The sequence below is a fragment of the Sphingorhabdus sp. genome (genome assembly GCF_023910635.1).
Lineage (GTDB): Bacteria > Pseudomonadota > Alphaproteobacteria > Sphingomonadales > Sphingomonadaceae > Sphingorhabdus_B.
The window spans coordinates 115,343-173,013 of the sequence record NZ_JAAVVZ010000005.1 but is presented as its reverse complement, the minus strand read 5'-3'; the positions used below and the strand labels follow the sequence as shown (position 1 = coordinate 173,013).

The following is a 57,671-nucleotide window of genomic DNA, read 5'->3' as shown; positions in this document are numbered from 1 at the left end:
CAGTTCGGGCCTGTGGGAATCGCGTCTCGCACGGGATTATTATAAGGGCGAAATAGCGACTTATTGCGCTGGTTATAAAGAGGCTGACATGGCCGAAATCGTCGCCATTTCCGACCATGTCATTTTTAACAGCCCATCGCAGCACACACGTTTTGCGCCGTTCCTGAATGACAGCGTCGATGTCGGCCTTCGCATCAACCCGGAACATGCCGAGGGCGAAGTCGCGAAATATGATCCCTGCTCGCCGGGATCGCGGCTTGGCTTTCCGATTAGCCAGTTGAAGGCAGAACATCTCAAAGGCGTATCAGGTCTCCATTTCCACACCTTATGTGAACAGGATTTCGAACCGCTCAAGCGCACTTGGGAAACGCTGAAACCGCACATAGCGCCCTATTTTGGGCAGTTAAGCTGGCTGAACTTCGGTGGTGGTCACCATATCACGCGCGCCGATTATCAACGGGATGAACTGGTCGCGTTCATTCAAGACGTCCGCGCCGAAACGGGCCTCGACGTCTACCTCGAACCTGGCGAAGCCATCGCGCTCGATGCCGGGATATTGGTCGGCGAATTGCTCGACGTTTTTGAAAACGGTATGCAGGTTGGCATCACCGATATTAGCGCCACCTGCCATATGCCTGACGTCATTGAGGCACCCTATCGCCCTGCGATGCTAGGAGAGCGCTCAGAAGGCTCTCCTGTGCGTCTGGGAGGGCCATCTTGCCTCGCCGGAGACATTATCGGCGATTATGTGTTACCTGTTCCAGCAGAGCCCGGAGCGCGTTTTGCCTTCCTTGATCAGGCGCATTATTCCATGGTGAAAACGAACACGTTTAACGGCGTGCCTTTGCCATCGCTCTGGTTGTGGAATAGCGATAGCGATGCACTGGAATGCGTGCGTTCTTTCGATTGGACCGCGTTTCGCGACCGCCTGAGCTAGGCCGTGAACGAATCACTTTACAACTATCCCAGCATTTCCTAAGGCGCTCGTCCGCTGCCCCAGGGGGACTTCCAATAACCGCAAGGCAGCCTTGTTGTTTCAATTTATCTTTTGGGGGTCCCTTGAATTGTACGAGAACACTGACGCACTTGCTGTAGTCCGCGCCCTCCGCCCGGACGAACCAATCACGCTCCTTCGCCCACATGCTGCTGCGCGCGCTGCTCGTTTCTTCGTTGAGAAGTTTCAGGGTAAGTCGCTTTACGCCGTTAAAGCCAACCCGTCACCCGCGTTGCTCGAAACCCTTTGGGAAGCTGGCATCACACATTATGATGTTGCATCCTTGGGTGAAGTCCGGTTGGTCCACAAATTTCTGCCCGATGCGAAGCTGTGCTTCATGCATCCGGTCAAGAGCGAGCGCGCCATCGCGCAGGCCTATCACAACCATAATGTCCGTACATTCAGCCTCGACAGCCATGAAGAGCTGGAGAAGATCGTGCGTGCAACACATGGCGCGACTGACCTTGAACTGTGCGTGCGCATTCGTGTGTCCTCTGAGCATGCAAAGCTAAGCCTTGCATCAAAATTTGGCGCTGATCCGTCTGAAGTTGCCGACCTGCTGGTTGCAACGCGTCAGGTCGCCGACAGCCTTGGCATCTGCTTCCATGTTGGTAGTCAGGCCATGACGCCAACAGCCTATGCCGAAGCCATGGAGCATGTGCGTGCCGCGATTGTCGAGGCGTCCGTCACGGTTGATATAGTAGACGTCGGTGGTGGCTTTCCATCGGTTTATCCCGGCATGGAGCCTCCCGCGCTTGAGGGCTATTTCGACGTCATTCATAACTGCTTTGAAGATCTGCCGATTAGCTACTCTGCGGAACTTTGGTGCGAACCTGGCCGTGCATTGTGTGCCGAATATGCATCGCTGCTTGTGAAGGTCGAGAAGCGTCGCGGTAGCGAGTTATTCATCAACGACGGGGCTTATGGGTCGTTGTTTGATGCGGCACATATCGGCTGGCGCTTCCCTGTGGCGTTACAGCGCTCGGACACGTCAATTGGTACTCAGATGGCTGAATTCAGTTTCTATGGGCCTACCTGCGACGATATGGACCACATGGCCGGACCTTTCATATTGCCAGACGATATGCAGGCTGGCGACTATATCGAAATCGGCATGCTCGGCGCGTATGGCTGTGCCATGCGGACAGAGTTTAACGGCTTTGGTGAGACTGAAACGCTGATTGTCGGGGATCAGCCGATGGCTACGCTTTATGACAGGGCACCAGCCAATGATGCAGGCGTTCGGGCAACGCGATCGCAAAGCTCAAAAGTCTAAGTTACATTTGACAATTTATCTGAGGTGCACCACCCTCCCCATCTACATAGACGGGGAGGACTTTCTGCATGAATACGCCTATTTTGGCGCCAGCGGCTGCGTTGGTAGTCTGGTCGCTTATAATGCTGTTCTGGATGGCGGGGACGCGGCTTCCGGCGATGTCAAAGATTGGCATGGACCTCGGCAAGGCTGCCCCGGGCGGTCGCGGGCAAGATATTGACCCCAATGTACCTCCCTCAGTTGCGTGGAAATCCCACAATTACGCGCATCTTATGGAGCAACCGACGATTTTCTATGCCACGATCATGATCTTGGCAATCTCCGGCGGCGCAACCGACCTGTCCGTCATACTCGCTTGGGGCTACACCGTTTTGCGCGTGATTCACAGCTTATGGCAAGCGACGGTCAATACCGTCAGCATCCGCTTTATGTTCTTTTTACTATCGACCGTCTGCCTGACTATATTGGCGGTACAGGCGTTACTTGCGACTATTTAAGGGGGAAAGTTTTATGGAAAGCGCAATTTTAGGTCCAGTTGTCGCGCTTGCGGCGTGGACCATGATTATCTGGATATGGATGTACGCCACCCGCCTGCCAGCGATGGGCCGTGCAGGCATTGACGGAACCAAGGTTGTCGGGTCCACTGGTGGGGCGCTGCGCGATGCTCTTATCGCCAAGGGCGAAGAAAAAGCATCATGGGTTGCAGACAATTACAATCACTTACACGAGGCACCTACAGTATTTTATGCGGTGTGCTTAGTGCTGGCGATGGTAGGACAAGGTGACAATTTGAACGCGACTATTGCTTGGGCATATGTCGGCCTGCGCGTCGCCCATAGCTTAGTTCAGATTTTGTCCAACCGCGTGATTATACGCTTTGCGTTGTTTGCGTTGTCATCGATCGCACTCTTGATGCTCGTGGTGCATTCCGTGATGTCAGTGCTGCTCAACTAACGGCTAAAATGGCCTACTAGCTCGATATGGGTTGACCAGCGGAACTGTCCCACCGGCCAGATCCGCTGCAACCTGTATCCAGCAGTAATCAGCGTTTTCGCGTCACGCGCAAAGCTTGCCGGATTGCAGCTGACATAGGCAATATTTGCCACATTAGACGCTGCAAGCTGCGCCACTTGCTCCTTTGCGCCGGCACGTGGCGGATCAAGCACCACCGTCTGAAACTTATTCAACTCCTCAGGCGTCAGTGGCCGCCTGAACAGATCTCGATGTTCTGCAAACATCGTCCGACCGGCGCGCCCCGCCGCCGCCTTTAAGGCAAGGCTGGCCTGAAGATCGGCCTCGCCAGCATAAATTTTTCGTCCCGCACCCATCGATAGCGCAAAAGTGCCTGACCCTGCGAACAGGTCGGCGATGATAGTATCATTACCAACGATTGCGTTCACCGCATGAACCAACGCAGCCTCGCCATCGACTGTGGCCTGAAGAAAGCCATAAGGTTGATAACCGACAGCTACTCCGCCCAATGTCACCGTCACGGGTTCAGGTTCGTAAAACGGAACTGGGCCATAGCCTTCATCAAGCGACAGCCGCGCGAGATTATGGGTTTTGGCGAATTCGGACAGCAACTCGTGCGTGTCGAGATCATTTGCGATCCAGTTCTCAATGAGAACGTCAACGCCTTGGTCAACCATCGCCAATTTAATCTGCACCTGACGCGCACGGTTTAGCCGGGGCTCAAGCAATGTCCGCATCGGCGCAAGCAAGGCAAACAACTCTGGCGCCATGACATCACACTGACGTAAGTCGATAATTCGATGGCTTTTCTCCGTGCTGAAACCAAGCTGAAACTGCTTGCCTGCCCAGGCCGAACGCACCGCGATACGGCGGCGCGTCTTTGGCGGCGACAGATGCACGGACATCACTTCGCCGATGTCGACTTGTTGCGTGGCAAGGGCATGCGTCACGCGCTCTGCAATAAACAGGCGCAGGCTGTCTTCGTCCAGATGCTGCAATTGGCAACCACCGCACAACGGAAAGTGCTGACATGGCGGCGTAACGTGGTGCGAGCCGTGTATCAAACCGCCCGACGGTTCCACAATGTCGCCTGGTGCTGCCAAAGCCACATAACGGCCATTTGCAGTGACGCCATCACCGCGTGCCGCGACCCTGATAATCTCTTCCGTCATTTCCATACAGCCCCATGCCCGTGAAGGGGCAAGCAATCAACTGGCGTGTTTGGCAATTCCTCTGCTATTTACGGGCGGCGTGTTTTTAAATTGCGCGGGCAGCCGGTATTTGTCGTCGCCAGAGGACAGTTCAATCATGCCGTCTTCGAGCAGACTGATGCGCATTTCGTCAAAGCCATCCGCCACAGATAGCCCTCTACCGTTATTGAGAAGGTTAAACCTTCGAAATCCGCCATTGGGGTGGCGGAGAACCAGCATAATAGTGCCATTTGCGGTAATCTGTTCGGTGGAGCAGACGCGCGCGAAAATAGCAGAACCTGCCAACGCACATTCTATTTTGCCATCCGCTTTGGGTTTCTGTCCGGTGTCGACCTTATTTTGCGGAGACACGCTATCTTCGCCTCCGCAGCCCGCCAAGGCACCAAATAGCAAAGTGCCACAAAGCCAATTAGATATCGGCGAAGACATGCGTCTCAGCTGCGCCACCGGGATGCGTCACTGCACCTTTATAGGCTGGACCTACATTTTGGGCATAACGCCAGATTGCACCAGACTGATAATCCGTCCGGCGCGGTCTCCAGTTCTTGCGACGTTCTTCAAGGACTTCAGGTGCAACATTCAGATCGATTACGCCCGTTTCGGCATCAATCATTATCTCGTCACCATCCTCGATCAAGGCAATCGGCCCACCCAAAGCGGCCTCCGGTCCAACATGGCCAATGCAGAAGCCGCGCGTTGCGCCAGAAAAGCGACCGTCTGTAATGAGCGCAACTTTTTCGCCCATCCCCTGCCCGTACAGCGCGGCAGTAGTCGACAGCATTTCGCGCATGCCGGGGCCGCCTTGTGGTCCTTCATAGCGGATGACAATGACCGAACCTTCGCGAATTTCCCTTGCTTCAACCGCCGCAAAGCAATCCTCTTCACAATCGAAAACCTGAGCCGGACCGGTAAAAGTCAACCGGTCCATGCCAGCAACTTTCACAATTGCGCCTTCCGGAGCCAGTGTACCGCGAAGTCCGACAACGCCGCCAGTGGGGGTTATAGGTGCGGTTGCGGGATAGATGACCTTTTGATCCGGGTTCCACGTGATCTGGTCGATATTCTCGCCAAGTGTCTTGCCCGTAACAGTCATGCAGTCGCCGAACAACAGCCCCTCAGCCAGCAAGGACTTCATTAGCATGTAGACGCCGCCGGCATCATACATGTCGCGCGCGACAAACTGGCCACCGGGTTGGAGATCGGCCATATATGGTGTGGTCTTAAATGCATCAGCCACATCGAACAGATCGAAATCAATGCCGGCCTCATGCGCCATGGCGGGCAAATGCAAAGCGCCGTTGGTTGATCCCCCTGTTGCAGCAACAATTCGTGCTGCGTTAACAAAGGCTTCGCGTGTACATATGTCACGTGGTCTGATGTTGCGTGCGAGCAATTCCATGACTTGGACGCCCGCCGCATGCGCAATTTGGTCGCGGGTGGAATAGGGCGCTGGTGCCATGTTGCTGTTGGGCATTGAAAGACCAATCGCTTCTGCAACGCAGGCCATGGTGTTTGCGGTATATTGCCCGCCACATGCCCCATGGCCGGGGCACGCTACGCGCTCAAGTTCTTCCAATTCCGATAAAGGGCAAGCGCCCGCCGCGTATTTGCCGACGATTTCAAACACGTCCTTAACCGTCACGTCTTTGTTGTTGTAACGGCCGGGCAGAATGGAGCCGCCATACACAAAGATCGATGGCACGTTTAAACGCAACATCGCCATCATGATGCCGGGCAGCGACTTGTCGCATCCTGCAAAGCCCACAAGCGCGTCATAGCAGTGACCACGTACCGAAAGCTCCACCGAATCCGCAATGACTTCGCGACTGACGAGTGAGGATTTCATCCCCTGATGCCCCATGGCGATGCCGTCCGTCACAGTGATGGTATTGAAACGACGCGGCATTCCGCCGCCCTGCTCCACGCCCACCCGGGCGATATCGGCCTGCGCATCCAATGTCGTGTTGCACGGTGCGCTGTCATTTCCAGCGGACACCACGCCAACAAAAGGCCGCGCGATTTCTTCTGCAGTCAGACCCATTGCGTAATAATAGCTGCGATGCGGGGCGCGTTCGGGCCCTACAGACACATGGCGGCTTGGCAATTTGGACTTGTCGAACTGGTTTGGCATACTGACCTCCGTTAAGCCGAGTGCTTTAAGCCTTTTTATATGGATAAGCCAAGCTGTTCCGACACAAAATGGCACATTTCTGCCAATGTGCGTGCATATCTTGCTTGGCCATCGGGGTCGCTTGATACATCCTGCCGCATCTCGATGCCGATATAGGGGATGTTATTGGCTTCGGCATGTCGGTTCATCGTCGCGTTCAGCAGTTTGCCGGAATAAGGAAGCTGGTCGCCAACAATATATCCTGCGTTTTCAAGAAAAGGGATCGCCAATTTGGATGCCCTTTCCTGTTCATTGTACAAAACCCCAACTTCCCAAGGCCGTGCCTCTTGTGGTGTGCTCTCAAGGGCTGGCGTGAAGCTGTGGAGCGATAAAATCAGTGCCGGACGGTGTTGCGACAGCAACTGCGCCAAATATGTGTGATATGGCCAAAAAAAGCGTTCCAGCCGCTCCTCTTCCTCCTTATGCCCAAGGTCGTTGCCGGGAATGACCACAGCGTCGCTTTGCTTGGGGATCGCCGCTGCATCATGCGCGTCGCGATTTAAGTCGACAACAAGGCGCGAATACCCACCCAGATAGGCCGCAAAGCGCGCGTCTTGTGTGATCAAGCGCGCAACCTCGGCGACGCCAATGTCCCACGCAATATGGGCGCTAAGGAGCGCCGGGTCGATGCCGAGAGCAATATCTTCGGGGACGCGGTTCGACGCGTGGTCCCCGACGATAAGAAACCCGCCTTTCTGCGGCGTTCCCAATATTTCCAACGGAGCATCGTTCATCGCAGCATAGTGGCCATCGACCACCAATGCGGATCAAGCGTTGCTCTTGCGGTCTCAAGGGCTGCTGCATCTTCAAACAAGGCAAAGCAAGTCGCCCCAGAACCAGACATGCGGACGAACGCAGGGTCTGCCCGCGACAGTCGGTCAAGAATGTCCGAAATAGCAGGGCAAATCGCCGCAGCAATTGGTTCAAAGTCGTTCTGGCCTGTAATCGCGGCGTCCCAAATATCCCCGCGATCAACTGCGCCGCCGTCAACGCCGTTCCATGCGTTGAATATCGCCGCTGTAGAAACGGATTGAAGCGGGTTTACCAATAACACATGCCGCGCGGCGATGTTGCTATCGTCCAAAAATGCCAGCGCGGTTCCGGTGCCGCTGCCAAAGCTCGGACGACTGAAAATACATGCGGGAATGTCGGCCCCCAATGGCGCGAGGATATCGGCCAGCTCCTGTTCGGTCGCATCCAAGCCCCAAAGCTGGTTAAGTAGCCTTGCGGTGGCTGCTGCGTCCGCTGATCCCCCACCAATGCCAGAGGCAATCGGCAATCTTTTGTCGAGCCGGATCGCTACACCTTGCGTAACGCCAAAGTGCGCCTTTAAGGACAAGGCCGTTTTCAGCACCAAATTGCTTTCATCGGCCTTTAAACCGGCGCCAAAGGGACCATCAATCTCCAGACTCAGCGCATCCGCAAGGCTTGCAGTAAGAATGTCGCCATCCTGCACAAAGGCGAACAGCGTTTCGATGTCATGATAGCCATCGGCCCGCCGTTTCCTGACGTGCAAGGCAAGGTTTATCTTTGCAAAGGCTGTTTCAGAATATTCCACGATTAGACCTTAACCCCCGGGTGGTAACCAATGCGCCACCCTGATTACATATTGGGGTAGTTCGGCCCTCCGCCACCCTCTGGCGTCACCCAATTGATATTCTGGTTCGGATCCTTGATGTCGCAGGTCTTACAATGAACGCAGTTTTGCGAATTTATTTGATAGCGGGCGTCCTTACCCTCTTCTTCAATCCACTCATACACACCCGCAGGGCAATAGCGCGCTGATGGCCCCGCAAACTCCATAAACTCGCTGTTTTTCTGAAGGTCCATGTCTTTGACCTGCAAATGAACTGGCTGGTCTTCGGCATGGTTGGTGTTCGACAAGAAAACCGACGACAGGCGGTCAAAGCTGAACACGCCATCGGGCTTTGGATAATCGATACGTTCGCCTGCATTTTTCTTTTTCAGCGCCTTGTGGTCCGGATGGTGCTTCATGGTGAATGGCATGCGTATGCCAAAATTCTCCAGCCACATGTTCACACCAGCGAGCGCGCTACCCAAAAGGTTACCGTATTTTTCGACCAGCGGAAGGACGTTGCGTACCATTCGCAATTCTTTGTAAATCCAGCTATTTTCATAGGCGGTCTGGTACGAAGTCAGCGCGTCATGTTCGCGGCCCGCAGCCAACGCTTCCACCGCAGCTTCAGCCGCCAGCATGCCGGATTTCATCGCCGTATGCGTGCCCTTGATCCGCGGCACGTTTAAGAATCCGGCCGAACACCCGATCAACGCGCCGCCAGGGAATGCAAGTTCAGGTACCGACTGCCAACCGCCGTCGCTAATCGCACGTGCGCCATAGGAAACACGGCGACCACCGGCGAGTATCTTCTTAATCTCAGGATGCGTTTTCCAACGCTGAAACTCTTCGAAGGGTGACAAATAAGGATTTGAATAATTGAGCCAAACAACAAAACCCAAGGCAACTTGATTGTTCGCATGATGGTATAAAAACGCACCGCCATTGGCATCCGTCAACGGCCAGCCCTGGCTGTGGATTACGCGTCCGGCAGAATGCTGCTCGGGCGGAATGTCCCACAATTCTTTAATGCCAATGCCGTAAACCTGCGGCTCACAATCCTTATCCAGCGCAAATTGCGGCTTGAGCAATTTGGTGAGATGACCACGCACGCCTTCGGCAAAGAATGTATATTTTGCATGCAATTCCATGCCGCGCATATAATCGACTTTATGGCTGCCATCGCGCGCAATGCCCATATCGCCCGTCGCGACACCCCTGACCGAACCATCGGCGTTGTAGAGAATTTCTGCGGCCGAAAAACCGGGGAAAATTTCTACGCCCAGATTTTCAGCCTGCCCCGCCAACCAGCGGCACACATTCCCAAGCGAGCCGGTATATGTGCCCTTATTATGCATGAAACCGGGGGTCAGGAAATGCGGCATGTTGAACTTGCCGGTCTTGGTCATTACCCAGTGCTGATTGTCATTCACCGGCGTATCGGCCAGCGAACAGCCCAACGTGCGCCAGTCAGGCAGCAGCTCGTCGAGCGCCTTGGGATCAATGACCGCACCGGACAATATATGCGCGCCCACCTCGGAACCTTTTTCAAGGATGCAGACGCTGGTATCGGGGGATAATTGTTTTATGCGGATTGCGGCCGAAAGTCCCGCTGGCCCCGCGCCAACAATAACAACATCATAGGGCATCGACTCACGTTCGCTCATTGCCTTTATCCTTTACCCGGCAGATAATTCAGGCCATCCCGATATACGAACAGCTCGTGGGAATTGCCATGCCAAGCAATTGACCCTGCCGTCAACTGGTGACTGAAGGGATTTATGGAGGATCGGGGAAAAATTACCGCATTTGCTGTGGTTGAATCATTATCTGGTTGGTGGGAACTGGCTGGTGTTGATTCGGCTGTGCGCGAAAGCACGGTCGATTTGCTAGCGCAGGACGCTGTCGATACGTCCCCGAATGCACCCGTCGTTGCCGCTGCCGAGAAAAAACAGGCAGAGCCGCCTGCGACGCCCAACATCATCTGGCCCAACGATATTGCTGCCCTTCGCGAGATGGTGGTCGGTGGTGCCCCCCTGCCCGGCAATGCTTATGGTCCCGTCCGCTTTCCGCCTGTCGGCCCGGTTAGTTGCGAGGTGATGGTTATTTCGGATCTGCCAGACATATTGCCAGCGCCAGAAACCACGACGTCTTTGAATGCGGCTCTTCTAAACCGGATGCTTGCTGCAATCGGGATCGATACAGCACTATGTTATTGCGCATCGTTGGCGACGAGCATGCCGTCAACAGCGGAGGTTCCTGAACACGACTTGCCCGCCCTCGCCGCGCTTATGCTGCATCAGATACAACTGATTAGACCAAAATCGCTGGTGATACTCGGTTCCGCCGCATGCAAGGCTCTGTTAGGCGAAGAATTGATGAACGCACGGGCGGAGTTACGAAATGTTAATCATGATGGCCTCAACATAACAACGCTGGCGACATTTCATCCGCGAACCCTTATTGCGCGACCTGCCATGAAAAAGCAGGCATGGAGGGATTTGCAGATGTTTGCGAAAAGGGTGCTCCAATGAGCAAAGGAATATCTAATTTGAAATGGCTCGCTTTTGCGCTGGCTTGCGCCCCCATTGCGACAGCGCACGCAAACACAAGCGATGGATTTCGCGCAATTGTTCCCGTTCAGCCGGCACCCAATGTTCTTAGCGCACAAGAAAAAGCCGTTTTCACAGCGATCTATGACGCTATCCGTGCGGAAAAATGGGACGAGGCTTCACGCATGATTGATGCAGCGCCCCAAGGCCCCATGTCCGCAATGGCGCGCGCGGAATTATATGTCGCACCCAATAGCCCAAAGGTGGAGGCAGCGCAGTTGCAAGCCCTGCTTGAGGATGCACCTTATTTGCCGCAGGCTGAACAATTGGCGACCATGGCACGTAAACGCGGTCTGGAGATGCTTCCCAATCGGCCTGGTATCCGCCGCTTTTCATGGCTAGGTGGCGCACCAAAAAGGGATTTGCCCGCAAGTAAGGCAAGCGATAGCGTGCGTGCCGAATTGCAGGTTTTCATTAAAAATGACCAATCTTTTGCCGCCGAACAGTTTTTGGAAAGCAAAGCATTGGAACTGTCGCCCGAAGCGCTGACGGAATTACGCTATCGTGTGGCATGGTCTTATTATATCGAAAATGACGATGCATCCGCAAAGCGCGTTTCTGCTGTCGCGCATGTGGCCGGTGGAGAATGGGGCACGCAGGCCGCCTGGGTACTTGGCCTCTCTTCTTGGCGGCTGGGTGATTATGCCGCTGCCTATAACGCCTTTGACGATGTTGCCCGCTTGGCCAGTAACGATGATTTAAGGGCCGCAGGGCTCTTCTGGGGCGCACGCGCGGCCATGGCCGCAAAACAGCCGCAATATATTCAGCCCAAGATGCAAAAGGCGGCGCAACTGTCAGAAACCTTTTACGGCTTACTCGCCAGCGAAGCGCTTGGCATGGAACCGATCGTGCGCAAGGCAGCGAAAGTCGTCAAGCTAGATTGGGCGAGCTTGAAAGAGCAGCAAAACGCGATTTTGGCGGTATCCCTGACAGAAATTGGCCAGAATAAATTGGCAGATCAGGCACTGCGCCATCAGGCGAGAATTGGCGATGCGCGGCAGCATGCAAACCTCGCGCAATTGGCCGGCGCATTGAACTTGGCTTCTACCCAGTTCTGGTTTGGCCATTATGGTCCATCGCGTGACCAGAGCAACCTTATGGCACGTTACCCCCTGCCCAATTGGGAACCAACCGGTGGCTGGCGCGTCACGCCATCATTGGTCTATGCCCACACGTTACAAGAATCCAATTTCCGTACCGACGTGATCAGCCCTGCTGGCGCACGCGGCCTCATGCAGGTCCGCCCTGGAACCGCTCAGGACCTTGCACGGGCGCGCGGTGCGTTCTTCACGGCATCCGAATTGGACCGTCCGACGATCAATTTGGAATATGGCCAGTCCTATTTGGAAAAGCTGCGCGATTTGCCCGCGACGGGCGGACTTTTGCCCAAGGTAATCGCGGCCTATAATGCAGGGCCAACTCCGGTAACACGGTGGAATAGCGAAGTGCGCGATAATGGCGACCCGTTGCTGTTCATTGAATCTATCCCCTATTGGGAAACGCGCGGGTATGTGGCGATCATCCTGCGAAATTACTGGATTTACGAGATGCGTGCAAACAAGGCCTCTGGCAGTTTGACAGGCCTAGCCCAATATATGTGGCCAAAATTTCCGGATGCTAATGGCACAGTCACCGCGCGCAGGATGACGGGAGGCGTCATTGCAGCTCGATGAAAACAGGGCGTTCAAGCCGGTAAACATCGCGATCCTCACGGTGTCCGACACTCGTGGCATCGAAAATGATACCAGCGGCGATATTTTGGCAGAACGGATAGTCGCCGCCGGACACAAAATCGCTGATCGCGCTATTTTGCGCGACGACACCGCGTTAATCACTGCACGGCTGCATAATTGGATCGACGACGATCACGTCGATGTTGTCATCTCAACCGGTGGCACCGGGTTAACCGGACGCGACGTGACACCCGAAGCTTTGGACCGTGTTAAGACCAAGGATATCCCTGGCTTCGGCGAACTGTTCCGCTGGTTAAGCTTCGCAAGCATAGGCACATCCACCATACAGTCGCGCGCCTGCGCCGTGCTGGCGGGCGGGACGTATATTTTTGCCCTTCCCGGATCAAACGGCGCAGTTAAAGACGGCTGGGACCAGATTTTGGTCCATCAACTCGATAGCCGCCATCGTCCCTGCAATCTTGTGGAATTGATGCCGCGCTTGCGCGAAATGTAATTTAAATGGCCCGCCAAGCCTATTTTAGCCCAAGGTCGCCGCGACCGGGCCTCAATCTTCCAGCACAAAATCCTTAAACTGGGCACGAAGCGCCACTTTTTGAATTTTGCCAGTGCCGGTGTGCGGAAGTTCGTCAACAAACAGCACACGGTCAGGCATCCACCATTTGACGATGCGTTCCGCCAGATAGGCCTTCACCGTCGCTTCATCGACGTCAGCCCCCGGTTTTTTGACAGCGATTAGAACGGGCCGTTCATCCCATTTGGGGTGCGGGATACCAATTGCGCCTGCTTCGGCAATGCCGGGGCAACCAACCGCAATATTCTCAAGCTCAACTGAACTAATCCACTCGCCGCCCGATTTGATGACATCCTTCACGCGGTCCGTGATCTGCATCGTGCCGTCCGGGTGCAGCACCGAGACATCTCCGGTATCAAACCACTGATCCGCGTCAACCGCGTCCGCCTCGGCCTTGAAATAGCGTTTAATGACCCATGGCCCGCGAATCTGAAGCGCGCCAGACGTCACACCATCGCGCGGGGCGACATTGCCGTCCTTGTCGATCACGCGCAGCTCAACACCAAACGGCGTGCGACCTTGTTTGCAAACCACGTCGATCTGCTGTTCGAGCGTCAGTTCATCCCAATTGGGCGTTGGTGCCCCCATGGTGCCAATGGGCGATGTCTCAGTCATGCCCCATGCGTGCGATACATGCACGCCCGACGTCATCAGACGCTCAATCATGCCACGCGGCGCAGCCGAACCGCCAATCGTGACCAAACGCAGTTTGCCAAGTGTCGCATCGCGCCCGGCGGCGGCCTCTGCATCCAAATGCGCGAACATGGAAAGCCACACTGTGGGCACACCTGCGCTATGGGTAATGCCTTCTTGCAGAATTAAGCCATGCAAGGTTGCCGCGTCATTGGTGGTCGAAAACACGAACTTCACCCCCGCAGCGGCACCTGCAAAGGGGAGGCCCCAGCTTGCCGCATGGAACATCGGCACGATCGGTAGCAATGCCGACTGCGGGCTAAGATCAAAAATGGATGGCGCGATTTCAGCCATCGCGTGCAACATGGTCGAGCGGTGTTGATACAAAACACCCTTTGGATTGCCCGTTGTGCCGCTGGTGTAACACAACATACACGCGTCGCGTTCGTCGCCCGTTGCCCATTCATAATTGCCATCTTGCGCGGCGATGAACGCACCGTAGCTGTCGTCGCGGTCAAACACGACATAATGCTCAACGGTCTTCAGATGCGGCTTCAGCCTGTCTATGATGGGTTGGAACATTGCGTCATACATCAACACCTTATCTTCGGCATGGTTCATGATGTAGATCAGGTCTTCGTCGAACAGCCGCACATTGACGGTGTGGATCACTCCACCAAAGCCAATCGCGCCATACCAAGCGGCCAAATGCCGGTGATGGTTCATGGCAAAGGTGGCAATCCGGTCGCCCTTTTGCAGGCCCAAACCCGCAAAGGCTTGCGACAATTTGCGCGCTTCGGTTGCGACGCCAGACCAGTTTGTGCGTTCAATATTGCCGTCGGTCCAACGCGTCACGATTTCGCGCGTGCCATGTTCGCGGGCTGCGTAGTCGATCAAATGCGGAACGCGAAGGTCCCAATCTTGCATGGTGCCGTACATCAAAATCTCTCCCTCATACCACGCCGCAGGATACTGCAGACGCAATTTCTGTCTACGATTTTCGCAGTTCAGCGCACCAATGCCAAAACAGGACCCAGCGGCGCAAGCTCTACATTTTCGATACCGTCAATTATACGCACTTGAGCAAGCAAAGATGCATCAATCTGGAAGCGGCGACCAAGCACGATATGCACCCATCGTCCGTCGGCAGCCCGGGTTTTGATGACCAACTCGCTTCGGCCACCGCCCAATGGCGCAACGATTTGCGCGAGTTGCGCCATGGCTGCTTCATGTGTCACATCCAACTGCATTTTCAGCCGCGACACGCTCGTCAAGCCGCTGAGGGCTTTGGCGCTTTTTACCGTAAAGCTTGGCGTTTCGTCGCCGGGCCGCATGTCCATTTCGCAATCGAGCAAAAGGCACTCCGCGTCTTTTGCCCACTCGGCAAGTTGTGTGCCGACCGCCTCGTCAAAACATCGCACCGAAAACTGGCCGCTATTGTCCGAAAAATCCGCAATCATGAAACGCTTCCCCTTGCGTGACTCGCGCCAGCGGATGCCTTCGATCAATGCCGACATGGTGGCGGGGCGGCGGATACCTTCGGGTATTGGTCCGCTGTCGAGCCAGACCGCATAAGGTTTTGCGCCGTGGCTAATGGCCAGCGCCTCATATTGCGAACAAGGATGTGCCGAGAAATAAAACCCAAACGCGTCCTTTTCCTGGTTCATTTGTTCGCCGGGTGCCCATTGCAGGCTGCTGTCGATCCGTAGCGCCGCCATGTCGGACCCGCCCTCACCAAACAAGCCGCCCTGCCCGCTTTCGCGTGAATCGCGCGCGGATTGCGCTGCCGCCAAAAGTGTTTCCGCTGCGGCATGGACCGCGCCACGGTTTGGTTCCAAATTATCAAAAGCACCCGCAGCAGCGAGATTTTCAAGGCTTCGGCGGTTGATCTGACTTGGATCGACCCGGTTGGCAAAGTCATCAAGGCTTTTGAACAATCCCGCCGTCGCGCGTTCTGTGACCAATATCTCCATCGCCCGTTCGCCGACATTTTTGATGCCGCCCAACGCATAACGCACAGCATGCTCCCCATGCGCATTGGTCTCAACGGTAAATTCGGCCTCGCTCCGGTTGATGTCCGGCTGCAAACAAGTGACGTCCAGCCTGCGCATATCGTCTATGAAGGTCGCAAGCTTGTCGGTTTGATGCATGTCGAAACACATGGATGCAGCATAAAATTCTTCGGGATGATGGGTTTTTAGCCAAGCAGTTTGATACGCCAACACAGCATAAGCGGCGGCATGGCTCTTGTTAAAGCCGTAGCCCGCAAATTTGTCGATCAAGTCGAAAAGCTCGTTCGCCCGGTTAGGAGGGATCGCATGCGTTGCGCAGCCGGTGACGAAGCGTTCGCGTTGGGCATCCATTTCGGCCTGAATCTTCTTACCCATTGCACGGCGCAGCAAATCTGCTTCCCCAAGGCTGTAGCCGGCCAAAATCTGCGCGGCTTGCATAACTTGTTCTTGGTAAACAAAAATTCCGTAGGTTTCGTTCAACACGGGCTCTAGCAATGGGTGCGGATATTCAATGCTCTCCTCCCCATTTTTGCGGCGGCCAAACATGGGAATATTGTCCATTGGACCCGGACGATAGAGCGACACGAGCGCGATGATGTCACCAAAATTGGTTGGCTTCACCGCCGCGAGCGTGCGGCGCATGCCTTCGGATTCCAACTGGAACACGCCCACAGTGTCACCGCGTTGCAGCAATTCATAGACCGCAGGGTCATCATGCGGCAATAGGTCGAGATTGATCTCCACCCCCCGCTTGGCGAGCATCTGGCTGCCCTTTTGCAGGACAGACAGCGTTTTTAATCCCAAAAAGTCGAACTTAACGAGGCCTGCGCTCTCGACATATTTCATGTCGAATTGCGTGACAGGCATGTCCGAACGCGGATCGCGGTATAGGGGCGCCAATTCTGATAATTCGCGGTCACCAATTACCACACCGGCAGCATGTGTTGAACTGTGGCGTGGAAGGCCCTCCAGTTTCATCGCAAGGTCGAACAAGCGTTTCACCTGCGCATCACGCCGATATTCTTCCCGCAGCTCCGCCACGCCGGACAAAGCGCGTTTCAAATCCCATGGGTCAGCGGGCAGATTTGGTACTTGCTTGCACAGCCGATCAACTTGGCCATAGCTCATCTGCAGCACGCGCCCGGTGTCGCGCAGAACCGCCCGCGCCTTCAGCTTTCCAAAAGTGATGATTTGCGCAACCTGACGTGCGCCGTATTTTTTCTGCACATAACGAATGACTTCCCCACGGCGCGTTTCGCAAAAGTCGATATCGAAGTCAGGCATTGACACACGGTCGGGGTTTAGGAAACGTTCGAACAGCAGGCCGAGCTTGATGGGGTCAAGATCGGTAATTGTCAGCGCCCAAGCGACCAGCGAACCTGCCCCCGATCCACGGCCCGGGCCAACGGCAATATCTTGTTCCTTTGCCCATTTGATGAAATCGGCAACGATCAGGAAGTAGCCCGGAAAACCCATAGCGCAGATAACATCGGCTTCAAACTTCAACCGGTCAAAATAAACTTGCCGCTCCGCAGCGTCAGTTATGCCCGCAATCTCAAGCCGCTTTTCAAGCCCAAGCCGCCCGTCTTCGCGCAATTGCGCGTCTTCGGCGGTCCGGTCACCGGCAAGGCTTGGCAGTATCGGGCTTCGATAGGGCGCAAGGGCGGCGCATCGCTGCGCAATCACGAGCGTATTGGCCAGCGCCTCGGGCACATCAGCAAACAATTCGCGCATTTGCTTACCCGTTTTAATCCACGTGTCGCGGCTGCTTCTACGGCGGTCCTCGCTTTCGATATAGGCGCCGTCCGAGATGCACAGCATGGCGTCGTGCGCGTCGAAGAAATCGGGTTCCGCAAAAAAGGCGGGATTGGTGGCAACCAAAGGAATATCGCGCGAATAAGCAAGGTCAATTAGCGCGTCTTCCGCCGCTTCTTCAACGGCGTCGTGGCGCCTGCTGAGTTCGATATACAAACGGTCGGAAAACAGCGCCTGTAGACGCGTCAGGTAGCTGGATGCCGCGTCATGCTGCCCTTCACTTAACAATCGGGCCAATGCGCCCTCCGCACCCCCTGTAAGGGCGATCAGGCCGTCCTTATGACCGGCAAGCTGTTCCAGCGTGACATGTGCGTCAAGGTCTTCGGGGCGATCAAGATGCGCCATGGAAACCAACCGGCAAAGATTGATATAACCGCTTTCATCTTGGGCAAATAATGGCAACCAGTCGCGGATGAACTTTCCGTCGGACGTCGGCCGCCTGATTGCAAGCAGCGCGCCAATGATCGGTTGCACGCCGTAAGATTTCGCGCCGTCCTGAAATGGCATAACGCCATAAAGGCCATTGCGATCACAAATCGCAATCGCTGGAAAACCAAGCTTCTTCGCAGTTTCGCCAATCGCCTTGGGCTCAATCGCGCCTTCCAATATGGTGTATGCCGAATACACACGGAGGGGGACGAAGGGTACATAAGCCATGCCCCATCGTTAGAACACCCGCCTGATTCGACAAAGTCTGTTTTAGGCTAAGCTGTGGACAATCAGGCTGCCTCGGCGAGCAATTTTTCAATGTCCTTTGCCAACGCCTCTGGTTTGACTTGTGGACCATGGCGGGCGACGACATTGCCTTTGCGGTCGACAAGGAATTTGGTGAAGTTCCATTTGATACCGCGTGAACCCATCAGGCCCGCTTGCTGCTGCTTCAGATAATGCCACAGCGGATCTTCATCGGTTCCGTTGACATCAATTTTCGCCGCCAATGGAAAGGACACATCATATGTGAGCGAACAGAAATTCTGAATTTCTTGTGCGTCGCCAGGCTCCTGCGCGCCGAACTGGTTACATGGGAAAGCTAATATTTCGAGGCCTTGGTCCTTATATTGGCGATAGAGCGCCTCCAGGCCCTTATACTGCGGTGTGAAGCCGCATTTGGACGCTGTGTTCACCACCAGCAACACCTTGCCCTTATGCGCTGCCATGACCTCGGTGCCGCCACCGGGCATTTTTACTGTAAAATCATAGACTGACATATCGCGTCCCCTAATTTAGCCTAATTTACCGTCATGCAAGCGCACGATGCGGTCCATCTTGGCCGCCAATCGCTCATTATGTGTCGCAACGATCGCTGACGACCCCTCTTCACGCACCAGCGCCATAAATTCGCCAAGCACGACATTGGCCGTGTGCTCATCCAAATTGCCAGTGGGTTCATCGGCCAGCACCAGCTTTGGCCGGTTCGCCAATGCCCGCGCGACTGCGACCCGCTGTTGCTCGCCACCTGACAGTTTTGCCGGGCGATGGTGCAGGCGTTCGGCCAGCCCCAACTGAGTCAACAAATAGGTCGCGCGGTCATGCGCAACATCGGGCGCCGCATCCGCAATCAACTGCGGCAAAATCACATTTTCCAACGCGTCGAAGTCCGGGAGCAAATGGTGAAACTGATAGACAAAGCCCAATTTCTGGCGGCGTATCTCCGTTTGGCGGTCCACGCTGGCTGCGCTGACTTCCTCACCATCCAATTTGATCGATCCTGAAAAGCCACCTTCCAATAAGCCCACAGCCTGAAGCATGGTCGATTTGCCTGATCCCGATGGGCCAAGCAATGCCACAAGCTCGCCTTTCCCAACGACAAGGTCTACACCACGTAAGACTTCGATAGTGACATCGCCTTGCACAAATTTGCGGCGCACATCGATAAGTTCCAAGATATTATTCATAACGCAGCACCTGAACTGGGTCCGTACTTGCCGCCTTTAGCGCCGGATACAAAGTTGCAAGGAAGCTGAACAGCAAAGCAAGCCCGCAGATCGCCAGTACTTCAAACGGGTCTGTGCGCGACGGCAGCTCGGTCAAGAACCGGATCGATGGGTCCCACAAATTCTGACCGGTGACAAACTGAATGAAGTTCACGACCGATTGCCGGAAATACAGGAATATCGCGCCCAATATCATCCCCAACACAATTCCGGATGCACCAATCAGCAGGCCGACCGTCATAAATATCTTCAGCAGCGATTTTCGCGACGCCCCCATGGTGCGCAATATGGCAATGTCGCGGGTTTTGGCGCGCACGAGCATGATGAGTGACGACAATATGTTGAACACCGCAACGAGCACGATAATCGACAGCACGACAAACATCGCGACACGCTCGACCGCTAAGGCCTCAAAAAGCGATGCGTTCATGCTTTTCCAGTCGACAATCTGGCCCTTATTCTCAAGCTTGGGCAATAAGGGCATGAGAATCTCGTTCACCTTGTCCGGGTTTTCGGTCTTGACCTCGATCATGCCGATTTCATCGCCCATGAGCATCAGCACTTGGGCGCGTTCGATGGGCATGATGACAAACGCCTTGTCATAGTCAAACACACCCACCTCAAAGATTGCCGCGACCTCATAGGATATCTCACGCGGCACGGTGCCAAATGGCGTGGTGCGACCGGCTGGGTTGATAATCGTGACGTTCTGCCCGACCTGCACCCCCAAATTTTGGGCAAGCCGCGATCCAATCGCAACCTTGTCTTCATTGGGGCTTAACCTGCGCAAATCGCCGGCGACGGTTTTGCCCTTCAACGTGTCGTTTTCTAGGATATCATTGACCGACATGCCGCGCGCCAATATGGCCTCCACCCGTCCATTGAAGGTCGTGAGCAATGGCTGTTCGATCAACGCCGTTGCATCAGTGACGCCATCCGTTTGCTTCACATCGGTGAGGATTTGCCGCCAATCTTGCAGACGGCCGCCATAGCCCTGAATCACGGCATGCCCATTGAGGCCAACGATTTTATCAAATAATTCGGCGCGAAAGCCGTTCATCACGCTCATCACAATGATCAACGCCGCGACACCCAACGCAACCGCGACAAGGCTGATGCTGGCGACTAAGAAGATAAAGCCCTCGCCCTTACCCGGGAGCAAATACCGGCGTGCGACCATGCGTTCATATCGCGACAATATCATGTGCGGACACTCATCCATAATTTCGGCATAGGCTGTTCTTAGGTTCCGCCATCACGACTGGCAAGTATTGTTGCAACGGCGCAACAGCATTGGAAAAAGCGTTAGGCAGAGTCTGGTTCCATTTGCAAAGCCCATCGCAAAGGCAGATGCAGTCATCGAATTCGTCGCGAGCCGTAAATGGCCGATGGTTCAGGGGGAAAAATCAGACCCGCCGGTGGGGACCGGTAGAGGACTGAAACACAGCGCTGTAAAAGCTGCAGAGCGAGGCCGTTCGGATTATCCGGGCGGCCTTGTTTTTTGTTGTAGTCGATGTTGCAGACGATTTTTTGTCATGATTTTTTAGCCTTGCAATTTTTTAGACACATCCCATCTTGCCAGTCGGAGGCCGAAAGGCTCCAAAAACGAACATGCTGGCCGCTGCATTTGTGGGGTTGGCGACGAACCAAATTGCTTGAAGGAGAATTTGTAATGACGCGTTTTGATTTTACACCTTATCGCCGGAATACTGTTGGCTTTGACCGCCTTTTTGAGCTGCTCGAAACCACGGGCCGTGCCGCGCAAAATGAAAATTACCCACCGTTCAATATCGAACGCACGGGTGAGAATGACTATAAGATCACGGTCGCCGTTGCCGGGTTCAAGATGGATGAGATCGATATCGTTGCGCAGCAAAATTTATTGATTGTGACCGGCAGCAAGCAGTCCGAAAGCAACGATAATCGCGATTTCCTGCATATGGGAATCGCCAACCGGAACTTTGAACGCCGGTTTCAACTGGCCGATCACATTCATGTGATCGATGCCGACATGGCCGATGGTCTTTTGATTATCACCCTTGTCCGTGAAGTGCCCGAAGCGTTGAAGCCGCGCAAAATTGCGATTGGCGCGAAAACAACGCCAACGGTCATTGAACATGATGACGCGCCCAAGAAAAAAGGGCCGCGCGCCGCTTAAGCGTTAGACATTGAGGCGGGACGTAGAAACGGCCCGCCTCATATTCCCCTTTTACCTCTTATACCAATCGACTCTGTTTCACCGCCGCCTTCACAAAGCTTGCGAACAAGGGATGCGGCGCAAATGGGCGTGATTTCAATTCTGGATGGAATTGCACGCCGATAAACCATGGATGGTCCGGACGTTCGACAATCTCGGGCAGCTCACCATCGGGGGACATGCCGCTGAACACCAGCCCGCCCTGCTCCAGCGCGGCCTTATAATGGACATTTACCTCATAACGGTGACGATGCCGCTCGGATATCTGCAGCGTGCCGTAAATCGACGCAACGTGGCTATTGCCATCCAGCACGGCATCATAAGCGCCCAAACGCATCGTGCCGCCCATATCGCCGCCCGTTTCGCGCTTTTGAATACCCTCTTGGCTCATCCATTCGGTGATGATGCCAACGATTGGTTCTTTTGTGGGGCCAAATTCGGTACTTGATGCGCCCGACAGTCCTGCGGTGTTCCGTGCGCCTTCGATACATGCCATTTGCATGCCAAGGCAGATGCCGAAAAAGGGCACCTGACGTTCACGCGCGAATTTGACCGCCGCAATCTTTCCTTCGGAGCCGCGTTCACCAAATCCACCCGGGACCAAAATGGCGTTCATAGGCTCAAGCGCGGTGGCGATGTCATCTTCGGATTGCTCGAACAATTCGGCATCAATCCATTTGATGTTGACCTTCACGCGGTTGGACAAGCCGCCATGCGTTAAAGCTTCGTTCAATGATTTATACGCGTCGGCAAGGCCGACATATTTGCCGACAACGCCTATGGTCACTTCGCCTTCGGGGTTGGTTTGTCGGTCGATGATATCGTCCCAACGGCTAAGGTCAGGCTCGCCTTCTGATTCAAGGCCAAATGCCCGAAGCACTTCATTATCGAGTCCTTCGGCATGATATTGCAGGGGCACAGCATAAATGCTCTTTGCGTCCAAAGCAGGGATCACCGCCTCTTTGCGCACGTTGCAAAATGCTGCAATCTTGGCGCGCTCTGTTTCCGGCAGCGGATGTTCGCAACGGCACAGCAACACATCGGGTTGAATACCCAAGGATGTCAGCTCGCGCACGCTGTGCTGTGTCGGCTTTGTTTTCAGCTCGCCTGCTGCGGCAATATACGGCACTAACGTCACATGCACGGACAAGGTTCGTTCGCGGCCCAGCTCGTTGCGCAACTGGCGAATGGCCTCAATAAACGGTAGCGACTCGATATCGCCAACGGTGCCGCCGATTTCGCACAGAACGAAATCTAAATCCTGTGTTTCGGCCTTGGCGAATTCTTTAATAAAGTCGGTAACGTGCGGGATGACCTGCACAGTTGCGCCCAGATAATCACCACGGCGTTCTTTTTGAATGATATTCTGATAAATCCGGCCAGACGTAATATTGTCCGACTGACGCGCCGAAACGCCGGTGAAGCGTTCATAATGGCCAAGGTCGAGATCGGTCTCCGCCCCGTCATCGGTCACATAGACTTCGCCATGTTGATATGGCGACATCGTGCCTGGATCGACATTCAAATAAGGGTCGAACTTCCGGATGCGGACGCGGTAGCCGCGCGCTTGCAAAAGGGCGGCAAGCGATGCCGCCATAAGACCTTTGCCAAGCGAGGAGACCACGCCACCGGTGATAAAAATGAACCGTGTCATGGGAGAAAAGGGTTAAGCTACCTTTTCACCAAAACACAAGCGCGCGAATCCGCCAGATGAAAATTAACCTGTGTAAAACGGGTTTTTCGACCGGAACGATTATTTGTCGAGCGGAACTTCGGTAGCGGGCGCGGGCGCGGCAGGCGTCGCAGAGGCAGGCGCATTCGTAACTGGCGCAGTTGGCGCTGCAGGCACTTCGGTCCGTTGCAAGCTATTGTCGATTTCGCCGCTATTGCCCTTTTTCGCAGCGACAAAAGCCAGCGATATCGACAGCAGGATGAACAAGGTCGCCAATATCGTGGTTGTGCGCGTCAAAAAATCTGCGGCACCCCGGGCTGACATAAGGCCAGATGGGCTTCCCCCCATGCCCAAGCCGCCGCCTTCGGAACGCTGCATCAAGATGATGCCAACGAGCGATGCCGCGATAATGCCCTGAACAACGATGAGAAAATGAAAAAGACCCATGAGAGAAATTCCGAATATGAAAGGCGATGTGCCAATGATTATGCCGCCCACATAGCGAGCGCATCAATATTCTTCAATGCTATTCGCCGCTGGCTTGGGCTGCGGCCAATATCGGTTGGAATTTGGCTGCGGTCAGGCTCGCCCCGCCAATCAACCCACCGTCGACATTTGGCACCGCCAAAAGTACCGCGGCATTGTCGCCGTTCATGGAACCACCGTATAAAATACGGATATTTTGGCCTTCCGCGCCAAAACGCTCCACCAAAGCAGCGCGAATGGCGGCATGCATGTCCGCAACATCGGCGGGTTCGGCAACGCGGCCCGTTCCAATGGCCCATACAGGTTCGTACGCAACGCTAAGCCAAGCGCTTGCGGCATTGTCTGGTAACGAATGCGCCACTTGACCAAGGACAATTTCCAACGCCTTGCCAGCTTCGCGTTCATTAAGCGTTTCGCCGACGCATAATATGGCTTTCAAGCCCGCAGCCTTGGCAGCCTCGGCTTTGGCGCGGATATCACTGTCCTGTTCATGCTGCGCGGCGCGCCGTTCGCTATGGCCAATGATGGTCAGCACGGCGCCTGCATCCGATAACATCTCGGCAGAAACGCAGCCTGTATGCGCCCCTGCATTTTGCATGTGGCAATCTTGGCCGCCAATTGGAAACGCCCCAACGGCGGTGACGGCACGTTCGATAAGCGTGGCCGGAATACACAAAGCCGAATCCACAGAATTATGAAGCCGCGCCACGGCATAAATTGCTGCTATTTCGCCTAGATCAGCGGAAGTGCCGTTCATTTTCCAATTCCCGACGATAAACTTACGCATCTGACACCTCAAACTTTTATGGGCTACGAATCTTTCTGGGCTATCCATGCTTTCCGCCATTTGGGCAAGTCTATCCCTTGATTGCCAGCGGCTTGCCGCCTAAAGCGTCACGCAAAGGGCACTTAGCGCCGCATATGCAGGAAATCGCAGTTCATGATTAGCTCCATCCGTTCGCTCATTAATTCAAAATTCGGCGCGATTTTCGCGCTCGCTTTCATTGGATTAATCGCCATTGCCTTTGCCCTTGGCGATGTCAGCGGCTCAGGCAATTTCGGTGGATTAAGCGGCGGTAATGTCGCCCGCGTAGGCAACAAGAACATCACCTTAAGTGAGCTCAATGACTCATTGGAAAACCAATTGAGGGCGGAGCGGCAGAACAACCCCACGCTTGATATGACTCAATTTGTCGATGGCGGCGGGCTCGATTCCACGCTGGCACAATTGATCAATCGCTATGCAATCACGGTTTTTGGTGAAAAATATGGTGTGGCGGTTAGCAAACGGCTTGTAGATTCCGAAATACGCAAGATACCTGGTGCCATGGGATTGGATGGAAAGTTCAGCGCCGACGCGTTTCGCGCCTTTGCACAACAAATTGGCGTCAGTGAAAAAGCAATCCGCGACGATTTGACCCAAAATTTATTCGCGCAGCAGATTTTGCCCGCAGCCGCCAGTGGGCCAGCCGCACCGGACGGCATGGCTTTGCCTTATGCGTCGTTGATGCTGGAACAACGTGCCGGACAGATTGCGTCGATCCCGGCCACGGCATTTTTGCCAACACGCCCGCCAAGCGAAGCTGTGCTGGCGAAGTTCTACAGCGACAATGCTGCAAAGTTTACCATCCCCGAAAAGCGGGCCGTTAGCTATGCTATCTTTGGCCGCGACATCATCGCGCAACGCGCCAAGCCGAGCGAAGCGGACATTGCCGCTTATTACAAGGCCAATGCGGCGCAGTTTGCGGCATCACAAACACGCAACATCAGCCAAGTCATCGTCCCAACCGAAGCGGCTGCAAAATCCGTAGTGGCGCAGGTTGCTGCTGGTAAATCGCTGTCGGCGGTTGCCAATGAACTGGGGCTGTCGGTAACGACAGCGGCAAGTGTTACCAAAGACAGGCTGACAAACTCCACAACGGCAGCAGTGGCCAGCGCGGTATTCGCCGCCGCACAGGGCAGCATTGCGACGCCTGCGCGTGGTAAGCTGGGTTGGACTGTGATCCGTGTCGATGCCATCAACAATGTCGCGGCAAAGTCTCTGGCGGCCGCGCGCGCCGACATTGAGAAGGAATTGCTCAAAACGCGCAGCGAAGAAATGCTGACCGAAATGACAGCAGAGATCGAAGACGCGTTTGCAGACGGCGCAACGATTTCCGATGTAGCAAAGCAAAATGGTTTAACCGTCAACACCTCGCCGAAGTTGCTTGCGACCGGACAGGACATTAGCAATCCTGCCTATAAGCCAATCCCCGAAATGGCGGCGATGTTGCCTGCGGCATTCCAGATGGAAACCAACGGCGAGGCGCAATTAATTGAGTTGGTCCCTGGCGAGAAATTCGCCATGATTGCGGTTTCTGATTTTGAAGAGGCTGCGCCGCCACCATTGAATGGCGTCCGCAGCATAGTTCAGCAGCAATGGGCTTTGTCGGAAGGCGCAAAGGGCGCACGTGCTGCTGCGGATGCTTTGCGCAAGGCCGCAGACGCTGGTCAGTCGCTTCAAACGGCGCTTGCCGCCGCAGGTATCAAGGGTGCACAAGTTGAACGGCTCAGCGGCACCCGCGCTGACATCTCACGCGAAGGTCAACCTGTTCCCCCGCCATTGTCGATGATGTTCGCCATGAAAAAGGGCACGGCAAAAATTCTTGCGGCAGGTGGGGATCGCGGTTGGTATGTTGTCCACCTTAATGACATTATAAAGGGCGATGCGCGCGGTAATGTGCCCATGCTTATGGCACGCAAGCAAGAACTAACGGGCATATTGCAACAAGAATATGCAGCGCAGATGATCGTATCTGCCGCTAAAAATGCCGACGTTGAAAAAAATGAAGGCGGAATAGAAGAGCTCCGCACCCGCCTGACAAACCGTGATGGAAACTAAGCCGCAGCTCATCTGGCGAAAGCGCATTGCTGACACCGAAACACCGGTGTCGGCTGCGCTGAAATTATTTGAGGCAGAGCGCGGCGATTTCATTTTGGAATCGGTCGAGGGCGGCGAAACGCGGGGTCGTTATAGCCTTATTGGCATAGCGCCGGACCTTGTGTTCCGCGCCGCCGGAAATAAGGCCGAGATCAACAGCCAATGGATGACCGATCGCGAAGCGTTTGTGCCTTCCTTGCTCCCGTCGCTCGATGCCTTGCGCGCCTTGGCAGCCGCATGTCGCATGGATGTCCCTGAAGAATTGCCACCTGCGCTTGCCTGTCTCGTGGGCTATTTCGGCTATGAGACCATCGGTCTTGTCGAGAAGCTTCCGCGCGCGCCGCAATCGGCGTTGGAATTGCCGGACATGCTGTTCGTGCGGCCAACCGTCATTCTTGTGTTCGACCGCTTGAAGGACGAAATGTTCCTTGTATCGCCTGTCTGGACGGGCATGGAGGACGCGCAAGCCGTTGCGCGCGCCCATGAGCGTTTGGATGAGGCGGAACGGCTGCTCGATGCGGGGCATCTCGCCCAAGCGGAACCGATGGCGCAGAGCGATGGCCAAGAGCTAAAACTGCAACCTGTCCTACCCGCCGGGCGCTATGCCGAAATGGTGACTTCCGCCAAGGACTACATAGCCGCGGGCGACATTTTTCAGGTCGTATTGGCGCAGCGTTTCACCGCGCCCTTTGGTCTGCCGCCTGTCCACCTCTATCGCGCATTGCGGCGCATAAACCCTTCGCCGTTTCTGTATTTTATCGACCTTCCGGGTTTTGCGCTTATCGGGTCAAGCCCCGAAATCTTGGTGCGTGCGCGCGGCGGGGAAGTAACGATCCGTCCCATAGCGGGAACACGGCCGCGCGGTAAAAGCAGCCTTGAAGACGCGGAAAACAAGGCGTCCTTGCTGGCCGACCCCAAGGAGCGCGCAGAACATCTCATGCTGCTCGACCTTGGGCGCAACGACGTTGGCCGCGTGACCAAAAGCGGAAGCGTGACCGTTACCGGCAGTTATATGGTCGAATTTTACAGCCATGTGATGCACATCGTGTCGAACGTGGTGGGCGAGCTTGCCGATGATAAGGATGCGATTGATGCCTTATTCGCTGGCTTTCCGGCAGGCACGGTGTCCGGCGCGCCCAAGGTCCGGGCATGCGAAATCATTGCCGAGCTGGAGCCTGAAACCCGTGGCGCTTATGCGGGCGGAGTAGGCTATTTCTCGCCCAATGGCGACATGGATAGTTGCATCGTCTTGCGCACTGCGGTGGTGAAAGACGGCATCATGCATGTGCAGGCTGGCGCTGGCATCGTTGCCGACAGCAACCCCGAATATGAACAACGTGAATGTGAGGCAAAGGCTGGCGCACTCATCGCCGCAGCCCGCGAGGCCATTCGTGTAGCCGGAGAGGCTAAATTTGGGCAATAGCTTGACGTTCACGTAAACGCCGCTAGCCTGACTGCATGCGTAGATTGCTCCTTGCTTCACTGGCTGTTTTGTCGGCTATATCTTCCCCAGCCTTTGGCCAGTCTACTGCGCCTGTTGAGGCGGATGCTGTGTTTCTGGATTATGTGTTTTCAACGGGCGAACGCCTGCCCGAGGTAAAGATTCACTACACCACTTTGGGCACACCAAAGCGCGATGCGCGCGGCGACATTTCGAACGCTGTGATGATCCTGCATGGCACTGGCGGAACAGGACACCAGTTCTTCCAACCGCAATTTGCAGGCGAGTTGTTCGGCCCCGGTCAAGTGCTGGATACGTCGAAATATTTCATCATTCTGCCGGACAATATCGGACACGGAAAATCGTCAAAGCCAAGCGATGGCATGCGTATGGCGTTTCCGAAATATGATTATAGCGACATGATCGCGACGCAGCATGCGTTGGTCACAAAGACGCTGGGCATCAAGAAATTGAAGCTTATCCTCGGCACATCGATGGGCTGTATGCATGCGTTCATGTGGGGTTCGCGTTATCCCGATGCGGTGGAAAAACTTGCGCCTTTTGCTTGCTTGCCTGTCGAAATTGCAGGCCAGAACCGCATGTGGCGCAAGTTGTCCATGGATGCGATTAAGGCTGACCCCACTTGGAATGCAGGAAATTATACCGCACCGCCCATGTCCGGGCTGCGGACCGCAGCGACACTTAGCCTTATCGCTGGCGCGAACCCGCTTGCGCTTCAGGCGCAATATCCAACGCGCCAAGCAGCCGAAGCCTTTACCGACGAAGCCTTTGCCCGTGTGGTCACGCGCAACGACGCGAATGACATCATTTATCAATTGGACTCGTCGCGAAACTATAATCCATGGCAAAGTTTGGAGGCGATCAAGGCCCCAACTCTGTGGATTAATTCAGCCGATGATTTCATCAATCCCGCCAATTACGGTATCACCGAACTGGCGGTGAAGCGCCTGCCCAAGACGAAATTCATCCTCATTCCAGCCTCGCCCGAAACAAAGGGCCATGGCACGCACAGTTGGGCGAAATTCTGGAAGGACGAACTCGCCGCCTTGTTGGCGCAATAGTGCCTCTTCCACCCACGCGGCAAAGCCGCTAGGGACGCCGCATGATCTTAGTCATCGACAATTATGACAGCTTTACCTGGAACCTTGTCCATTATCTGATGGAGCTTGGGGCGCAGGTCGATGTTGTCCGCAATGACGACATTTCGGCGGGTCAGGCATTATCATCGGGTGCGCAGGCGTTCCTTATTTCCCCAGGGCCAAAAACGCCAAACGAAGCGGGCGTGAGCCTTGATCTTGTGGCCGCTTGTGCCGATGCCGGAAAGCCACTGCTTGGCGTGTGCCTTGGCCACCAGACGATTGGTCAGCATTTTGGCGGAACCGTTGCGCGCGGTGGGTTAATGCATGGCAAAACCTCCCCTGTTACCCATGACAATAGCGGCTTGTTCGCAGGATTGCCCTCCCCGTTTCAGGCGACGCGTTATCATTCGTTGATTGTCGAAAATGTCCCCTCAAGCTTAGTTGTGAACGCAACAAGCGATGACGGCCATATCATGGGTTTTCGTCACGCGACGCTGCCCATTCACGGCGTGCAGTTTCATCCCGAAAGCATCGCGACGGAGCATGGCCACGCAATGTTGGCCAATTTCATGCGTATTGCGGGAATGACGCCAAAGGAACGCGCATGAACCCCTTCGGTCCCCTGCCCGATCCGCAACATCTGTTCGACCATGACGAAGCAGCACAGGCCTTTGCCGACATCCTCGACGCCCGCGCTTCGGAGGACGAAATCGAAACCTTTTTGATTGCGCTAACCGCGCGCGGAGAGACGATGGTGGAAATCGCGGCTGCGGCGCAGGCGATGCGCGACCGCTTGATCCCCATAGACGCGCCAGAGGGTGCGATAGACGTCTGTGGCACGGGTGGTGATGGGCACCATACGCTAAATGTCTCCACCGCCGTATCTTTGGTCGTTGCCGCCTGCGAAGTGCCTGTCGCCAAGCATGGCAACCGTGCAGCATCGTCCAAGTCAGGTGCAGCAGACACTCTGGAGGCGCTTGGCCTCAACATGGAACGTGCTGGAAAAATGGCGGAGGCGACGCTGAAAGACCTGGGCATCTGTTTTCTGTTCGCCGCCAACCACCATCCCGCGATGAAGCGTATTCAGCCGATCCGCCAACGCATTGGCCAACGCACGATCTTCAACCTGATGGGACCATTGGCGAACCCTGCGCGCGTCAAGCGGCAGCTTATCGGCATCGCGAGGCCAGCCTATGTACCGGTCTATGCAGAGGCGCTGCATCATTTGGGTACCGAACATTCTCGGATTATTTCAGGCGACGAAGGCTTGGACGAACTCAGCCTGGCGGGCGGCAACGAGGTTGCGGTCGTCGAACCCGAAGGCGTCCGCTTCCAACGCACCAGCGCCGCTGATGCAGGTCTGCCGGTGTATCCAGTTGAAGCCATTCGCGGCGGTGATGCCGAGCATAATGCGTTGGAGCTCCGCAAGTTGCTACAAGGCGAACATGGTGCCTATCGCGACGCCGTTTTGTTCAATGCCGCAGAGGCGTTGCTGGTGGCGGGCGTGGTCCAAACGATGCCCGAAGGGGTCGAGGAGGCCGCAGAGGCCATTGATAAGGGCCTTGCCAATGCGTTGCTAAATTGTTGGGTGGCATATTGACGGTGGACAAGCTTGCAGAAATTTGCGCGACCAAGCGCGTCGAAGTGGCGGAACGCAAGCTTCAGGGCTTGAGCCATTGGGAGACGCCGTCGGCCCCGCGCGGTTTTGAAGCGGCGTTGCGGGCCAAAAGCCAGACCGGCATCGCACTGATCGCGGAAATCAAAAAAGCCAGCCCATCCAAAGGTCTTATCCGTGCGGATTTCAATCCGGCGGCGCATGCTGCGGCTTATCAGTCTGGCGGCGCGGCGTGCCTGTCGGTGTTGACCGATGCGCCTTATTTTCAGGGGCATGAGGATTATCTGATTGCCGCACGCGCGGCGTGTGACCTGCCTGTCATCCGCAAGGATTTCATGGTCGACCCGTGGCAATGCGCCGAGGCGCGCGCGATGGGCGGCGATGCGATTTTGATCATTGTGGCGGCGCTGGATGATGTCGTGATGACAGAGATTGAGGACGCCGCAGGCCAAGAAAATCTGGACGTGCTAGTGGAGGTGCATGACGAGGCCGAACTGGAACGTGCGCTCAAACATCTGAAATCCAAGCTGATCGGCGTGAACAACCGCAATTTGAAAACCTTCGAGGTTGATCTTGCCACGACGGAGCGTCTGGCGAAATTGGTGCCGGATGATGTCTTACTCGTCTGCGAAAGCGGCATTTCGACGCATGCCGATTGCCTGCGTATGGCGAAAGCCGGTATTAACACATTCCTTGTCGGGGAAAGCCTGATGCGGCAGGACGATATTCAGGCCGCAACGCAAAGGCTTTTGACCGGGCATGGCTGATCTTACCCATTTAAACGCCGATGGCGGCGCGCATATGGTCGATGTGTCGGCCAAGGCGGACACTGCGCGCGAAGCGGTTGCTGAGGGCCGGATATCCATGTCTGCCGAAGCGCTTGCGGCGATACGCGCGGGCAATATGAAAAAAGGCGATGTGTTGGGCACGGCGCGGATTGCTGGCATAATGGCGGCGAAGAAGACCAGCGACCTTATTCCTTTGTGTCACCCTTTGATGTTGTCCAAAATCAGCGTTGAATTTGAATATGAGGCCGCCGCCATTCGTGTCGAAGCGCGGGTGCGGTTAAACGGCCCGACGGGCGTGGAGATGGAGGCCTTGACCGCGGTCAGCGTCAGTTTGTTGACCCTTTATGACATGGCCAAGGCGCTCGATAAATCGATGGTGATTTCCGACATCCGGTTGCTATCCAAAACGGGCGGCAAATCGGGCGATTGGCACGCATGATTTCGGTGGACGAAGCGCAAGCCAGATTGCTGGCGCTGGTCTCTCCTTTGCCCCCTGTTGAACGAGAGCTTATGCAGGCTGTGCGGCATTATTTGCATGCGCCGTTGATAGCCATGCGCACGCAACCTGCGGCGGACCTGTCGGCGATGGATGGCTATGCAATCGCCGTACAAGACTTTCCCGGCCCATGGCGCGTAATCGGTGAAAGCGCGGCGGGGCGCCCTTTTGCAGGCGCCCTCCACCGTGGCGAGGCCGTCCGCATTTTTACCGGCGCTTATGTGCCCCAAAACGCCGATTGCGTCCTGATACAAGAAAATGCCGTCCGCGATGGCGATAGTTTGCGCGCGACCGTTGATCGCGTGCCTATGCCCGGGGCCAATATCCGCCGCCTTGGGGGCGATTTTCGCGCTGGTGACGTGGTGCTACCAAAGGGCACATATTTGGACGCAGGGGCAATATCCGTGGCGGCGATGGCGGGGCATGGCAGGCTCATTGTGGGCGGCATTCCGCGCATTGCGATCGCCGCCACCGGCGACGAATTGGTGCCCGCCGGGTCCGCCGCTGGCCCAGCGCAAATCCCATGCTCCAATAGCCCGATGTTGCAAGCCATGCTCGATGGCCTGCCCTGTAATGTATTTGACGCAGGGATATTGCGCGACGATTTGTCGGCGCTTGAGACCAGCCTTTCGGCGCTGTCCGAGCGAGCCGATATCATCGTCACCACCGGCGGGGCATCGGTCGGCGACCATGATCTGGTGCAAAGCGCATTGTTGAATATCGGCGCGCAGATGGATTTCTGGAAAGTCGCGATGCGTCCGGGAAAACCGCTTATGGCCGGCAAAGTTGGGAACGCGGTCGTGCTCGGCTTACCCGGCAATCCGTCCTCTGCCTTCGTCACCGCATTTCTGTTCCTCTTGCCGCTTATCCGGCACATGGCGGGGTGCACTAAGCCCCTGCCCGCATACTTTGCAGCGGCGACCGCAACCGACTTGCCCGCAGGAGGAGACCGCGCCGAGTATTTGCGCGCCACGGTCGAAGGCGGGGAGATCACCCCGTTCATATCGCAGGACAGCGGCCTGACCCACACCTTATCCCAAGCCAATGCGCTACTGGTGCAACAACCCCATGTTCCGCCGCGAGCAAAAGGGACAATGGTGCAATATATGCGCCTGTCGTAAAATCTGGAGACAATGTCTGCGATTATGCTTGACTTAACCGCTTTTGTTCTCTAATCGTTCCATTCATGTTCAACAGGATGGGACCCTGAATATGCTCACGGCAAAACAGCACGAACTGCTTATATTCATTAATCAGCGATTGGATGAAAGTGGCATTTCTCCTTCATTTGAGGAAATGAAAGAGGCGCTTGATCTGAAGAGTAAATCCGGTGTGCACCGTTTGATTGGCGCATTGGAAGAACGCGGCTTTATTCGGCGATTGGCCAACCGCGCGCGCGCGCTTGAAGTGATGAAAATGCCCGAAGGCGGGAATATGGGCGGTAACAATGTGGCCCGCTTTGCGCCTGTTAAGGAAAGCAAACCGCAGATTCAGATTCCTGTTGCCGCCAATGATGTCATGGAAATTCCCTTCCACGGCAAGATCGCTGCCGGTGTGCCGATTGAGGCGCTTGAAGGTCAGAATTCATTATCGGTGCCGATGGCATTATTGGGTGCAGGTGAGCATTATGCGCTTGAGGTATCCGGCGACTCGATGATTGAGGCGGGGATATTGGATGGCGATTACGCCCTGATACGCAAGGCAAACACGGCGCGCGATGGCGAAATTGTGGTGGCTTTGGTGCGCGGCGAGGAAGCGACATTGAAATATCTGCGCCGTGAAGGTCAGAAAATCCGCCTTGATCCCGCCAATGGCAGTTATGAGCCGCAATATTATGCGCCGCATGAGGTTGAGGTTCAGGGTAAGCTTGCCGGACTGTTGCGCCGATATCATTGATGGGATGCGTCCGCCGCGCGCGCGTTGAGTGCGGCCTGTACCCAAGGTGTGTGGCGGTTGCCCTCATGCGCGGTAACCACGCGTTGTGCATCCAGATAAAAGGCCAGACCGCCGCTTTGTTCAAGCAATCGGCGGTCCGCCTTTATCCATTTGGGGCGGCAGGATTGCGGCAACCATCGGTCGCTCACGACGATGTCGACGCGTTTGCACGCTGCGGCCATTTCCATGGACGCAATGGGGGTGCGTGTTCTGGTGGCCAACAACGTCCATGATCGCGTTGCACCCGTCACGGTAATCACGCAATTGTCCAACGTGCATTGGACGCCGGGCCAATCCTCAATCGGCGTAGCTTTTGCAAAGCTTCCGGCTTTTTCAAAAATCATCCCGCGCACAAAATCACCCGCCCTTCCGCGCAGTAACGCGACCTCTCCATCTGCACTGACCAAGGCCAAATGCTTGCCATCACCCGTCACCAGAATATCCGGTCGCGGTGCCGTCACCATTGCGATGATGCCGATCGCGCAAAGCGTAACGCCACAATAGCGGACATTTGTGGTCAGCAAGCCAAATATCAACGCGCCAACAACGAAAGCAGCAAAGGCCCATATCGGCATCGCAGGCATCATCGTGACCGCGCCGGGCAGACCGCTGACGGAATGCGCGAGCGCCAAAATCGCGGCGATGCCCTGCCCTGCCAGCCACCAAAATGGCTGCCCCAAGCCAATCAGGTCAAAAATCAGCGCCAATGCTTCCAACGGCATGATGATGAACGTCGTCATCGGGATGGCCACCACATTGGCCAAGGCACCGTAGAGCCCTGCCTTGTGAAAATGAAACAGGGCGATGGGGGTAAGGACAAGCTCAATAGCCACGCCGGTCAGGATGAGCGACCCGACCGCCCGCGCCGCCTTTCGCGCCAAGCTTTCGTCGCGCCGTTCGGTCAGCCGCCTTATGAACGGCAGATCATGCATGACCACGATGGTCGCAACGGCGGCAAAGCTGAGTTGAAAACTCGGCCCAGATATGGCCTCGGGCCAGAATATCAGGACCATTAACGCACCAAAGGCCACCAATCGCAGCGTGAGCGCATCGCGCCCCAACGCCAGCGCAATCAAGATGAGAACCGCGGCAATGAATGATCGGACCGTTGGCACTTCGGCCCCAGTTAACAACGTATATGCCAGCGCAGCTATAGCTGCCGTTGCTGCGGCAACGACGGGGATGGGAATCCGCAATGCAAGCCATGACGACAATGACAAAAGGCGGCTGACCGCGATGAAAATGAACCCGACCACCGCCGTCACATGCAGCCCGCTGATGGATAGAAGGTGCGCCAAACCGCTGTCCCGCATGGCTTGTGCGTCGGCCTCGCTGATATGCCCCTGATCCCCCGTGACCAATGCTGCGCCTATGCCGCCGCTTCCGGGGGGCATGGATGCCAGTATATGCTCTGTTAGCGCTGTGCGCTGAGTCGCGAACCATGCCCCGCTGTCTGCTTTCTGAAAAAGCCGGACATCGCCCAAAGCCGTTCCGGTCGCGCCAATCTGTTGAAACCACGCACGCCGGGCAAAGTCATATCCGCCGGGCAAAGTTGGCCCTGCCGGAGGCAGTAAGCGTGCGCGCAGGAGAATGATCGAGCCGGGCTGAAAGTCGTCTTGATATTGTTCCGGTGACAGGTTCACACGCACAAAAGGCGGCAAGTCCGAGCTATCGCCCGTGGCGAGCCGCAGCCGGTAAACATTGCGGGCGGAGATATTTTCAACCGCTTCAACCCGCCCATAAAACTCCCCAGTCCATATTTTTCCTAAAACTGGCTGGGCAACGGTCGTTGATCGAAAGGCAATCAGGAAGAAACCAAGCAATATCGCAACAGCCGCCATTCGGGCCATTTGCCGCAAGCGGCTATATGGTGGCGCCAAGTTCCCGAAAAACAATAAGGAAGCGCATGACATTGCCAATCCGGCCCAAGCAGATGTGCCAAAAAACTGCCAGAATGCGACGCCGAATCCAATACCAACGGGAAGCCATAAGGGTAATTGGTCGCGTTCGCGGTCGAGCCAGTTTTCCAGAACTGCAAACAGCGCCCTTGGCGCACCGAACCAGACGTTTACGTCCTCAACCAAATTGCCAGATTTCTGTTCCACCGCAGCTATTTAGCACCAAGAAATGAAAGCGCAATTTATCCGCGATGCGCAAGCCATTGTTTGCCTTGACGCCCATGGAATTTCCTATCATTGGGCTAGTCAACGACATAGCCATATTCTCCCCACGAAACATTGGCACTTGAAGGGCCTTAAATTGTCGTCACGGGTGCCTACCGCGTCCCGTGTCATAAAAAAACATGCCTTTCTAAAGGGCAGCCCGGTAAATAGCTTAGAAGATATGGAGTTTCAGAATGGCCGATAAAAACGCAACGCTCACCGTTGGCGACACCAGCTATGACTTGCCCATCATGCAAGGGTCAGAAGGCCCTGACGTGATCGACATCCGCAAGCTTTACGGGGCGTCGGACCATTTCACCTTTGACCCTGGCTTCACATCGACGGCAAGCTGCGAATCGGCGCTGACCTTTATTGATGGCGACAAAGGTATTCTTTTGCATCGGGGTTACTCCATTGAAGAGCTGTCCGAACGGTCGAGCTTCATGGAAGTGTCCTATCTACTGTTGAACGGTGAACTGCCAAACAAGGCGCAATTGGACAAGTTTAGTCACACGATTTCGCGGCACACGATGCTGCACGAACAATTGGCAACTTTTTACCGTGGTTTCCGCCGCGACGCGCACCCCATGGCCATAATGTGCGGTGTGGTTGGCGCGCTATCGGCGTTTTACCATGACTCCACCGATATCAGCGACCCAACACACCGAATGATTTCAAGCCACCGTTTGATCGCGAAGATGCCCACAATCGCGGCCATGGCGTACAAATACTCGGTAGGGCAGCCTTTTGTCTATCCCGACAACAACTTGTCCTACACCGGCAATTTCCTGCGCATGACTTTTGGTGTTCCAGCGGAAAAATATGTTGTGAACCCCGTTATTGAGCGCGCGTTGGACCGGATATTCATCCTCCATGCCGACCATGAACAGAACGCATCCACCTCGACCGTCCGCTTGGCCGGATCATCGGGCGCTAATCCCTTCGCCTGTATTGCTGCTGGCATCGCTTGCCTGTGGGGCCCCGCCCATGGCGGCGCGAACGAGGCTGCATTGAACATGCTGCGCGAAATCGGCACGCCTGACCGGATCCCGCATTATATTGATCGCGCAAAGGACAAGAATGACCCATTCCGTTTGATGGGCTTTGGTCATCGGGTTTACAAAAATTATGACCCGCGCGCTTCGGTCATGCAGAAAACGGTTCGTGAGGTTCTTACCGAATTGAATATCAGCGACCCGATTTTCGACGTTGCGATGCAATTGGAAGAAATGGCGTTGAACGACCCCTATTTCATTGAGAAGAAGCTGTTCCCGAATGTAGATTTCTATTCCGGCATTATCCTGTCGGCGATTGGTTTCCCGACCGAAATGTTCACCGTATTATTCGCATTGTCGCGCACGGTTGGCTGGGTTGCCCAGTGGAACGAAATGATTTCGGATCCCGCACAGAAAATTGGTCGCCCGCGTCAGTTGTATACCGGACCAAGTCACCGTCCTTACCATAGCTTAGACTCGCGCTGAATTATCGGGGAAGGCGGAGCGTAAAGAATGCCCCTCCGCCTTCGGCATCTCCGACGGTAAGGTCGCCGCCCATCGCCCGCGCCAGACGGCGCGAGATATACAGGCCAAGGCCACTTCCGCCATCGCCCGACCTACCCAAACGTTCAAATTTGACGAATATACGCTCTCGGTCTGTCGCACATACGCCGCTGCCTTGGTCGGAAACCGAAATAATAGACCAATCGGGTTCAGCGCGGATGTCCAAACTTACCTCGGTTCCGTCTGGCGCATAACGGATGGCGTTTGTGACCAAATTCAACAGAATCTGTAGCACACGTCGGAATTCTGCGGTGGCATTCACCTGCATTGCTTCGTCCGGAACTTTCACATTAATGCTATGGTCGGCGGCTTTAAGAGCGAGAAGCCCAGCCACGCGCCGCGCCATATCGCCAAGTTCAATTCTATCGGGCGCGGTTGTAAATCCGGGCCTTTCAACAGCTTCTAAATCCCCCAGATCTTCGACCAGAGCCGTCAGGTGGCGCGCAGCATTAGAAATATCGCGCGCATAGGTGGCGTAATTATACCGAACGGGTCCAAGAAGCTCATTTCCGATTGTGTCGGCATTCGCGATGATGCGGCTTAACGGCCGATGTAGAATAGGCGTGAGATTTTTCCCAAAAACAAACGTCGGATCGACAAGTTGCGATCTTTTGTAGCCGACAGAAGCGCCTGTAGGGGCACTGGAAATATATAGCGCATAGCCCGTATATTCGCCAGACGAGCTGGTTTCCGGTTCGCCCCATAACAAGGTATCGTTATTTGTATTTAAACTGGTGCTTGATCGGCCAATTGCCGCGAATTTTTCTATGTCGCGGAGATATATGTCTCCAGTATCACCAAGGAGCCGCGTGACGACATGTCGCGCGCCACAACCGAAATCTTCCTGATGAATGACATCGCCCACTGGACCGGTTGCACGGACCAACCTCAAAGCTTGGTCAAAGTTGAGCGTCATGGTCTCATCCATTACGCTTGCCCAGGGCAACTTGCCTGATGGATCCGGATTTCTTGCGGTTTTGCTCCGCCAACTCAAAATGGCGATACGCACATTCTCGCCTGCTGGCTCCGCTTCGACCCACAATTCGAAATTGTCGGTGCCATCTGACACGATCAGTGCGCGCGCCAAACGCATTTGAAGGCGGGAAACAATCTGGACCAACCCAAATAGCGCTGGACAGGCAATGATGCCGCCGCGCGTTCCGCCTGCACCCGCATGCAACTTGGTCAGCCTATCATCGGCGCGCAGCAAATGGCCGTCACGCGACAATTCGCCCGTAACGGGCAATGACGAAAGTGCCGCACCCGTCATTTCAGACCAAATGTCAAAAGTGAAAGCCGCGATGCCGACCAGGATGCGACAGTATTCAGCGCGTCTTGCCTGCTGATTTTCTCGTAATTTGCTTCGAATATCGCGGCCTCACGCGGGGTAAGCATTTTACAACGGACATCCAATAATATCGGTAAAGCATCAGCCTTCGCTATGCCGACTGCTGCGATTAAGATCATGAATGCCACAGCAGATTCAAAATCTATAATCCGCAATATATGGTCATGTTCCAAATTCAGTTCCGCACTCAGCTGCGCTACGAAAAGATGCACGCCGCACGTGGCCGGATTTAAAAGGTCATCGCGCAATTCATCATTTAGGAAATGAACGATTTTGCGCGCTGCAGCAGGAGCAGTGCGGGCTTCGTCGTATAAGGCGATAAGTGCGTGGGCTGCCTTGATAACAACTTCAGAGCGCTCACCCTGCGACACCTCAAGCGCTGCGACGACTCGCCAGCAGCTTTTGTAAAGAAGTTCAGGCGGCAGGTTTAGAAACGTCCGCCCCTCCGCCCGCAGGTGCAGACTATCGGCGGCAAGCAGTATCTGTGCAGCATCCGCAACATTCCTGTCCGGGTGGTCCAACAACCCAGTCACAAATGCAGGTTGGCCTTGGCCAAGACGATCATTTATTTTGTCCTCCGCCACCCGCGCCATGGCAAACTCGACCAACGCCGTTTCGCGTAAGAAGCCGGACCGAACCAACAACGGCCATGTCTTTGGTTCACGAGCGTTGCCCGCAAGTTTTACCTCAATGTCGCGCACAAGTTGAAGAAGCTTGACCGAAACAGCGCTTATCATCGCTTCAGAGGGAGAAAGCGTGGCTGATGGGAAAATGATAGCCGCCGTATCAAGGCACAGGGCATCCACATCGCGCGCATGTGCGGTCGCGATCGAAAGCAAATCTTCATGCGGGTCAAATGGTGGATTCAACGCCAATCCCATATGGTTAACAGCCATGGCTATAGGGATTTTAGGTTAACGCGGCTTTAAGCTTAGTTTGATTTTTTGCCTTCGGCGTCGCGCATCATGCTTGCGATCATCAGAACGCTAAGCTGTAATACCATAATCCATTGCAATATATTAGTTATTCCGACGGTCGCGGCCCCAATGATAGCAAGTAACGCCAAAGCAGCAGGTGAATGCAACACCTGTTTAGCCCAACCAGGCATCACCATTTTGTGGGTAAGATATGCAAGCGAAGCGACGGCAAACGCCGCAAATAAGCCGTTGTCATCATAGGATTCCGCCACATAAGCGCTACCGAACATCGTCAATATGATCAGCGTCCAAGTGACAACTGACAGGCTTTGTATGTGATCACTGCCATCCGCATCATCTGTCACCGCCAAACGCAGTGCGTTCGCCGCGATGGATAGAAATGCCGCGACAGTTGCTGCTGTCACCAGATTTCCAAGCCCCAACGCAAGTGCCGCCAACGCTATTACAGGGGCCGCGAATTTAGTCGCGGTTGCGGCAGTTGGGCTTTGCCAGATAAGCGGAACAAGACGGGCGAGAATCGGACCGAACAATTGTGCCTCAATATAGCCTGCCCTGCTTGCAACACGTCGCCGAAGTATCTGGCGATTGAGTTCCGAAAAGTCCTGCGCGCCCGTCAGCACGGTCAGCGTGCCATTATGAACATGTTGTTGAGACAGTGGGCGGAAGGGAACTTTAGCCAGCAACGCCTGCCGCAGCAGGGATGATATAATGCTCCAGTCTTCTGGCAGGTCACGCAACATCGCGATAGCTTCATATCCAACAACCGAGACACCAGCCCACCGTGTGTTGATATCAATACGTTCAAACGCGCGATTTTCGTCACGGCCATCAATTGTGGCGATGAAATTTTCAGTAGATTTAAGAAGTGTTTCAACCAGCCCTAATTGCACATATAACTGCCCGGATTGCACCCATATGCGATCATCGGCGTTGATGTGACGCAGGATATCCCCGCCCGTACGGACAAAATCGACCGTCAGTTTTCGCGAAGCGCAACGGTCGGCCAGCGCGATTAACACACCGTCGATATTTTCAACTTCAATCAGGAACCGTTGGATGCCGGCACGCGCTAGCGTCGTTATCTGATATTCAATCAAGGATGCGCCCGCCAAGTCCGAACGCCCAGCACCATTAGCAGCATCCTGTCTGCTGCCATCATCGCACGCGACGGAGAGCAAAGCGATTGTCGGGAAATTCGAATTTCGAACGGAAGGCATTGTCCAGATATGAACGTTAAGGCCGTTTTGCCAAAGGAAATATGATATGCCTGCCTACATAGGTGCGTTAAAGTGCTCAATTGCGACACTCACTTTGCCATAACCTGACCCTAATCCTCGGTCGTTTCATTAACCTTTGCGCAATTTGATAAGTTTGCGTTTCTCTCACCGAATATTGTGTTAGATGGGGCCCTATGACTTCTCGCTCCAAAATCGTCGGCCTGAACCGCGAAATCGCTGAAACCGAACCCAAAACTGCTGTGCAGGATGTAAACAGCAATACCGACGGCCTTGCGGAAAATAATCAAGCGGCGGAGTATGATTATGATCATGGGGTGGACGAAACGTCCTACCATGCGGGTGTCGGGCAATATGTTGCCCCAACCCTGCTGTTGGTCGCGTTCGTTGCTTGGTCGGCGTTTTTTGGCCTAACATATTGGTCTGAAGCGCAATTCGGTCTAAACAATGATCGGTTTGTAACGCTGATCGCGACATGGGCCATTCCTACGCTTTTAATATCTGTCCTATGGCTGCTGTCCATGCGTAACAGCAGCCGGGAAGCCTTACGCTTTGGCAAGGTAGCGAACGTGCTGCGGACGGAAAGCGACGCGTTGGCAGTACGGATGCGTTCGGTGAACGAAGAAATATCGCTTGCGCGCCAATTTCTGTCCGAAAATGCGCGTGAGCTGGAAACAGTCGGTCGTCAATCTTCAAAAAACTTAGTGGACTCTGCGCGAATGTTATCGGCTGCTCTTGCGGATAGCGATGAAAAGGCAAAGACGCTGGAATCGGTGAGCAACGCCGCCAATACAAATTTGGAGCAACTCCGCAAACATTTGCCTGTTGTGACAAGCGCAGCCAAAGATGTCAGCAACCAGATCGGAAGCGCAGGTAATGATGCGCAGGTGCAGATTAAGGCAATGATTGCCGCCCTTGAGCGCGTAAGCGATGCGGGTAAATCGGTAAGCGACTACATGGAGAATGTCGAAACGCGCGCGGATGACTTGTCCAACCGGCTAGAGCAATCGTTGAGCGACAATGTGAAGCTGCTCGACGACAAAAGCGCGGAAGCGCTCGACCGAAGCGCCGAAATGGCCACGCTTATGGACAGCGCCGCACAAGCGATTTCCAATGGCATCGCGCAGGCATCAAGCGATGCCGACACTCTCATTACCCGCAGCAAAGCCCAAATCCTGGCCAACCTCGCCGACCTACGTCGCGCTTTGGGTGACATTGAAGGGCAATCCAGCCAGGAAGAAGCTCGCATTCAGGCCATAATCGCCAATATTAGCGAACATATTCAAACCAGTGCGGCGCAGATTTCAGAGATTGATCGCACGGCCACGGACCAGACGTCGAAACTTGCCTTTGCCGTATCGGCGCTGGCTGAACGCAGCCTTTCACTGGGAAGCGCCCTGTCCGACAACCAATCAACCACGGGAAGCTTATTGGACCAATCGGACAAGTTGATTGAATCACTCAGCGCGGCAAATCTGGAAATAAGCCATAAGATTCCCGCCGCGATGGACAGTGTGAATGCGCGCATGACACAGGGCATAGAACAAGTGAACTCGGCTCTTGCTGCTGCGGAAGCGCTCGACAATATAAGCGACGGAACGCTTGGAAAGCTCAACGATATTGAGCAATTAATCTCCGCGCAACATGACGCTGTTGGCGCGTTGATGGCGCAAAGCGATGCACATTTTGCCGCACGCCATGAACAAGTAGATGCCCTCGGCGCTGCGCTCAAGCAAACGCAGGCTCTGCTGCAAGACATGTCGGATCAAGCAAATGACAATTTGGTCACATCGTTGCTTCGCGTGCGTGAAACAACGCGCGCTGCCGCAGAAAGCAGCCGCAAGATTCTCGACGAGGAACTGGCGCATATCGCCGATCAGTTGACCGAACAAAACCGCGCGGCATTGGCCAATGCAATTGATGCGCAGGTCGCGTCGATGAATGAAGCTGTGCAGGAAGCCATATCGCGCAACATCGAATTGTCGCAAACCGCCTCTTCTTTGGTGGCCAAACAACTTGGCGAACTCAACGACATGACGGTGAGCCTTGAAGGCCGAATAGCAGATACGATAAACAGCTTTGAATCGGTCCAAGATGACAGCTTTGCCCGTCGCATGGTGCGTTTGACCGAATCTTTGAATTCCACCGCCATCGACGTCACCAAAATATTGTCCAACGACGTTACAGATACCGCATGGGCAGCCTATTTAAAGGGCGACCGGGGCGTGTTTACCCGTCGCGCCGTGCGCTTGCTGGATTCACGTGAGGCAAAGATTATTGCCAAACATTATGGCGATGACAGCGAGTTCCGCGAACATGTGAACCGTTACGTTCATGATTTTGAAAGCATCATGCGCCTGTTGCTCAGCACGCGCGATGGCAACGCGATTGGCGTTACCTTGCTGTCGTCGGACATAGGCAAGCTTTACGTGGCGCTGGCGCAAGCCATTGAGCGGCTGCGCCAATAAGTTCTAAACAGGCGGGTTAAACAACCCGTCGAAACTGTCGCGGTTTATCCAGCCATAGCTATAATTGGCGTAATATAACGCAAACAAAGCAGCCGAAAGCATTGTCGTTCTCAGCAAAATCTTCTGGGGTTGGAAATTACCCGGCGCACTATCCGCTTGGCCTGGAGTCTTTGGAAGGCCCAGTTCGTCATGCGTGCGCACACCGATGGGCAAGATGACGAACGCCGTCATCACCCAAAACAGCAAATAAATGGCAATAATCGAGGTCCAGGTCATGCGGTCTCCACTATCAAAACATCCACGATCGGCTTTTTACCCGTCCAGCTTACCGCCACACGGCGCACCGCCAAACGCACAGTTTCGCGCAACTTGTCATAATCACCGCGATGGTCCTTCACCGCCTTAACAGCAGCGGCAGTGGCTTCTTCCAGAAAATCGTCCAGATCTTCCTCAATCGGCACACCGTGCAATCGGATTTCAGGGTTGCCGAGCATCCGGTCTTTAGCGTCTAGCGCGAAGGCGACCGAAATCAGGCCATACCATGACAGGCGGCGGCGTTCGTTCAATGTCGCGCCGTCGGCGGCGATGATGGTGTCCCCATCGAGGATCAAGCGGCCAGTCCGTTCCTTGCCGATGATTTTAGGCTCACCGGGCGCGAGGCGCACCACGTCGCCATTGGATTGCACCACTGCCTTTGGCACACCGTGTGCCCGCGCAAACCGCGCCTGTTCCGCCATATGCCGGCGCTCGCCATGGACGGGAATAAGGATTTCTGGCCGAACCCAATCATAGAGCGCGGCAAGTTCCGGTTGCCCCGGATGGCCGGACACATGCACATGCGCCTGCTTTTCGGTAACGGTCAGGATGTTACGTTCGGCAAGCTTGTTCATGATCACGCCAATAGCGATTTCATTACCCGGTATCTGCTTCGACGAGAAAATAACCGTGTCGCCTGCTTCCAGCTTCACCGGGTGATTGCCCTCGGATATGCGCGCCAAAGCCGCACGTGCCTCGCCCTGCCCCCCTGTGGCGACCACGATAACGTCGTGACGTGGGAGGCTATCGACGCTCTCCATATCCACCGTCTTAGGCATATCTTTCAAATAGCCATTCGCCTGCGCGGCTTCGATAATCCGGTGGAGCGAGCGTCCTGCGAAACATAAGGTGCGGCCGCTTTCGCGCGCGACCTCGCTTAAGGTCTGCAACCGGGCAGCATTGGACGCAAAGGTTGTGACAACGACCCTGCCCTTGGCGGCCTTAACAGACTTCAGCAGGTCTTCCTTTACGCTGCCTTCACTGCCGCTAGTTTCCGGATTGAACACGTTGGTAGAATCACACACCATCGCCAACACTTTGCTGTCGCCAATGGCGGTCAGCGCTTCTTGCGTCGACGGCGTGCCCAATACGGGGTGCGGATCCAGTTTCCAGTCGCCGGTGTGGAAAATCTTCCCATAAGGCGTGCTTATCAAGCAAGCGCTCATTTCAAGGATCGAGTGGGCCAAGGTGACGAATTTAAAGTCGAACGGCCCCAAGGAAAACGCACCTTCCATCGGGATCACGTTGAGTTCCACGATGTCGGCGATGCCTTCTTCTTCAAGCTTGCCCCGGATGAGAGTTGCCGTGAACGGTGTGGCATAGAGTGGAACGCCCAAGTCGGCGGCAAAATAGGCAACGGCACCGATATGATCTTCATGGCCATGGGTTAGAACGATACCCAGAAGGTCGTCCTTGCGCTTTTCGATGAATTCCAGATCAGGCAGGACAAGGTCAATTCCGGGATATTCCGAATTCGCGAATGTCAGGCCCAAGTCGACCATCACCCATTTGCCCTGACAACCGTATAAATTGACGTTCATTCCGATTTCGTTGGACCCACCAAGGGCAAGGAAAAGCAGTTCATTTTTTGGGGTCGTCATGAGTTAATGTCTCTATTCCTATATAAAAGCGCCAGCCCCCGCAGCGTCAAATCGGGCTCTACCCGGTCAAATAAATGGCCATGTTGCTGAAACAAGATGGCCAAACCACCAGTCGCAATGACCGATACTGGTTCGCCAATTTCAGCTTTCATCCGTGCGAGGATCCCTTCGATCATCGCCACATAGCCCCAATAGATGCCAATCTGCATTTGTCCAACAGTCGTTGTACCAATAACGCTTTCATTTGGCGGTGGTTCGATTGCAATTCGCGGCAACATGGCTGCGGCGGCATAGAGGGCATCGAGTGACAGATTAACGCCCGGCGCAATGCTGCCCCCACGATAGGAACCATCTGGCCCTATATAATCAAAGGTGGTTGCTGTGCCAAAGCTGATGACGACCTTGTGCCCGTCGGCCAAGGACTGCGCGGCAATGGCGTTTACTGCGCGATCGGCGCCAACGGCATGCGGTTCTGCCACACGCAATGGGATGCCCCAACCGACGCTTCCGCGTCCGGCAACTAAGGCCTCACACCCAAAATAGCGTGTCGCGAGCAACTGCAAATTGTGCAAAGCGCGCGGAACGACCGTGGCAATAATGACTGATGTAACATCATTGCGGCGAAAGCCGGCCATCTGAATGAGTTGATCCAACCATACGGCATATTCATCCGACGTGCGCCGCGCATCGGTCGCAATCCGCCATCGCTGCAATATTTCGCCAGCGTCATTGACCAATGCAAATTTCACATTGGTGTTACCCGTATCAATCGCGAGCAGCATAGCCCACTCCTGCTAAATTAGAAAAACATCGGCGGCGTGAATGGCACGAATTGAACCATCCGCCAAGCGAAGCCGCAAAGCACCATCATCATCGAGCCCGGTATACAGACCGTCTACTTCCTCTCCATCAGGCAGTTTTGCCGTCAAGGCCGTGCCGCGTGGGTGGGCATGCGCTTCCCAATGCCGGACGATGGTCCCCAACCCCGATTGCCGCCAGACATTGAGATAGCGGGCGAACGCCTCGGCCACGATCTCCAGTGCCGTTTGGGCATCGGGCGGCGTTGCGCCAAGTGTCAGCAGGTCAGACACCTTCCGATCCAGATTTTGCGGGTGCCAGACAAGGTTTAGGCCAATGCCCACAACCACCGCGTCAGACGCGCGTTCCAACAATATGCCGCATAGCTTTGAACCGTCATGCGCCAGAATGTCATTGGGCCATTTAAGGATAAGTTGAACTTGCGGCGCAATGTGCCGGGTCGCGTCATATACGGCAACGGCGGTTACGAAAGCCAGACCTGCGGGCGAAGGGTCTGTATCGCGCAAGCGCACAATGGAACTGGCAAAGAGGTTGCCCTTCGGGCTTTCCCAAGCACGGCCAAGTCGCCCACGCCCACCATCTTGCGCATCGGCGCGAAGCCATAACCCCTCGGGCGCGCCTTGTACCGCCCGCAATAAGAGATCCGCGTTCGTTGACCCAGTTAGCGCAACTTCTTCAAAGATGGGCGTCAGAACAGCGCCCTCGCGGCATAAGCCGTCCAGATGCCAAGCGCAGGTATAGCAAAATAGCCCAAAGGTGAGTTCGCAGCGGCTAGCACGCCGCCGGTCCAGATGAGAACCTTATCATCGCTTTCAACAATCACATCCGCAGCATCATCAAAATACATGACCTTGACGACCTTCAGATAATAAAATGCACCAATCACCGACGCGGTGATGCCAATGACGGCCAGTGGCAACAGGCCAGCGGCCACCGCGGCGTTAAACACCACGAGCTTACCCCAGAAACCGAATAATGGCGGAATACCGGCAAGGCTGAACATGAATATCGCCAACGCGGCGGCCAAGGCAGGACGCGTCTTGGATAGACCGGATATGTCGGCAAACTCTTCACGATAGCCGCCGTCCTTATCCTTCAACTGCATCAGACAGACAAAGCTGCCTAAGGTCATGGCAACATAGATCACCAAATAGACCAGCATGGCAGAAATGCCCTGCTCCGTTCCGGTGGCAAGGCCAATCAGGATGAAGCCGACATTGTTGATCGAGCTATAAGCCATCAGGCGTTTCAGGTTTTGCTGCCCAATGGCGCCGACTGCGCCGATGATGATCGACATCAACGCTACGGCTATAATGATTTGCTGCCACACCAATATTTGCGAGCCAAATGCCTCAAGCACGATGCGGATGGTCAACGCAATTGCCGCAACCTTTGGCGCGCTGGCGAAGAATGCGGTTACAGGGGTTGGCGCACCTTCATACACGTCCGGCGTCCACATGTGGAAAGGCGCGGCGCTAATTTTGAAGGCCAGGCCCGAGAGGATGAACACAATGCCGAAGATCAGGCCAAGGCCGACCTCGGTATCCATGGCCGTGCCGATGGCAGCAAAGCTTGTAGAGCCTGCAAAGCCGTACACCAAAGACGCGCCGAACAAGAGCATGCCGCTGGCCAATGCACCAAGGACGAAATATTTAAGCCCGGCTTCTGCCGAACGCCCGTCCGAGCGCACAAAGCTTGCAAGGACATAAGCGGACAAGCTCTGCAGCTCTAAACCAATATAGAGAGAAATCAGATCGGTTGCCGAAACCATCACGCCCATGCCAACACAAGACAATAGGATCAGCACCGGATATTCTGCCCGCATCGCACCCGCATTCTCCAAGAAGCGGGGCGCAATCATCAATGAGATTGCGGCCGCAATGAAGATCAATATCTTGGAGAAATTGCCAAATGCATCATTGACCAAAAGGCCATCAAAAGCGGATGAATTTGTGCCATTCATCATAAAGTTGATAACAAATGCGGCAGCGGCACCAAGCGCAGTAACCGACAATATGCTGATCAAGCGACCGGCCTGTTCACGCCACGCCGCCACAAGCAGCAGGCCAAGCGCAGAGAAGCTCAAGATGACTTCTGGGCGGACCAGAGAAAGAGAGGCGTTAAGTTCCATTATCAATGGCTCCCCTCAGCCACGTTTTTTTCCGGACCATGCACCACGCGATACCGCGCGGTTGTCGGGTCGACTAATTTCAGCTTGCTGTCCCCAACGGGTGCAGCGCGTTCAATGCGGGCGACAATCGTCGCCACGTCGCGGCGGATGGGTGCCAGGAATGTTTCCGGATATACGCCCATCCACAAGACAACGACCCCGATGGGCGCGAGGAGCCACATTTCACGGCCATTGACGTCCGACATCGCAGCGGCATCAGCATTGACCTGCGGCCCAAATGCAATGCGGCGGTAGAGATACAGCATATAGCCGGCACCAAGGATAATGCCCGTGGTCGCAATGAATGTGGCCCAAGTCGACACCTTGTAAGCACCCGAAAGGCTCAAAAATTCACCCACAAACCCGCTCGTTCCGGGCAAGCCAACGCTCGCCATCGTAAACAGCATGAACAGCAAGGCATATTTGGGCATATTGACGCTGAGGCCACCATAACGGCTGATCTCACGCGTATGCAGGCGGTCGTAGATCACCCCTACGCACAGGAACAAGGCGCCCGAAACGAGGCCATGGCTCAACATCACGATGATCGCGCCTTCGATACCTTGTTGATTGAAGGTGAATAGGCCGACGGTTACAATCGCCATGTGCGCAACCGATGAATACGCAATCAGCTTTTTCATATCCTGCTGCACCAACGCAACGAGCGAGGTGTAGACCACGGCAACCATCGACAGACCAAACACCAATGGAATGAAGTCAGCGCTTGCCTCTGGAAACATCGGCAAAGAGAAACGCAAAAAGCCGTAACCGCCCATTTTGAGGAGCACGCCAGCCAATATGACTGAACCGGCAGTGGGTGCCTGAACATGGGCATCGGGCAGCCATGTATGCACTGGCCACATGGGCATTTTCACCGCGAAGGATGCAAAAAATGCGAACCACAGCCATTTCTGCGCTTCTGCCGGGAAATCGGTATTCAGCAAGGTTGGAATATCCGCCGTGCCCGCAAATTGGATCATCCACAGCATCGCGATCAACATCACGAGTGAACCCAGCAAGGTGTAGAGGAAGAATTTGTACGACGCGTAAATGCGGTCCTGCCCACCCCAAATGCCGATGATGAGATACATCGGGATCAGGCCGGCTTCAAAGAAGATGTAGAACAGCAACAAATCCTGCGCCGCAAAAACGCCAATCATCAGCGTTTCCATCAGCAGGAACGCCGCCATATACTCGCCGACGCGTTTCTGGATGGATGTCCAGCTTGCACCAATACAAATCGGCATTAGGAATACCGACAGCATGATCAATGTCAGCGAAATGCCGTCAATGCCAAGCCGCCAGCCAATGGGGCCGAACACATTAAAGCTTTCGGTAAACTGCCACTGCGCGCCCGCTGGATCATAATACAGCCAGAGCACGACACCAAGCACCAGGTTCAGCAATGTCGCCGACAGCGCAATGATGCGCGCAAGTTCAGCGCGCACAAATAGGCATATTGCCGCTGCGACCACTGGAATGGCCAGCATGATCGAAAGTACAGGGATATCCGCGGCGTTCATTACACTCTCACCATCATCCAGCTAACCGCGATGACCAAGCCAAGAAGCATCACAAGCGCATATGTATAAAGATAACCCGACTGCATTCGCACAGCCAATTTGCTACCGAAGGAAACAAACGCCGCCGAACCATTGGGGCCAAAGCGGTCAATAATCCCGATGTCGCCTTGCTTCCAGAACAGACGTCCGAACCAAAAGGCTGGGCGCACGAAAACGAAGCTATACAGCTCGTCAAAATACCATTTGTTGAGGAAGAAACGGTAAATTGGCGCAAAGGTCGTCGCCAAACGTTGTGGTGCATCTTGCGACCTTTGGTACATCAAATAGGCCGTGGTCAGGCCAATGAGCATTGCCACGGTCGACGACAATTTCACCCACAACGGCACTTCGTGCATCGCATGCATCAGATGCGCGTTGAAATAAAGCGTGCTGTTTGCCCAAAACGCTTGGCCCGCTTCCGCATCAATAAACGCATTGTGGAAGACAAAACCTGAAAAAACCGCACCGATGGTCAGCAGCGCCAAAGGCGTCAGCATCGACCATGGGCTTTCATGCGGATGATAGCCCGCCGTTCCGTCACTGGTCGCGGCATGCGCATGTGCATCATGGTCGCCATGATCATGCACCGCGTGCTGGATATGCTCCGATTGCTCCCAACGCGGCTTTCCAAAGAAAGTTAGGAACATCAGACGCCAGCTATAGAAACTCGTCAGCAACGCCGCGATCACACCGATGGCAAAGCCATACATGTGATAGGTGGATTCGCTGGCAAACGCGGCCTCAATAATGGCGTCCTTTGAATAAAAGCCTGCAAATCCGGCTACCCCAAGGATACCAACACCGGTAATCGCCAGCGTGCCCGCCATCATCGCCCAAAATGTGAGCGGGATATGTTTCCGCAAGCCGCCATAATAACGCATATCCTGTTCATGGTGCATCGCGTGGATGACCGAACCAGCGCCGAGGAACAGCAACGCCTTGAAAAAGGCATGCGTGAACAAATGGAACATGGCCGCGCCATAGGCACCGGTTCCGGCTGCAAAGAACATGTAACCCAGCTGCGAACAGGTAGAATACGCAATAACGCGTTTGATATCGTTCTGCACAAGACCAACCGTTGCAGCAAAAATCGCGGTCGTGGCTCCAACAATCGTAACTACATCTAACGCGAACTGGCTGGTTTCAAACAAGGGCGACAGGCGGCACACCATGAACACGCCAGCGGTGACCATGGTCGCCGCATGGATAAGCGCGGAAACGGGCGTTGGGCCCTCCATCGCGTCCGGCAACCATGTGTGCAGCCCAAGCTGCGCCGATTTACCCATCGCACCGATGAACAGCAATATGCACAGCAAGCTCATGGTATCAACGCGCAGGCCCAAAAAGCCGATGCTTGACCCTACTTTATCGGGCGCGGCAGCGAGGATTTCGGGGATCGAAACCGTGCCGAACAACCAGAATATGCCGAAAATGCCAAGCATGAAGCCGAGGTCGCCGACCCGGTTGACGACAAATGCCTTGATCGCCGCTGCATTCGCGCTTGGTTTCTTGTACCAAAAACCGATCAGCAAATAAGACGCAAGGCCAACGCCTTCCCAACCGAAGAACATCTGCACCAGATTGTTGGCCGTAACCAACATCAACATCGCGAAGGTAAACAGCGACAGATAGGCAAAAAAGCGCGGCTGATCGGGATCTTCCTCCATATAGCCCCAGCTATAGAGATGGACGAGCGCCGACACGCTGGTGATGACAACGAGCATCACGGCAGTCAGCGCATCAACGCGTAATTCCCAGTCAAAGCTTAGGTCACCCGACTGCACCCATGTCATCACGGGCTGCACATAAGCCGTTTCACTGCCATTCAGGAAACCGATGAAGATCGGCCAGCTTAGGAACGCGGCAATAAACAAGCCAGCGGTTGTGATCGTCTTGGCTGCCAACGCGCCAATGAAGCGCTGGCCAAGACCGGCGACCAGCGCAGCCAAAAGCGGCAGAAAAACAATGATATGGATTGCAGTCACTGGATGTTACCCCTTCATCCGGTTGACGTCATCAACCGCGATTGTGCCACGTCCGCGGAAATAAATAACTAAAATCGCAAGGCCGATTGCCGCCTCACCCGCCGCGACGGTCAAAACGAACATCGCAAAGATTTGCCCGGTCAGGTCGCCCAAAAACACGCTGAACGCCACCAGATTGATGTTCACCGCAAGCAATATGAGCTCAATCGCCATCAATATGATGATGACATTTTTCCGGTTCAGGAAAATGCCCAGCACGCCCATAACGAACAATATGCTGCTGACGACGAGATAATGTTCGATACCAATCACAGCTCAATCCCCTGCCCGACGGGCTGATTAACAATGCGCGTCGCGTCTTGCGGGCGGCGCTGAACCTGGCTGCTGATGCTCTGGCCGCGTGTGCCGTGGCTGCGGCGATGCGTCAGAACGATTGCGCCAACCATCGCGACCAGCAAGATCAACCCTGCCGTTTCGAACAAGAACACATATTTGCTATACAGCAACGCACCAATCGCCTCGATATTCGGCACGGTCGCCGATAGCGTCGCAACACCAGCCTCAGGCGTGCCAAGTTTAACGGCACCAGCCTGATACGCGCCAATGCCCAACACCAGTTCAGCCACCAAAACCACCGCGAGCAAAAGCCCAAGCGGCACATTCTTGACGAAACCTGCACGCAATTCCGCAAAATCAATGTCGAGCATCATCACGACGAACAGGAACAACACCGCAACCGCGCCGACATAGACAATGACCAGGAGCATCGCGATGAATTCTGCACCGATCAGGACCATAAGGCCTGCGGCGTTAAAGAACGCAACAATCAACCACAGCACGCTGTGCACCGGATTTCGGGCAAAGATGACCATCGCGGCGGACGCGATGACAATGCTTGCGAAGATATAGAAGGAGACGAGTTGGATCATGCCAAAACCTCAGTAAGTATCAAAACGTCGCACCAGCGTAGGCTGGTGCCTATCTCGCCTATCGTTCTAGACGGACAGACGTGATGGGCCCCAGCCTGCGCTGGGGCGACGAAGTTTTTGTTGGTAAAGGTGAGCACTTGTGTCATTCCAGCGCCGCCCTTAACGATAGGGTGCATCGGCGGCAAGGTTCGCGGCAATTGCCCGCTCCCATTTCGCGCCGTTGTCGAGGAGCTTGGCCTTGTCATAGAGCAGTTCCTCACGCGTTTCTGTTGCGAATTCGAGGTTCGGCCCCTCGACAATGGCGTCTACTGGACATGCCTCTTGGCAAAATCCGCAGTAAATGCACTTGGTCATGTCGATGTCATAGCGCGTGGTCCGGCGGCTACCGTCCTCGCGTGGCTCGGACTCAATGGTAATGGCCAAGGCGGGACACACCGCCTCACATAATTTGCACGCGATGCACCGTTCCTCACCATTGGGATAACGACGCAGCGCATGTTCGCCGCGAAAACGTGGGGAAAGCGGGTTCTTTTCGAACGGATAATTGATCGTCGCCTTTGCCTTGAAGAAATATTTCAAGGTCAACATGTGCGCCTTGACGAATTCCCAAAGGGTGAAGGTTTTGATGAGGTGAGCGAGCGTGGTCATGCGAAATGTCCTGTGAACATAAGATAGCCGCTCACCAAAAAGACCCAGAAGAGCGAAATCGGTAAGAACACTTTCCAACCCAAACGCATCAATTGATCATAACGGTAACGCGGCACGGTTGCCTTCACCCATGCGAAGATGAAGAACATCAAAAGGATTTTGGCGAAGAACCAGATGATGCCTGGAACGGCGTATAATGGTGCCCAGTCAACAGGTGGCAAATATCCGCCCCAGAACAGGATCGCGTTCAGCGCGCACATCAACAGGACGTTGGCATATTCCCCCAACCAGAACAAAGCGAAGGCCATGGAGGAATATTCGGTCTGATACCCGGCAACCAATTCGCTTTCCGCTTCGGTCAAATCGAACGGCGCGCGGGCGGTTTCCGCCATTGAGCTGATGAGGAACATCACCGCAATTGGGAACAGCAAGGGGTTGAAGGCATAGGCGTTGATAAAGCCAAATATATGCCCACGCTGCCCCTCAACAATACCGCTTACGTTGAAGGTGCCAGCCCAAAGAACGACGCAGATCAAGATGAAGCCAATGGAAACTTCATAGGAAATCATCTGCGCCGCGGCGCGCATCGCCGAATAGAATGGATATTTGGAGTTGGAGGCCCATCCCGCAATGACCACGCCATAAACGCCCAAGCTACTGATCGCCAGAATGTAGAGCAAGCCGACATTGATATTCGACAGCACGACGCCATCGGCAAAGGGAATGACCGCCCACGCCATTAATGCGACGGTAAAGGTGATGATCGGCGCGATCAGGAACAAGCCACGGTTCGACGCGCTTGGGATGATGGTTTCCTGTAAGAATACCTTCAAGCCATCGGCGAAACTTTGCAGCACCCCAAATGGACCAACGACATTGGGTCCCCGGCGCAATGCGAAAGCCGCCCATAATTTACGTTCCGCATAAATGATCATCGCCACCGCGAGCATCAGCGGCAGCGCGATCAGGAGGATTGCCGCGATTGTAGCTGTGAACCATGCGGCCTCATAACTCATGCCGAGATTTTGGAAGAAGGATGTCATTATTCCACTCCACCGTCACATCCACAAACGTCATGCTGAACTTGTTTCAGCATCCATCGTGCAGCACATCCAGACGCCGAAAGGCAAAATGGACCCTGAAACAAGTTCAGGGTGACGTTGGAAGGTAGAATTGCGCTAGCGCTCGTCATTCCGCCGCCTCCAAATATTGTGTGCCATGCAACAGTTCCGCCGAGCATTTCTGCATCGTTTCGGACGCGCGGCAAATGGCGTTGGTCAGGTAGAAATCCTTGATCGGATAATCGACAATTTTACCGTTCACATCCGATGGCAGCGATGGTTCTGACCAACCATAATCCGCCAACCCTTCAACACCCAAAGCAGGCACGGCCTTCGCCATTTCGGCGCGCAAGGCGTCGAGGCTGTCAAACGGCAGGCGCTTGCCCAGCACATCTGACAAAGCGCGGAATATGGCCCAATCTTCGCGGGCATCGCCGGGCGGGAATACCGCGCGCTCGCCGCGTTGAACGCGGCCTTCCAAGTTCACATAGGTGCCCGATTTTTCGCTATACGCTGCGCCGGGCAAAATGACGTCGGCATGATGCGCGCCCCCCCCCCTATTAAAATCGTCGCCATGATGGCCGACATAGACTTTGAAGCTGTCGGCAAACAGGCTGTAATCCACCTCATCCGCGCCAAGGAAAAACGCCAGCTTCGGCTGGGCCGCCGCCAGCTTCTTGATGCCGCCGTCATGTGCGTAGCCAAGCATTAGGCCACCCATCCGCGCCGCGGCAAAATGCAGAACGTTAAACCCGTTCCAATCATCGCGGACGAGCCCATATTTTTTCGCAAAGGCCAAAGCAGCGCCGTGGACGCCATGATAACGCAGCGCACCACCACCGACGATGATCGCCGGACGTTCAGCGGTCTTCAATGCATCGGACAAGGCCTTAGGCAATTTGGTCAGCGCGCTCAGGTCATCGCCCAGCCACTCGACCTTATACGTCAGGTCCGTCACGGGTCCGATGGCAAACACCTTTGCCTTACGCTTGCGAATGGCCTTTTGAAGCCTTGTGTTCACCAATGGTGCCTCACGCCGCAAATCGCTGCCGACCAACAAGATCACATCGGCATTTTCGATGCCGGATATCGTGGTGTTGAAATTCACCGCAGACAGGGAGGACGTGTCATAAGCCAATCCCGTCTGGCGACCTTCTAACATTGATGCCCCAGCCAGCTCGCGCGCGGCGAACATGGTTTCGCAATCGACCTGATCCCCTGCCAGCACCGCCGCTGCGCCGGTCCAATGCGCCTTAATGGCTTCAAAAGCCTCAGCCCACTCTGCCGCGACCAGCTTCCCATCCTTGCGGATATAAGGCTTGTCCAAACGGCGATGCATCAGGCCATCAACGGCATGGCGTGTTTTGTCCGACGCCCATTCTTCGTTCACATCGTCATTGATGCGCGGCAAGGCGCGCAATACGGCCCTGCCCCGGCTGTCGAGACGGATGTTGGTGCCCACGGCGTCCATGACGTCGATGCTTGGGGTCTTTTTCAATTCCCACGGACGCGCCTCAAAAGCATAAGGTTTCGCGGTCAAGGCACCAACGGGGCACAGGTCAACGACATTGCCCGAAAGCTCGCTTTGCATGGCGTGCTCAAGATAGGTCGTGATTTGCATATTCTCGCCGCGACCAATCGCGCCAACCTCTTCGATGCCGGCGACTTCTTCGGCAAAACGGACGCAGCGGGTGCACTGAATGCAGCGCGTCATCACCGTTTTGACGAGCGGCCCCATATATTTTTCGGTAACCGCGCGCTTGTTTTCCTCAAAACGCGAAGCACCACGCCCATAAGCCACGCTTTGGTCCTGCAAATCGCATTCGCCACCTTGGTCGCAAATCGGGCAATCAAGCGGGTGGTTGATGAGCAAAAATTCCATCACCCCCTCACGCGCCTTTTTGACCATTGGCGTATCGGTGCGGATGATCTGGCCCTCGGTAGCGGGCAACGCACAAGACGCCTGCGGCTTTGGCGGCCCGGGGGCAACTTCCACCAGGCACATGCGGCAATTGCCCGCGATGGACAGCCGTTCATGATAGCAAAAACGGGGAATTTCCTTCCCCGCCATCTCGCACGCCTGAAGGACGGTAGCGCCAGCAGGGACTTCGAGTTCGAGACCGTCTACAGTGACTTTAGGCATGTTTACTCCGCCGCCTCCAACAATCTGCCGTCATGCTGAACTTGTTTCACCTCTGGTGACTGACGTTCCAGCATCCATTGTGCAGCATATCCAGACCCAGAAAGGCGAAATAGACCCTGAAACAAGTTCAGGGTGACGTTTTTGGAAAAATCGACCTTCATTCCGCCGCCTCCAACATATTGTCACCCTTAGCCTCAATAATCCGCCGTTCCATCTCGGGGCGGAAGTGCTTGATCAGCCCCTGAATCGGCCATGCCGCCGCGTCGCCTAATGCGCAAATGGTGTGGCCTTCAACCTGTTTGGTCACATCATACAAGGTATCAATGTCGCCAATCTCGGCATTGCCCGTGCGCATCTTTTCCATCACGCGCCACATCCATCCTGTGCCTTCGCGGCAGGGTGTGCATTGGCCGCAGCTTTCATGCTTGTAGAAATAGCTCAATCGCGAAATCGCGCGCACAATGTCGGTGGATTTATCCATGACGATAATGGCCGCCGTGCCAAGGCCGGAGCCAACAGCCTTGCAGCCGTCGAAATCCATCGGCACGTCCATCATCATCGCCGCAGGGACCAATGGCACTGACGAACCGCCGGGGATGACGGCAAGC

At 55.0% G+C, this 57,671-nt stretch carries 51 protein-coding genes (2 of these 51 running past the window's edge); 19 read left to right on the top strand and 32 right to left on the bottom strand.

Going from position 1 to position 57,671, the window contains the following annotated elements; genetic code table 11:
* The 4 genes from HEQ34_RS04615 to HEQ34_RS04600 all read left to right on the top strand — a co-directional run.
* Positions 1-937, top strand: partial view of a carboxynorspermidine decarboxylase gene (locus HEQ34_RS04615; RefSeq protein WP_296198038.1) — the 3' portion only. The gene continues 218 nt to the left of window position 1, outside the view; only the last 937 of its 1,155 coding nucleotides appear in the window; its start codon lies off the left edge, out of view; its stop codon occupies positions 935-937.
* Positions 938-1,064: 127 nt separating this feature from the next.
* Positions 1,065-2,270: a type III PLP-dependent enzyme gene (locus tag HEQ34_RS04610; protein WP_296198036.1), complete on the top strand. Its 1,206-nt coding sequence runs from the start codon at positions 1,065-1,067 to the stop codon at positions 2,268-2,270.
* A gap of 68 nt (positions 2,271-2,338) precedes the next feature.
* The gene (locus HEQ34_RS04605) at positions 2,339-2,767 is read left to right on the top strand and encodes an MAPEG family protein (RefSeq protein ID WP_296198034.1); all 429 of its coding nucleotides are present in this window, start codon (positions 2,339-2,341) and stop codon (positions 2,765-2,767) included.
* Between the two features lie 13 nt (positions 2,768-2,780).
* The gene (locus tag HEQ34_RS04600) at positions 2,781-3,224 is read left to right on the top strand and encodes an MAPEG family protein (RefSeq protein ID WP_296198032.1); all 444 of its coding nucleotides are present in this window, start codon (positions 2,781-2,783) and stop codon (positions 3,222-3,224) included.
* Here HEQ34_RS04600 and HEQ34_RS04595 read toward each other — a convergent pair.
* From HEQ34_RS04595 to HEQ34_RS04570, 6 genes are read right to left on the bottom strand one after another with little or no spacing between them, the layout of a single operon-like run.
* Entirely contained in the window at positions 3,221-4,414 is a 1,194-nt protein-coding gene (locus HEQ34_RS04595) for a class I SAM-dependent RNA methyltransferase (RefSeq protein ID WP_296198030.1), read from the bottom strand. The genes HEQ34_RS04600 and HEQ34_RS04595 overlap by 4 nt on opposite strands.
* A gap of 36 nt (positions 4,415-4,450) precedes the next feature.
* Entirely contained in the window at positions 4,451-4,804 is a 354-nt protein-coding gene (locus tag HEQ34_RS04590; protein ID WP_296198029.1) for a hypothetical protein, read from the bottom strand.
* A 58-nt stretch (positions 4,805-4,862) separates the two neighbouring features.
* Entirely contained in the window at positions 4,863-6,584 is a 1,722-nt protein-coding gene (gene ilvD / locus HEQ34_RS04585; RefSeq protein WP_296198027.1) for a dihydroxy-acid dehydratase, read from the bottom strand.
* Positions 6,585-6,619: 35 nt separating this feature from the next.
* Entirely contained in the window at positions 6,620-7,357 is a 738-nt protein-coding gene (locus HEQ34_RS04580) for an N-formylglutamate amidohydrolase (RefSeq protein WP_296198026.1), read from the bottom strand.
* Positions 7,354-8,181 carry a 4-(cytidine 5'-diphospho)-2-C-methyl-D-erythritol kinase gene (locus HEQ34_RS04575; RefSeq protein WP_296198024.1) on the bottom strand — a complete coding sequence of 276 codons (828 nt, stop codon included), beginning with the start codon at positions 8,179-8,181 and terminating at the stop codon, positions 7,354-7,356. The genes HEQ34_RS04580 and HEQ34_RS04575 overlap by 4 nt, the downstream gene beginning before the upstream one ends.
* Before the next feature lie 44 nt (positions 8,182-8,225).
* The gene (locus HEQ34_RS04570; protein ID WP_296198021.1) at positions 8,226-9,866 is read right to left on the bottom strand and encodes an electron transfer flavoprotein-ubiquinone oxidoreductase; all 1,641 of its coding nucleotides are present in this window, start codon (positions 9,864-9,866) and stop codon (positions 8,226-8,228) included.
* 114 nt (positions 9,867-9,980) lie between these two features.
* Between HEQ34_RS04570 and HEQ34_RS04565 the strand changes: the two genes are divergently transcribed.
* Genes HEQ34_RS04565 through moaB form a run of 3 tightly spaced genes read left to right on the top strand, consistent with a single transcriptional unit; the run spans position 9,981 to position 12,998 of the window.
* Entirely contained in the window at positions 9,981-10,733 is a 753-nt protein-coding gene (locus HEQ34_RS04565) for a uracil-DNA glycosylase family protein (protein ID WP_296198018.1), read from the top strand.
* Entirely contained in the window at positions 10,730-12,484 is a 1,755-nt protein-coding gene (locus tag HEQ34_RS04560; protein ID WP_296198015.1) for a lytic transglycosylase domain-containing protein, read from the top strand. The genes HEQ34_RS04565 and HEQ34_RS04560 overlap by 4 nt, the downstream gene beginning before the upstream one ends.
* Positions 12,471-12,998 carry a molybdenum cofactor biosynthesis protein B gene (gene moaB / locus HEQ34_RS04555; RefSeq protein ID WP_296198013.1) on the top strand — a complete coding sequence of 176 codons (528 nt, stop codon included), beginning with the start codon at positions 12,471-12,473 and terminating at the stop codon, positions 12,996-12,998. Before HEQ34_RS04560 ends, moaB begins: the two co-directional genes overlap by 14 nt.
* A gap of 51 nt (positions 12,999-13,049) precedes the next feature.
* Here the strand turns inward: moaB and HEQ34_RS04550 are convergent, their stop codons facing one another.
* The 5 genes from HEQ34_RS04550 to HEQ34_RS04530 form a co-directional block, all read right to left on the bottom strand.
* Complete coding sequence (locus HEQ34_RS04550; protein ID WP_296198009.1) at positions 13,050-14,648, bottom strand: long-chain fatty acid--CoA ligase; 1,599 nt, start codon at positions 14,646-14,648, stop codon at positions 13,050-13,052.
* A gap of 68 nt (positions 14,649-14,716) precedes the next feature.
* Positions 14,717-18,193 carry a DNA polymerase III subunit alpha gene (gene dnaE / locus HEQ34_RS04545; protein ID WP_296198007.1) on the bottom strand — a complete coding sequence of 1,159 codons (3,477 nt, stop codon included), beginning with the start codon at positions 18,191-18,193 and terminating at the stop codon, positions 14,717-14,719.
* A gap of 62 nt (positions 18,194-18,255) precedes the next feature.
* Positions 18,256-18,744 carry a glutathione peroxidase gene (locus tag HEQ34_RS04540; protein WP_296198004.1) on the bottom strand — a complete coding sequence of 163 codons (489 nt, stop codon included), beginning with the start codon at positions 18,742-18,744 and terminating at the stop codon, positions 18,256-18,258.
* A 15-nt stretch (positions 18,745-18,759) separates the two neighbouring features.
* Positions 18,760-19,431, bottom strand: coding sequence for an ABC transporter ATP-binding protein (locus tag HEQ34_RS04535; protein WP_296198002.1), 672 nt, complete (start codon positions 19,429-19,431; stop codon positions 18,760-18,762).
* Entirely contained in the window at positions 19,424-20,674 is a 1,251-nt protein-coding gene (locus tag HEQ34_RS04530; RefSeq protein WP_296198077.1) for a lipoprotein-releasing ABC transporter permease subunit, read from the bottom strand. Before HEQ34_RS04530 ends, HEQ34_RS04535 begins: the two co-directional genes overlap by 8 nt.
* A 468-nt stretch (positions 20,675-21,142) precedes the next feature.
* On the opposite strand from HEQ34_RS04530, the gene HEQ34_RS04525 reads away from it, so the two are divergent.
* Complete coding sequence (locus HEQ34_RS04525) at positions 21,143-21,628, top strand: Hsp20 family protein (protein WP_296197999.1); 486 nt, start codon at positions 21,143-21,145, stop codon at positions 21,626-21,628.
* A 58-nt stretch (positions 21,629-21,686) separates the two neighbouring features.
* Here HEQ34_RS04525 and HEQ34_RS04520 read toward each other — a convergent pair whose 3' ends face one another.
* From HEQ34_RS04520 to tpiA, 3 genes are all read right to left on the bottom strand, one after another.
* Complete coding sequence (locus tag HEQ34_RS04520; RefSeq protein WP_296197997.1) at positions 21,687-23,321, bottom strand: CTP synthase; 1,635 nt, start codon at positions 23,319-23,321, stop codon at positions 21,687-21,689.
* A gap of 99 nt (positions 23,322-23,420) precedes the next feature.
* Complete coding sequence (gene secG / locus HEQ34_RS04515) at positions 23,421-23,786, bottom strand: preprotein translocase subunit SecG (protein WP_296197995.1); 366 nt, start codon at positions 23,784-23,786, stop codon at positions 23,421-23,423.
* Positions 23,787-23,865: 79 nt separating this feature from the next.
* Positions 23,866-24,612, bottom strand: coding sequence for a triose-phosphate isomerase (gene tpiA / locus HEQ34_RS04510; protein ID WP_296197992.1), 747 nt, complete (start codon positions 24,610-24,612; stop codon positions 23,866-23,868).
* A 153-nt stretch (positions 24,613-24,765) separates the two neighbouring features.
* Here tpiA and HEQ34_RS04505 point away from each other — a divergent pair, with 153 nt between their 5' ends.
* From HEQ34_RS04505 to lexA, 9 genes are all read left to right on the top strand, one after another.
* Positions 24,766-26,706, top strand: coding sequence for a peptidylprolyl isomerase (locus HEQ34_RS04505; RefSeq protein ID WP_296197988.1), 1,941 nt, complete (start codon positions 24,766-24,768; stop codon positions 26,704-26,706).
* Positions 26,696-28,168 (top strand): anthranilate synthase component I, encoded by a 1,473-nt coding sequence (gene trpE, locus HEQ34_RS04500; protein WP_296197985.1) that lies wholly within the window; start codon positions 26,696-26,698, stop codon positions 28,166-28,168. Before HEQ34_RS04505 ends, trpE begins: the two co-directional genes overlap by 11 nt.
* A 35-nt stretch (positions 28,169-28,203) precedes the next feature.
* Complete coding sequence (locus HEQ34_RS04495) at positions 28,204-29,268, top strand: alpha/beta fold hydrolase (protein WP_296197982.1); 1,065 nt, start codon at positions 28,204-28,206, stop codon at positions 29,266-29,268.
* 41 nt (positions 29,269-29,309) lie between these two features.
* Positions 29,310-29,894, top strand: a complete 585-nt coding sequence (locus HEQ34_RS04490) for an aminodeoxychorismate/anthranilate synthase component II (protein WP_296197979.1) — start codon at positions 29,310-29,312, stop codon at positions 29,892-29,894.
* Positions 29,891-30,886: an anthranilate phosphoribosyltransferase gene (trpD, locus tag HEQ34_RS04485; protein ID WP_296197977.1), complete on the top strand. Its 996-nt coding sequence runs from the start codon at positions 29,891-29,893 to the stop codon at positions 30,884-30,886. The genes HEQ34_RS04490 and trpD overlap by 4 nt, the downstream gene beginning before the upstream one ends.
* Positions 30,887-30,888: 2 nt before the next feature.
* Complete coding sequence (gene trpC, locus HEQ34_RS04480; RefSeq protein WP_296197974.1) at positions 30,889-31,668, top strand: indole-3-glycerol phosphate synthase TrpC; 780 nt, start codon at positions 30,889-30,891, stop codon at positions 31,666-31,668.
* Positions 31,661-32,128: a cyclic pyranopterin monophosphate synthase MoaC gene (moaC, locus tag HEQ34_RS04475; protein WP_296197972.1), complete on the top strand. Its 468-nt coding sequence runs from the start codon at positions 31,661-31,663 to the stop codon at positions 32,126-32,128. Before trpC ends, moaC begins: the two co-directional genes overlap by 8 nt.
* On the top strand, positions 32,125-33,306 hold the full coding sequence (gene glp / locus HEQ34_RS04470; protein WP_366934841.1) for a gephyrin-like molybdotransferase Glp: 1,182 nt from the start codon (positions 32,125-32,127) through the stop codon (positions 33,304-33,306). The genes moaC and glp overlap by 4 nt, the downstream gene beginning before the upstream one ends.
* 91 nt (positions 33,307-33,397) lie before the next feature.
* On the top strand, positions 33,398-34,081 hold the full coding sequence (gene lexA / locus HEQ34_RS04465) for a transcriptional repressor LexA (protein ID WP_296197963.1): 684 nt from the start codon (positions 33,398-33,400) through the stop codon (positions 34,079-34,081).
* Here the strand turns inward: lexA and HEQ34_RS04460 are convergent.
* The gene (locus tag HEQ34_RS04460) at positions 34,075-36,225 is read right to left on the bottom strand and encodes a ComEC/Rec2 family competence protein (protein ID WP_296197961.1); all 2,151 of its coding nucleotides are present in this window, start codon (positions 36,223-36,225) and stop codon (positions 34,075-34,077) included. The genes lexA and HEQ34_RS04460 overlap by 7 nt on opposite strands.
* 251 nt (positions 36,226-36,476) lie before the next feature.
* On the opposite strand from HEQ34_RS04460, the gene HEQ34_RS04455 reads away from it, so the two are divergent.
* On the top strand, positions 36,477-37,763 hold the full coding sequence (locus tag HEQ34_RS04455; protein WP_296197958.1) for a citrate synthase: 1,287 nt from the start codon (positions 36,477-36,479) through the stop codon (positions 37,761-37,763).
* Between the two features lies 1 nt (position 37,764).
* Here the strand turns inward: HEQ34_RS04455 and HEQ34_RS04450 are convergent, their stop codons facing one another.
* The 3 genes from HEQ34_RS04450 to HEQ34_RS04440 are packed head-to-tail and all read right to left on the bottom strand — an operon-like array spanning position 37,765 to position 41,344.
* Positions 37,765-39,111, bottom strand: a complete 1,347-nt coding sequence (locus HEQ34_RS04450; RefSeq protein ID WP_296197955.1) for a HAMP domain-containing sensor histidine kinase — start codon at positions 39,109-39,111, stop codon at positions 37,765-37,767.
* Positions 39,108-40,070, bottom strand: coding sequence for a hypothetical protein (locus HEQ34_RS04445; RefSeq protein WP_296197952.1), 963 nt, complete (start codon positions 40,068-40,070; stop codon positions 39,108-39,110). Before HEQ34_RS04445 ends, HEQ34_RS04450 begins: the two co-directional genes overlap by 4 nt.
* Before the next feature lie 50 nt (positions 40,071-40,120).
* Positions 40,121-41,344 (bottom strand): hypothetical protein, encoded by a 1,224-nt coding sequence (locus HEQ34_RS04440; protein ID WP_296197947.1) that lies wholly within the window; start codon positions 41,342-41,344, stop codon positions 40,121-40,123.
* Between the two features lie 194 nt (positions 41,345-41,538).
* On the opposite strand from HEQ34_RS04440, the gene HEQ34_RS04435 reads away from it, so the two are divergent.
* Positions 41,539-43,830: a hypothetical protein gene (locus HEQ34_RS04435; RefSeq protein WP_296197945.1), complete on the top strand. Its 2,292-nt coding sequence runs from the start codon at positions 41,539-41,541 to the stop codon at positions 43,828-43,830.
* Positions 43,831-43,833: 3 nt separating this feature from the next.
* Here HEQ34_RS04435 and HEQ34_RS04430 read toward each other — a convergent pair whose 3' ends face one another.
* The 14 genes from HEQ34_RS04430 to nuoF form a co-directional block, all read right to left on the bottom strand.
* A complete protein-coding gene (locus HEQ34_RS04430) occupies positions 43,834-44,106 on the bottom strand; it encodes a DUF1467 family protein (RefSeq protein WP_296197943.1) in 273 nt (90 codons plus the stop codon).
* Complete coding sequence (locus tag HEQ34_RS04425; RefSeq protein ID WP_296197940.1) at positions 44,103-45,746, bottom strand: ribonuclease J; 1,644 nt, start codon at positions 45,744-45,746, stop codon at positions 44,103-44,105. Before HEQ34_RS04425 ends, HEQ34_RS04430 begins: the two co-directional genes overlap by 4 nt.
* Positions 45,743-46,528, bottom strand: a complete 786-nt coding sequence (locus HEQ34_RS04420; protein WP_296197937.1) for a type III pantothenate kinase — start codon at positions 46,526-46,528, stop codon at positions 45,743-45,745. Before HEQ34_RS04420 ends, HEQ34_RS04425 begins: the two co-directional genes overlap by 4 nt.
* Positions 46,529-46,540: 12 nt before the next feature.
* Positions 46,541-47,248 (bottom strand): biotin--[acetyl-CoA-carboxylase] ligase, encoded by a 708-nt coding sequence (locus HEQ34_RS04415; RefSeq protein WP_296198075.1) that lies wholly within the window; start codon positions 47,246-47,248, stop codon positions 46,541-46,543.
* A gap of 5 nt (positions 47,249-47,253) precedes the next feature.
* Complete coding sequence (nuoN, locus tag HEQ34_RS04410) at positions 47,254-48,696, bottom strand: NADH-quinone oxidoreductase subunit NuoN (protein WP_296197935.1); 1,443 nt, start codon at positions 48,694-48,696, stop codon at positions 47,254-47,256.
* A 2-nt stretch (positions 48,697-48,698) separates the two neighbouring features.
* On the bottom strand, positions 48,699-50,258 hold the full coding sequence (locus tag HEQ34_RS04405) for an NADH-quinone oxidoreductase subunit M (protein ID WP_296197932.1): 1,560 nt from the start codon (positions 50,256-50,258) through the stop codon (positions 48,699-48,701).
* Complete coding sequence (gene nuoL / locus HEQ34_RS04400) at positions 50,258-52,282, bottom strand: NADH-quinone oxidoreductase subunit L (RefSeq protein ID WP_296197929.1); 2,025 nt, start codon at positions 52,280-52,282, stop codon at positions 50,258-50,260. Before nuoL ends, HEQ34_RS04405 begins: the two co-directional genes overlap by 1 nt.
* 6 nt (positions 52,283-52,288) lie before the next feature.
* Entirely contained in the window at positions 52,289-52,594 is a 306-nt protein-coding gene (gene nuoK, locus HEQ34_RS04395) for an NADH-quinone oxidoreductase subunit NuoK (RefSeq protein WP_125230259.1), read from the bottom strand.
* Positions 52,591-53,211, bottom strand: a complete 621-nt coding sequence (locus HEQ34_RS04390) for an NADH-quinone oxidoreductase subunit J (protein ID WP_296197925.1) — start codon at positions 53,209-53,211, stop codon at positions 52,591-52,593. The genes nuoK and HEQ34_RS04390 overlap by 4 nt, the downstream gene beginning before the upstream one ends.
* 159 nt (positions 53,212-53,370) lie before the next feature.
* Positions 53,371-53,859: an NADH-quinone oxidoreductase subunit NuoI gene (nuoI, locus tag HEQ34_RS04385; RefSeq protein WP_296197921.1), complete on the bottom strand. Its 489-nt coding sequence runs from the start codon at positions 53,857-53,859 to the stop codon at positions 53,371-53,373.
* A complete protein-coding gene (gene nuoH / locus HEQ34_RS04380; protein WP_296197919.1) occupies positions 53,856-54,902 on the bottom strand; it encodes an NADH-quinone oxidoreductase subunit NuoH in 1,047 nt (348 codons plus the stop codon). Before nuoH ends, nuoI begins: the two co-directional genes overlap by 4 nt.
* A gap of 145 nt (positions 54,903-55,047) precedes the next feature.
* On the bottom strand, positions 55,048-57,063 hold the full coding sequence (gene nuoG / locus HEQ34_RS04375; protein ID WP_296197917.1) for an NADH-quinone oxidoreductase subunit NuoG: 2,016 nt from the start codon (positions 57,061-57,063) through the stop codon (positions 55,048-55,050).
* A 2-nt stretch (positions 57,064-57,065) separates the two neighbouring features.
* A complete protein-coding gene (locus tag HEQ34_RS04370) occupies positions 57,066-57,224 on the bottom strand; it encodes a hypothetical protein (RefSeq protein WP_296197914.1) in 159 nt (52 codons plus the stop codon).
* Positions 57,221-57,671, bottom strand: the end of a protein-coding gene (gene nuoF / locus HEQ34_RS04365) for an NADH-quinone oxidoreductase subunit NuoF (protein WP_296197911.1). The gene runs 845 nt beyond the window's last position; only the last 451 of its 1,296 coding nucleotides appear in the window; its start codon lies off the right edge, out of view; it ends in the stop codon at positions 57,221-57,223. Before nuoF ends, HEQ34_RS04370 begins: the two co-directional genes overlap by 4 nt.

Coding starts and splice junctions, on each gene's coding strand:
- HEQ34_RS04605 (WP_296198034.1), top strand. CDS start 2,339: ATGAATACGCCTATTTTGGCGCCAGCGGCTGCGTTGGTAGTCTGGTCG.
- HEQ34_RS04600 (WP_296198032.1), top strand. CDS start 2,781: ATGGAAAGCGCAATTTTAGGTCCAGTTGTCGCGCTTGCGGCGTGGACC.
- HEQ34_RS04595 (WP_296198030.1), bottom strand. CDS start 4,414: ATGACGGAAGAGATTATCAGGGTCGCGGCACGCGGTGATGGCGTCACT.
- ilvD (WP_296198027.1), bottom strand. CDS start 6,584: ATGCCAAACCAGTTCGACAAGTCCAAATTGCCAAGCCGCCATGTGTCT.
- HEQ34_RS04580 (WP_296198026.1), bottom strand. CDS start 7,357: ATGAACGATGCTCCGTTGGAAATATTGGGAACGCCGCAGAAAGGCGGG.
- HEQ34_RS04570 (WP_296198021.1), bottom strand. CDS start 9,866: ATGAGCGAACGTGAGTCGATGCCCTATGATGTTGTTATTGTTGGCGCG.
- HEQ34_RS04565 (WP_296198018.1), top strand. CDS start 9,981: ATGGAGGATCGGGGAAAAATTACCGCATTTGCTGTGGTTGAATCATTA.
- HEQ34_RS04560 (WP_296198015.1), top strand. CDS start 10,730: ATGAGCAAAGGAATATCTAATTTGAAATGGCTCGCTTTTGCGCTGGCT.
- HEQ34_RS04550 (WP_296198009.1), bottom strand. CDS start 14,648: ATGTACGGCACCATGCAAGATTGGGACCTTCGCGTTCCGCATTTGATC.
- dnaE (WP_296198007.1), bottom strand. CDS start 18,193: ATGGCTTATGTACCCTTCGTCCCCCTCCGTGTGTATTCGGCATACACC.
- HEQ34_RS04540 (WP_296198004.1), bottom strand. CDS start 18,744: ATGTCAGTCTATGATTTTACAGTAAAAATGCCCGGTGGCGGCACCGAG.
- HEQ34_RS04535 (WP_296198002.1), bottom strand. CDS start 19,431: ATGAATAATATCTTGGAACTTATCGATGTGCGCCGCAAATTTGTGCAA.
- HEQ34_RS04530 (WP_296198077.1), bottom strand. CDS start 20,674: ATGATATTGTCGCGATATGAACGCATGGTCGCACGCCGGTATTTGCTC.
- HEQ34_RS04525 (WP_296197999.1), top strand. CDS start 21,143: ATGACGCGTTTTGATTTTACACCTTATCGCCGGAATACTGTTGGCTTT.
- HEQ34_RS04520 (WP_296197997.1), bottom strand. CDS start 23,321: ATGACACGGTTCATTTTTATCACCGGTGGCGTGGTCTCCTCGCTTGGC.
- secG (WP_296197995.1), bottom strand. CDS start 23,786: ATGGGTCTTTTTCATTTTCTCATCGTTGTTCAGGGCATTATCGCGGCA.
- tpiA (WP_296197992.1), bottom strand. CDS start 24,612: ATGCGTAAGTTTATCGTCGGGAATTGGAAAATGAACGGCACTTCCGCT.
- HEQ34_RS04505 (WP_296197988.1), top strand. CDS start 24,766: ATGATTAGCTCCATCCGTTCGCTCATTAATTCAAAATTCGGCGCGATT.
- trpE (WP_296197985.1), top strand. CDS start 26,696: ATGGAAACTAAGCCGCAGCTCATCTGGCGAAAGCGCATTGCTGACACC.
- HEQ34_RS04495 (WP_296197982.1), top strand. CDS start 28,204: ATGCGTAGATTGCTCCTTGCTTCACTGGCTGTTTTGTCGGCTATATCT.
- HEQ34_RS04490 (WP_296197979.1), top strand. CDS start 29,310: ATGATCTTAGTCATCGACAATTATGACAGCTTTACCTGGAACCTTGTC.
- trpD (WP_296197977.1), top strand. CDS start 29,891: ATGAACCCCTTCGGTCCCCTGCCCGATCCGCAACATCTGTTCGACCAT.
- moaC (WP_296197972.1), top strand. CDS start 31,661: ATGGCTGATCTTACCCATTTAAACGCCGATGGCGGCGCGCATATGGTC.
- glp (WP_366934841.1), top strand. CDS start 32,125: ATGATTTCGGTGGACGAAGCGCAAGCCAGATTGCTGGCGCTGGTCTCT.
- lexA (WP_296197963.1), top strand. CDS start 33,398: ATGCTCACGGCAAAACAGCACGAACTGCTTATATTCATTAATCAGCGA.
- HEQ34_RS04455 (WP_296197958.1), top strand. CDS start 36,477: ATGGCCGATAAAAACGCAACGCTCACCGTTGGCGACACCAGCTATGAC.
- HEQ34_RS04450 (WP_296197955.1), bottom strand. CDS start 39,111: ATGACGGGTGCGGCACTTTCGTCATTGCCCGTTACGGGCGAATTGTCG.
- HEQ34_RS04445 (WP_296197952.1), bottom strand. CDS start 40,070: ATGGGATTGGCGTTGAATCCACCATTTGACCCGCATGAAGATTTGCTT.
- HEQ34_RS04440 (WP_296197947.1), bottom strand. CDS start 41,344: ATGCCTTCCGTTCGAAATTCGAATTTCCCGACAATCGCTTTGCTCTCC.
- HEQ34_RS04435 (WP_296197945.1), top strand. CDS start 41,539: ATGACTTCTCGCTCCAAAATCGTCGGCCTGAACCGCGAAATCGCTGAA.
- HEQ34_RS04430 (WP_296197943.1), bottom strand. CDS start 44,106: ATGACCTGGACCTCGATTATTGCCATTTATTTGCTGTTTTGGGTGATG.
- HEQ34_RS04425 (WP_296197940.1), bottom strand. CDS start 45,746: ATGACGACCCCAAAAAATGAACTGCTTTTCCTTGCCCTTGGTGGGTCC.
- HEQ34_RS04420 (WP_296197937.1), bottom strand. CDS start 46,528: ATGCTGCTCGCGATTGATACGGGTAACACCAATGTGAAATTTGCATTG.
- nuoN (WP_296197935.1), bottom strand. CDS start 48,696: ATGGAACTTAACGCCTCTCTTTCTCTGGTCCGCCCAGAAGTCATCTTG.
- HEQ34_RS04405 (WP_296197932.1), bottom strand. CDS start 50,258: ATGAACGCCGCGGATATCCCTGTACTTTCGATCATGCTGGCCATTCCA.
- HEQ34_RS04390 (WP_296197925.1), bottom strand. CDS start 53,211: ATGATCCAACTCGTCTCCTTCTATATCTTCGCAAGCATTGTCATCGCG.
- nuoI (WP_296197921.1), bottom strand. CDS start 53,859: ATGACCACGCTCGCTCACCTCATCAAAACCTTCACCCTTTGGGAATTC.
- nuoH (WP_296197919.1), bottom strand. CDS start 54,902: ATGACATCCTTCTTCCAAAATCTCGGCATGAGTTATGAGGCCGCATGG.
- nuoG (WP_296197917.1), bottom strand. CDS start 57,063: ATGCCTAAAGTCACTGTAGACGGTCTCGAACTCGAAGTCCCTGCTGGC.
- HEQ34_RS04370 (WP_296197914.1), bottom strand. CDS start 57,224: ATGAAGGTCGATTTTTCCAAAAACGTCACCCTGAACTTGTTTCAGGGT.